This is a genomic window from Burkholderia sp. MSMB1459WGS (assembly GCF_001534535.1).
GTDB lineage: Bacteria > Pseudomonadota > Gammaproteobacteria > Burkholderiales > Burkholderiaceae > Burkholderia.
The window spans coordinates 57672-114765 of record NZ_LPMU01000075.1; the positions used below are offsets into that span (position 1 = coordinate 57672).

The 57094-nt window shown below is 67.4% G+C and carries 51 protein-coding genes (2 of these 51 only partly in view); 34 read left to right on the plus strand and 17 right to left on the minus strand.

What is annotated here, in order from left to right; translation table 11 throughout:
• Together purU and WT97_RS28950 are read right to left on the minus strand one after the other, a co-directional pair.
• On the minus strand, positions 1-266 hold the start of the coding sequence (gene purU, locus WT97_RS28945; RefSeq protein ID WP_059502312.1) for a formyltetrahydrofolate deformylase. 619 nt of this gene lie to the left of the window's left edge; only the first 266 of its 885 coding nucleotides appear in the window; it begins with the start codon at positions 264-266; its stop codon lies off the left edge, out of view.
• A gap of 181 nt (positions 267-447) precedes the next feature.
• Entirely contained in the window at positions 448-1353 is a 906-nt protein-coding gene (locus tag WT97_RS28950) for a LysR family transcriptional regulator (protein ID WP_059790838.1), read from the minus strand.
• Positions 1354-1593: 240 nt separating this feature from the next.
• Here WT97_RS28950 and betC point away from each other — a divergent pair, with 240 nt between their 5' ends.
• The 4 genes from betC (at position 1594) to WT97_RS28970 (ending at position 7034) form a co-directional block, all read left to right on the plus strand.
• A complete protein-coding gene (betC, locus tag WT97_RS28955; protein WP_060354885.1) occupies positions 1594-3129 on the plus strand; it encodes a choline-sulfatase in 1536 nt (511 codons plus the stop codon).
• Positions 3130-3174: 45 nt separating this feature from the next.
• Positions 3175-4146: a choline ABC transporter substrate-binding protein gene (choX, locus tag WT97_RS28960; protein WP_060354886.1), complete on the plus strand. Its 972-nt coding sequence runs from the start codon at positions 3175-3177 to the stop codon at positions 4144-4146.
• Between the two features lie 259 nt (positions 4147-4405).
• Entirely contained in the window at positions 4406-5545 is a 1140-nt protein-coding gene (locus WT97_RS28965; RefSeq protein WP_060354887.1) for a porin, read from the plus strand.
• A 238-nt stretch (positions 5546-5783) separates the two neighbouring features.
• A complete protein-coding gene (locus WT97_RS28970; protein WP_060354913.1) occupies positions 5784-7034 on the plus strand; it encodes an MFS transporter in 1251 nt (416 codons plus the stop codon).
• A gap of 13 nt (positions 7035-7047) precedes the next feature.
• Here WT97_RS28970 and WT97_RS28975 read toward each other — a convergent pair whose 3' ends face one another.
• From WT97_RS28975 to WT97_RS28995, 5 genes are all read right to left on the minus strand, one after another.
• Positions 7048-7410, minus strand: coding sequence for a YbjQ family protein (locus WT97_RS28975; RefSeq protein WP_059502322.1), 363 nt, complete (start codon positions 7408-7410; stop codon positions 7048-7050).
• Positions 7411-7541: 131 nt separating this feature from the next.
• A complete protein-coding gene (locus tag WT97_RS28980) occupies positions 7542-8795 on the minus strand; it encodes a M20/M25/M40 family metallo-hydrolase (RefSeq protein WP_060354888.1) in 1254 nt (417 codons plus the stop codon).
• An 80-nt stretch (positions 8796-8875) separates the two neighbouring features.
• Positions 8876-10588 (minus strand): M36 family metallopeptidase, encoded by a 1713-nt coding sequence (locus tag WT97_RS28985; protein ID WP_060354889.1) that lies wholly within the window; start codon positions 10586-10588, stop codon positions 8876-8878.
• A gap of 479 nt (positions 10589-11067) precedes the next feature.
• Complete coding sequence (locus WT97_RS28990; RefSeq protein ID WP_059502328.1) at positions 11068-12012, minus strand: GlxA family transcriptional regulator; 945 nt, start codon at positions 12010-12012, stop codon at positions 11068-11070.
• A gap of 127 nt (positions 12013-12139) precedes the next feature.
• Positions 12140-13102 (minus strand): helix-turn-helix domain-containing protein, encoded by a 963-nt coding sequence (locus WT97_RS28995; protein WP_059502330.1) that lies wholly within the window; start codon positions 13100-13102, stop codon positions 12140-12142.
• Positions 13103-13342: 240 nt separating this feature from the next.
• On the opposite strand from WT97_RS28995, the gene WT97_RS29000 reads away from it, so the two are divergent.
• From WT97_RS29000 to WT97_RS29030, 7 genes are read left to right on the plus strand one after another with little or no spacing between them, the layout of a single operon-like run.
• Positions 13343-14500 (plus strand): amine dehydrogenase large subunit, encoded by a 1158-nt coding sequence (locus WT97_RS29000; protein WP_059790830.1) that lies wholly within the window; start codon positions 13343-13345, stop codon positions 14498-14500.
• Positions 14501-14507: 7 nt separating this feature from the next.
• Entirely contained in the window at positions 14508-15062 is a 555-nt protein-coding gene (locus tag WT97_RS29005; RefSeq protein ID WP_059790828.1) for a MauE/DoxX family redox-associated membrane protein, read from the plus strand.
• Positions 15059-15694, plus strand: a complete 636-nt coding sequence (gene mauD / locus WT97_RS29010) for a methylamine dehydrogenase accessory protein MauD (protein ID WP_060354890.1) — start codon at positions 15059-15061, stop codon at positions 15692-15694. Before WT97_RS29005 ends, mauD begins: the two co-directional genes overlap by 4 nt.
• A gap of 39 nt (positions 15695-15733) precedes the next feature.
• The gene (locus tag WT97_RS29015) at positions 15734-16279 is read left to right on the plus strand and encodes a methylamine dehydrogenase light chain (RefSeq protein WP_060354891.1); all 546 of its coding nucleotides are present in this window, start codon (positions 15734-15736) and stop codon (positions 16277-16279) included.
• Entirely contained in the window at positions 16276-16785 is a 510-nt protein-coding gene (locus WT97_RS29020) for a cytochrome c (RefSeq protein WP_060354892.1), read from the plus strand. The genes WT97_RS29015 and WT97_RS29020 overlap by 4 nt, the downstream gene beginning before the upstream one ends.
• Positions 16782-17288, plus strand: coding sequence for a cytochrome c (locus tag WT97_RS29025; protein ID WP_060354893.1), 507 nt, complete (start codon positions 16782-16784; stop codon positions 17286-17288). The genes WT97_RS29020 and WT97_RS29025 overlap by 4 nt, the downstream gene beginning before the upstream one ends.
• 33 nt (positions 17289-17321) lie before the next feature.
• Positions 17322-18827 (plus strand): aldehyde dehydrogenase family protein, encoded by a 1506-nt coding sequence (locus tag WT97_RS29030; RefSeq protein WP_060354894.1) that lies wholly within the window; start codon positions 17322-17324, stop codon positions 18825-18827.
• Between the two features lie 54 nt (positions 18828-18881).
• On the opposite strand, the gene WT97_RS29035 is transcribed toward WT97_RS29030, so the two are convergent.
• Positions 18882-19325, minus strand: coding sequence for a DMT family transporter (locus WT97_RS29035; RefSeq protein WP_059502346.1), 444 nt, complete (start codon positions 19323-19325; stop codon positions 18882-18884).
• A gap of 121 nt (positions 19326-19446) precedes the next feature.
• Between WT97_RS29035 and WT97_RS29040 the strand changes: the two genes are divergently transcribed.
• Positions 19447-20328: a LysR substrate-binding domain-containing protein gene (locus WT97_RS29040; RefSeq protein WP_060031069.1), complete on the plus strand. Its 882-nt coding sequence runs from the start codon at positions 19447-19449 to the stop codon at positions 20326-20328.
• A gap of 56 nt (positions 20329-20384) precedes the next feature.
• Here WT97_RS29040 and WT97_RS34385 read toward each other — a convergent pair whose 3' ends face one another.
• A complete protein-coding gene (locus WT97_RS34385; protein WP_156440336.1) occupies positions 20385-20867 on the minus strand; it encodes a hypothetical protein in 483 nt (160 codons plus the stop codon).
• 140 nt (positions 20868-21007) lie between these two features.
• Between WT97_RS34385 and WT97_RS29045 the strand changes: the two genes are divergently transcribed.
• From WT97_RS29045 to WT97_RS29070, 6 genes are all read left to right on the plus strand, one after another.
• On the plus strand, positions 21008-21961 hold the full coding sequence (locus WT97_RS29045; protein WP_006498766.1) for a choline ABC transporter substrate-binding protein: 954 nt from the start codon (positions 21008-21010) through the stop codon (positions 21959-21961).
• Between the two features lie 61 nt (positions 21962-22022).
• Positions 22023-22952 carry a 3-keto-5-aminohexanoate cleavage protein gene (locus WT97_RS29050; RefSeq protein WP_034204290.1) on the plus strand — a complete coding sequence of 310 codons (930 nt, stop codon included), beginning with the start codon at positions 22023-22025 and terminating at the stop codon, positions 22950-22952.
• A gap of 86 nt (positions 22953-23038) precedes the next feature.
• Positions 23039-24004 carry an L-carnitine dehydrogenase gene (locus tag WT97_RS29055; protein ID WP_060031073.1) on the plus strand — a complete coding sequence of 322 codons (966 nt, stop codon included), beginning with the start codon at positions 23039-23041 and terminating at the stop codon, positions 24002-24004.
• Between the two features lie 10 nt (positions 24005-24014).
• A complete protein-coding gene (locus tag WT97_RS29060) occupies positions 24015-24503 on the plus strand; it encodes a thioesterase family protein (RefSeq protein WP_060031075.1) in 489 nt (162 codons plus the stop codon).
• Positions 24504-24552: 49 nt separating this feature from the next.
• On the plus strand, positions 24553-25509 hold the full coding sequence (locus WT97_RS29065; RefSeq protein WP_060031078.1) for an alpha/beta hydrolase: 957 nt from the start codon (positions 24553-24555) through the stop codon (positions 25507-25509).
• Between the two features lie 23 nt (positions 25510-25532).
• Entirely contained in the window at positions 25533-26732 is a 1200-nt protein-coding gene (locus WT97_RS29070) for a TauD/TfdA family dioxygenase (RefSeq protein WP_060031080.1), read from the plus strand.
• 193 nt (positions 26733-26925) lie between these two features.
• Here the strand turns inward: WT97_RS29070 and WT97_RS29075 are convergent, their stop codons facing one another.
• From WT97_RS29075 to WT97_RS29085, 3 genes are all read right to left on the minus strand, one after another.
• Positions 26926-27222, minus strand: coding sequence for a DUF4148 domain-containing protein (locus WT97_RS29075; protein WP_034204295.1), 297 nt, complete (start codon positions 27220-27222; stop codon positions 26926-26928).
• Between the two features lie 214 nt (positions 27223-27436).
• Positions 27437-28423: an oxidoreductase gene (locus WT97_RS29080; protein ID WP_060354914.1), complete on the minus strand. Its 987-nt coding sequence runs from the start codon at positions 28421-28423 to the stop codon at positions 27437-27439.
• A gap of 166 nt (positions 28424-28589) precedes the next feature.
• Positions 28590-28880, minus strand: a complete 291-nt coding sequence (locus tag WT97_RS29085; RefSeq protein ID WP_006484717.1) for a DUF3331 domain-containing protein — start codon at positions 28878-28880, stop codon at positions 28590-28592.
• A 662-nt stretch (positions 28881-29542) separates the two neighbouring features.
• Here WT97_RS29085 and WT97_RS29090 point away from each other — a divergent pair.
• From WT97_RS29090 to WT97_RS29135, 10 genes are all read left to right on the plus strand, one after another.
• The gene (locus WT97_RS29090; protein ID WP_060354915.1) at positions 29543-30307 is read left to right on the plus strand and encodes an SDR family oxidoreductase; all 765 of its coding nucleotides are present in this window, start codon (positions 29543-29545) and stop codon (positions 30305-30307) included.
• A gap of 70 nt (positions 30308-30377) precedes the next feature.
• On the plus strand, positions 30378-31220 hold the full coding sequence (locus tag WT97_RS29095) for an ureidoglycolate lyase (RefSeq protein ID WP_059502362.1): 843 nt from the start codon (positions 30378-30380) through the stop codon (positions 31218-31220).
• A 23-nt stretch (positions 31221-31243) separates the two neighbouring features.
• Positions 31244-32521, plus strand: coding sequence for an L-fuconate dehydratase (locus WT97_RS29100; protein WP_059502364.1), 1278 nt, complete (start codon positions 31244-31246; stop codon positions 32519-32521).
• Positions 32522-32591: 70 nt separating this feature from the next.
• Positions 32592-33368 (plus strand): SDR family oxidoreductase, encoded by a 777-nt coding sequence (locus tag WT97_RS29105; protein WP_060354895.1) that lies wholly within the window; start codon positions 32592-32594, stop codon positions 33366-33368.
• A 12-nt stretch (positions 33369-33380) separates the two neighbouring features.
• A complete protein-coding gene (locus WT97_RS29110) occupies positions 33381-34919 on the plus strand; it encodes a sugar ABC transporter ATP-binding protein (protein WP_060354896.1) in 1539 nt (512 codons plus the stop codon).
• A 37-nt stretch (positions 34920-34956) separates the two neighbouring features.
• Positions 34957-35994 carry an ABC transporter permease gene (locus WT97_RS29115; protein WP_060354897.1) on the plus strand — a complete coding sequence of 346 codons (1038 nt, stop codon included), beginning with the start codon at positions 34957-34959 and terminating at the stop codon, positions 35992-35994.
• Between the two features lie 72 nt (positions 35995-36066).
• Positions 36067-37008 (plus strand): ABC transporter substrate-binding protein, encoded by a 942-nt coding sequence (locus WT97_RS29120; RefSeq protein WP_059502372.1) that lies wholly within the window; start codon positions 36067-36069, stop codon positions 37006-37008.
• Positions 37009-37071: 63 nt separating this feature from the next.
• Positions 37072-37962 carry an amidohydrolase gene (locus WT97_RS29125; RefSeq protein WP_060354916.1) on the plus strand — a complete coding sequence of 297 codons (891 nt, stop codon included), beginning with the start codon at positions 37072-37074 and terminating at the stop codon, positions 37960-37962.
• 67 nt (positions 37963-38029) lie between these two features.
• Entirely contained in the window at positions 38030-38803 is a 774-nt protein-coding gene (locus WT97_RS29130; RefSeq protein ID WP_059502374.1) for a FadR/GntR family transcriptional regulator, read from the plus strand.
• Between the two features lie 182 nt (positions 38804-38985).
• The gene (locus WT97_RS29135) at positions 38986-40131 is read left to right on the plus strand and encodes an alpha-hydroxy acid oxidase (RefSeq protein WP_059502375.1); all 1146 of its coding nucleotides are present in this window, start codon (positions 38986-38988) and stop codon (positions 40129-40131) included.
• 47 nt (positions 40132-40178) lie between these two features.
• Here the strand turns inward: WT97_RS29135 and WT97_RS29140 are convergent, their stop codons facing one another.
• The 5 genes from WT97_RS29140 to WT97_RS29160 form a co-directional block, all read right to left on the minus strand.
• The gene (locus WT97_RS29140; RefSeq protein WP_060031089.1) at positions 40179-41420 is read right to left on the minus strand and encodes an FAD-binding oxidoreductase; all 1242 of its coding nucleotides are present in this window, start codon (positions 41418-41420) and stop codon (positions 40179-40181) included.
• Between the two features lie 118 nt (positions 41421-41538).
• Positions 41539-42879, minus strand: coding sequence for an amidase family protein (locus tag WT97_RS29145; protein ID WP_059502761.1), 1341 nt, complete (start codon positions 42877-42879; stop codon positions 41539-41541).
• 14 nt (positions 42880-42893) lie between these two features.
• Positions 42894-44234 carry an MFS transporter gene (locus tag WT97_RS29150; protein ID WP_082751505.1) on the minus strand — a complete coding sequence of 447 codons (1341 nt, stop codon included), beginning with the start codon at positions 44232-44234 and terminating at the stop codon, positions 42894-42896.
• A gap of 72 nt (positions 44235-44306) precedes the next feature.
• The gene (locus WT97_RS29155; RefSeq protein ID WP_059502379.1) at positions 44307-45743 is read right to left on the minus strand and encodes an amidohydrolase family protein; all 1437 of its coding nucleotides are present in this window, start codon (positions 45741-45743) and stop codon (positions 44307-44309) included.
• A gap of 169 nt (positions 45744-45912) precedes the next feature.
• Entirely contained in the window at positions 45913-46800 is an 888-nt protein-coding gene (locus WT97_RS29160) for a LysR family transcriptional regulator (RefSeq protein WP_059502382.1), read from the minus strand.
• Positions 46801-47429: 629 nt separating this feature from the next.
• Here WT97_RS29160 and WT97_RS29165 point away from each other — a divergent pair.
• From WT97_RS29165 to WT97_RS29190, 6 genes are all read left to right on the plus strand, one after another.
• Positions 47430-48137 (plus strand): YfiR family protein, encoded by a 708-nt coding sequence (locus WT97_RS29165; RefSeq protein ID WP_060354898.1) that lies wholly within the window; start codon positions 47430-47432, stop codon positions 48135-48137.
• Positions 48134-49402 carry a diguanylate cyclase domain-containing protein gene (locus tag WT97_RS29170; RefSeq protein ID WP_059502386.1) on the plus strand — a complete coding sequence of 423 codons (1269 nt, stop codon included), beginning with the start codon at positions 48134-48136 and terminating at the stop codon, positions 49400-49402. Before WT97_RS29165 ends, WT97_RS29170 begins: the two co-directional genes overlap by 4 nt.
• 86 nt (positions 49403-49488) lie before the next feature.
• The gene (locus WT97_RS29175) at positions 49489-49998 is read left to right on the plus strand and encodes an OmpA family protein (protein ID WP_060354899.1); all 510 of its coding nucleotides are present in this window, start codon (positions 49489-49491) and stop codon (positions 49996-49998) included.
• Positions 49999-50357: 359 nt separating this feature from the next.
• Positions 50358-52496 (plus strand): type VI secretion system Vgr family protein, encoded by a 2139-nt coding sequence (locus tag WT97_RS29180; RefSeq protein ID WP_060354900.1) that lies wholly within the window; start codon positions 50358-50360, stop codon positions 52494-52496.
• Positions 52497-52513: 17 nt separating this feature from the next.
• Entirely contained in the window at positions 52514-52978 is a 465-nt protein-coding gene (locus WT97_RS29185; protein WP_059584433.1) for a DcrB-related protein, read from the plus strand.
• Positions 52975-57094, plus strand: partial view of an RHS repeat-associated core domain-containing protein gene (locus WT97_RS29190; RefSeq protein WP_257128568.1) — the 5' portion only. It continues 203 nt past the right edge of the window; 4120 of the gene's 4323 nt are visible here — the first part of the coding sequence; its start codon is at positions 52975-52977; its stop codon lies off the right edge, out of view. Before WT97_RS29185 ends, WT97_RS29190 begins: the two co-directional genes overlap by 4 nt.

A 57094-nucleotide genomic window follows, 5' to 3' on the forward strand; every position in this document is an offset into this window, starting at 1 on the left:
CATTGGATGTCGCCATCGTGGCCGCCGAGTCCGGCCGCGATCGGCGCGAATTCCTGACGCAGCGCGTCGATCTGCAGCGTCTCATCCGTCGGATGAAAGACGCAGCGCACGAAGAAGCGGTTGCTGAGATCGTCGTCGAACACGTTCAGCGCATCGACGTAGCAGCGATGGCGGTCGAGAAAGCCGACGACGGCGGCGACCTGGCCTGCCGCGCTCGGGCACGACAGTGTCAGGACGAATTGATCGGGGCGGTGCTCGGCGGTCATGAGACTCCTCGGATGGCAGGGGCGCACGGCCGCGCGGCGGCGCACGAAGGCGCCGCGCCGCGCGGGTAGCGGGAGGCTCAAGTAAATCAGGACGATATCGGCGCGGATAGAACCAACGCGCCGTGTGGCTGGTATCGGTGCGCCAGCGGGCCGGGGGCGGGGCCGCGGCGGGCGCGCTGCCTCAGGCCGCCGCGCACGCGTCGAGCAGCCAGCGCCGGAACACGTGGGTCGCATCCGGCTCGGGCCGCTGCGGCGGGCGCACCAGGAAGTAGCCGCGCGGTGTGACGACGGGCGCGTCGACCAGCTTCACGAGCTGGCCGGTCCCGACGAGTTCGTCGACAAGCGGCGACCAGCCGAGCGCGACGCCTTCACCGAGCAGCGCCGCATGGATCACGAGCGCATAGCTGTTGAAGGTCACGCCGCGGGCGGCGGGCGGCGGCTCGAGCCCGTGCGCGTCGAACCAGCCCGACCACGACAGCCAGCGCTCGGGGCGCGTCGGCTGCACGTGCAGCAGCGGCAGCGCGAGCAGGTGCTCGGGCCGTGCGACGTCCGGGTGCGCGTCGCGGAACGCGGGCGAGCAGACGGGCGTGACGGATTCCGGAAACAGCCGCGCGGCCGTACATGACGGCCAGTGGCCGTCGCCGAACAGGATCGCGATGTCGCCGTGGTCGCGCTGCGCGTCGTAGTCCTGTGACGTGACGACGCGTACGTCGACGTCCGGCATCACGCGCTTGAGCCCGGCCAGGCGCGGCATCAGCCAGTAGGTCGCGAAACCGAAATCGGTGACGATCGTGAGCGCGCCGTGCTCGCGGCGCGCGCGCAGCGTCGCGGTCGCGCCGCGCAGCGTGTCGAGGCTGAGCCGCACGGCCTCGTACAGGCACTGGCCGTCGGTCGTCAGCGTAACGCCGCGCGGGCTGCGTTCGAACAGCGGCACGCCGAGTTCGGCTTCGAGCTGATACACCTGCTGGCTCACGGCCGGCTGCGTCGAGCCGAGCTCGCGCGCGGCGGCCGTGAAGCTCGCGAGCCGGGCGGCCGATTCGAACGCGCGCAGCGCCTGCATCGACGGTAACGGTTCGGATTTCGACATAAGTCCCTCTAATGGCCCCATAAGGGCCGGACGCCTACCCGCGCGAATTCGGGCGGGCGATAGTGCAGCGGACGGTACGGCACATGCACTTCGCGCACAGCCGCGCAACGCACTCCCCGATTCTAGCCAGCACGGCCGCCGTGCGCGGCAGTTTCTGCGGACCGCCTCCGTCATGCCGGACGTCTCGCTGCCCGGGCGACGAGCCGTTCCATTCGAACACCGCTTTCCCCACGACCGCCGATGACGAACCCGACACCCAACATCCTGATCCTGATGGCCGACCAGCTCACGCCGTTCGCGCTGCCGGCGTACGGCAACCGCGTGGCCCGCACGCCGACGCTCGACCGGCTCGCCGCCGAAGGCGTGGTGTTCGACGCCGCGTACTGCGCGAGCCCGCTGTGCGCGCCGTCGCGCTTCTCGCTGCTGACCGGCAAGCTGCCGTCGGGAATCGGCGCCTACGATAACGCCGCCGAATTGCCCGCGCAAACGCTGACGTTCGCGCACTACCTGCGCGCGGGCGGCTACCGGACGATGCTGTCCGGCAAGATGCATTTCTGCGGCCCCGACCAGTTGCACGGCTTCGAGGAACGCCTCACGACCGACATCTATCCGGCCGATTTCGGCTGGGTGCCGGACTGGGACCAACCGGCCGAGCGGCCGAGCTGGTATCACAACATGAGCTCGGTGCTCGAGGCCGGCCCGTGCGTGCGTACGAATCAACTCGACTTCGACGACGAAGTGACGTTCGCGGCGAAGCAGAAGCTGTACGACGTCGCGCGCGAGCGCGCGGCCGGCCGCGATGCGCGGCCGTTCTGCATGGTCGTGTCGCTGACCCATCCGCACGATCCGTATGCGATCACGCGCGAATACTGGGATCGCTACGACGACGACGAGATCGACATGCCGGCCGTGCGGCTCGATGCGGCCGAAAGCGATCCGCATTCGCAGCGGCTGCGTTTCGTCTGCGAGAACGATCGCACGCCACCGACCGACACGCAGATCCGCGCCGCACGCCGCGCGTATTATGGCGCGACGTCCTACGTGGACACGCAGTTCGGCAGCGTGCTGGCCGCGCTCGAGCAATGCGGGTTCGCCGACGACACGATCGTGATCGTCACGTCCGACCACGGCGACATGCTCGGCGAGCGCGGGCTCTGGTACAAGATGACGTTCTTCGAAGGCGGCTGCCGCGTGCCGCTGATCGTCCACGCGCCGGGCCGCTTCGACGCCGCGCGCGTGCGTGGGCCCGTGTCGCACGTCGACCTGCTGCCGACGCTTGTCGAGCTGGCCGGCGCCGCGCCCGCCGGCGGCTGGCCGGACCCGGTCGACGGCGCGAGCCTCGTGGCGCACCTGAACGGCACGCCCGCGCACGATGTCGCGCTCGGCGAATACCTCGCGGAAGGCGCGCTCGCACCGATCGTGATGATCCGCCGCGGCGACTGGAAATACGTGCATTGCCCGGCCGACCCCGATCAGCTTTACAACCTGTCGGACGACCCGCGCGAACTGACGAACCTCGCCGGGCGGCCGGAAGCCGCCGACGTGCTCGCCGCGTTCCGCGCGGAGGCCGCGCAGCGCTGGAACCTGCCCGAACTGGACCGGCAGGTGCGCGCGAGCCAGCGGCGCCGGCGCTTCCATTACGCGGCGACGACGCAGGGCCGCATTCAGGCGTGGGACTGGCAGCCGTTCACCGACGCGAGCCAGCGCTACATGCGCAATCACATCGAACTCGACACGCTCGAGGCGATGGCGCGTTTTCCGCGCGTCGGGCGCTGAACGCACCGCATCGCGATCACTGAAGAACGACGGAGGAAGCGAACCATGAAACGGCAATGCAATGCAGCAATCCGAAGGATCGGCGCGGCGCTCGCTGCTGCCGCCGCGTGCGGGGTGGCGACGCAGCCTGCGTATGCCGCCGATCCGCAGACGTGCAGCGAAGTCAAGATGGCGGCGCCCGGCTGGACCGACATCGACGCGACGAATGCGATGGCGGGGGTCGTGCTGAAGGCGCTCGGCTACCGGCAGGACGTGGCGAACCTGTCGGTGCCGATCACGTACCAGGGGTTGAAGAAAGGGCAGGTCGACGTGTTCCTCGGCAACTGGATGCCCGCGCAGGCGCCGCTCGTGAAGCCGTTCGTCGACGAGAAATCGATCGACGTGCTGCACGCGAACCTGAGCGGCGCGAAATTCACGCTCGCGGTGCCCGACTACGTGGCCGCCGCCGGCGTGCATACGTTCGCCGATCTCGCGCGCTATGCGGACCGCTTCGGCGGCAAGATCTACGGGATCGAGCCCGGCGCGCCCGCGAATCAGAACATCAAGCGGATGCTGTCCGACCACGCGCTCGGGTCCGCGAACTGGTCGCTCGTCGAATCGAGCGAGACGGGCATGCTCACGCAGGTCGAGCGGGCGGTGCGCGACAAGCGCTGGATCGTGTTTCTCGCGTGGGAGCCGCATCTGATGAACACGAAGTTTCATCTGACGTATCTGTCGGGCGGCGATGCGTATTTCGGCCCGAACTACGGCGGCGCGACGGTCAACACGGTCACGCGTGCCGGGTTCGCCGGCCAGTGCACGAACCTCGCGCGGCTGTTCCGGCAGATGACGTTCTCGGTCGACGTCGAGAACCGGATGATCGCCGACATGCTCGACCACAAGACGTCGCCCGCGCTCGCGGCGCAGCATGCGCTGAAGGCCGAGCCCGCGCTGGTCGCCGCCTGGCTCGACGGCGTGACGACGGCGGCCGGCGCGCCGGGCCTGCCGGCCGTGCGCGCGGCCCTCGACGGTCATTGATTTCCCCTCTCCGGGCGGCCGGTTTTTACCGTGCCGCTCGTCTACGTGTTTTCCCGACCCGTCGCATCGTGACCATTTAGTGTCGCCTACAGACGGGTGACGCGAAATATGGGTTTGTATTTTTCGCCAATGGCTGCGTTATTGCGGAAAACGAAATACCGGAGCCAGCAGACGTACCGAATTCGAATCAGCCGGCGTATCGCGGCACGCGCCAGGCCACGGTTCTTTCCATCGAACGGTTCAGGGAGGGTGGTCGACAATGAAGCAAAAGAAAGTCGCCGTAGCCGCCGCGCTCGCATGCGCGGCCTGTATTCCCGCCATCGGACACGCGCAGAGCAGCGTGACGCTGTACGGGATTCTCGACGCCGGCATCACGTACGTGAACAACACGGGCGGTTCGCACGTGGTCAAGTTCGACGACGGCGTCGCCTACGGAAACCGCTTCGGCCTCAAGGGCACCGAAGACCTGGGCGGCGGCCTGAAGGCCGTGTTCGCGCTCGAGAGCGGCTTCCACCTCGGCAACGGGCAACTCGGCTTCGGCGGCGCCGAATTCGGCCGGCAGGCGTATGTGGGCCTGCAGAACGACTGGGGCACGCTGTCGTTCGGCAATCAGCTCGACATCACGAACGAACTCGTGTCGATCTACAACATTTCGGCCTGGGGCAGCGGCTATGCGATCCACCAGGGCGACTTCGACCGCTTCAACGGCGACCGCCTGCCGAATTCGGTGAAGTTTCTGTCGAGCGACATGAGCGGCTTCAAGTTCGGCGCGATGTATTCGTTCGGCAACGTCGCGGGCAACTTCCATCGCAACAGCGCATGGAGCGCGGGCGCGAGCTTCACGAAGGGAGACTTCTCGATCGGCGCCGCGTACACGCGCCTGAACAATCCGAGCGGCATCTATGCGTTCGACCCGTACGCGATGATCGGCACGCATACGTTCCTCGGCCAGCAGACCGTCACGGTCGATCCGGCGACCGGCGCGCGCACCGACCTGTTCGCGAACACGCCGATGAACGTCGACAGCCAGGGCACGTTCGGCATCGGCACGAGCTACACGATCGGCAAGCTGACGCTCGACGCCAACTACTCGTACACGACGATCAAGGGCTTCGGCCAGTCGTCGCACATGCAGGTGTACGAAGGCGGCGGCCTGTACCAGTTCACGCCGGCGCTGAGCTTCATCGCGGGCTACCAGCACACGCGCTTCGAGGGCCATCACTGGAACCAGGGCACGGCGGGCCTGCATTACCTGTTGTCGAAGCGCACGGACGTGTACATCTCCGGCGACTACCTGCGCGCGTCGCAGGGCGTCGATGCGGTGATCGGCTACAGCTTCACGCCGTCGACGACGCAGACGCAGGCCGACGTGCGGATCGGGATGCGGCATTCGTTCTGAGCGGAGTGGCGGGTTGGTGTGACGTCTTCAGCGAGGTCTCTCTTTGGCGCGAACCGCGGTTCGCGCTTTTTTTTTGTGCGATGCGCCGGCTCGACGGCTCGTGGCCGGCGTCGGGCCGGTTTTCGGCGATTGGCATATCATCGCGGTTTGGCCGCGTCCGCACCGTTGCCGCGCGCACCCGCGTGCGTCGTCGTTTCCCGAATGGTTGCGGTGCGCACCGCCAGCCGCCGAGACCCCGATGACCACCTCCGTGCCCGATTCCAGTCCGTTATCCCCGTTACCCGTCAACCTGTTCCGCCACGCGCCGTTCCGGCGTTTCTGGGGCACGCGCGTGATGTCGTCGCTGGCCTTCCAGATCCTGTCGGTCGCGATCGGCTGGTACGTGTATGCGCTCACGCACAGCGCGTTCGCGCTCGGCCTGGTCGGCCTCGCGCAGTTCGTGCCGATGTTCGCGCTGACGCTGGTCGTCGGGCAGGTGGCCGACCGCTACGACCGCCGGCGCATCGCGACGATCTGTCAGAGCGTCGAGGCACTGGCCGCCGGCGTGTTCCTGCTCGGCGCGGCGCAAGGGTGGCTGGCCGCGCCGGCCGTGTATGCGCTCGCGGCGATCGTCGGCACGGCCCGCGCGTTCGAGTCGCCGTCGGTGTCGTCGCTGTTGCCGGCCGTCGTGCCGCGCACCGATTTGCCGCGGGCGACCGCGCTGTCGACGTCCGCCAACCAGGCCGCGCAGATTCTCGGTCCCGCGTTCGGCGGGTTGCTCTATGGTGTCGGCGCGCCCGTCGCGTTCGGCACGAGCGTGGCGGCCTTCGCGACTGCGGCGATGCTGAGCGGCACGATTCCGCTGCGCAGCGCGCCACCCGCCCGCGAGCCGGTCACGCTGCGCTCGGTGTTTTCGGGCATCGCGTTCATCCGGCGCGAGCCGGCGATCCTCGGTGCGCTGTCGCTGGATCTGTTCGCCGTGCTGTTCGGCGGCGCGACCGCACTGCTGCCGATCTACGCGCGCGACATCCTGCAGGTCGGCCCGTGGGGGCTCGGCGCCTTGCGCGCGGCGCCGGCCGTCGGCGCGCTCGCGGGCACGCTGTGGCTCACGCGTTTCCCGTTGAAGGGCCGGCCGGGCCGCGCGATGTTCGGCGGCGTGATCGCGTTCGGCATCGCGACGATCGTGTTCGGGTTGTCGCGGCACTTCGCGTTGTCGCTCGTGGCGCTGGCCGCGCTCGGCGCGTCGGACGTGATCAGCGTCGTCGTGCGCCTGTCGCTCGTGCAACTGCGCACGCCCGACGACATGCTCGGCCGTGTGAGCGCGGTCAACGCGTTGTTCATCGGCACGTCGAACCAGCTCGGCGAATTCGAATCCGGCGTGACGGCCGCGTGGTGGGGCGCGCCGGCCGCGATCGTCGTCGGCGGCGCGGCGACGATCGCCGTCGCGCTCGCGTGGATGCGGCTGTTTCCGCAGCTCACGAACATGAAGTCGCTCGAACGCGACGCGTGACGCGCATCACACGTCATGCATCCTGCGTGACGCGCACGGCCGTACCGTAGCAGATGACTTCGGTTACGCCCGATCCGATCTCGGTCGAGTCGTAGCGCATTGCGACGACCGCGTTCGCGCCGAGCTTGCGCGCGTCGTCGAGCATCTTGTCGAACGCGTGCTGGCGCGCTTTTTCGCACAGCGACGTATAGAGCGTGATGTTGCCGCCGAAGATCGTCTGCAGCGACGCGCCGAACGAGCCGACGATCGAGCGCGAGCGCACGACGATGCCCTGTGCGACGCCGAGCGAGCGAACGGTCGTATGGCCGGGGAGGTCGAAGGCGGTCGTGACGCGGGCAGGCGACAGGTCGTCGATGGAGCGGGTGGGTTCGGTCATGGTATGGAAGCGCGTAGCGAATGGTCGAACGACGATTCTAGCCGGACGGCGAAAAGGTATTCGAACGGGCGTACCCATGCAGGTGAACGCCCGTTTCGCCGCGAGTGTGCGAGCCGCTCGACACGGAACGTTCAGCGCTTGACCGTCGCGCCGGCAATGCCGCCGAGATCGACCGCATAGGCCAGCGCGAGCTTGCCGAACTTCAGCGCATGGTTCGCTTGTCGATCCGAGTTTTCCAGCGTGTCGTTCGCCGTGTGGATGTACGGGCTGTCGTTCTGGTCGGCCTCGAACGGGAACGATGCCGGATACCCCTGCGCATTCCACGACGCGTGATCCGAGCATGCATACCCGCACTGCGATGTGCCGATGGCAAGCTCGGGCAGGTAGGTCTTAGCCAGGTTCGCCAGGTAGGTGTTCTGTGCAGCGTTCGTGTAGTCGGTGATCAGGTAGATGTCCTTCGGATCGCCCTTGTAGTTCGTCATGTCGAGCTGCAGCACGCCGACCACGTTCGCATTCTGCGTGCGGAACTGCTTCGCGATCGCCTTCGAGCCGAGCAACCCGGCTTCCTCGGCCGCATATCCGACGAACTTGATCGTCCGTTTCGGCCGGTAGCCGTTCGCGAGCAGCACGCGTAGCGCCTCGGTCAGGCTGGCGATGCCCGACGCATCGTCGTCGGCGCCGGGCGAGCGCGTGTTTTCCGTCGTGCGGCCCACGGTCGAATCGAGGTGGCCGCCGAGCACGACGGTGCCTGCGGCCGGATCGCTGCCGCGGATCGTCAGGATCACGGATTTCTGCGGAAAGCCCGTGTGCGCGAATTGTTCGACGGCGATATCGGCGCGCGAAGCCGCCAGCTGCTTCCACTGCAACGCGAGCCAGTCGGATGCGGCGACGCCGTGCGACGTCGTGTAGTAGCGGTTCGTGAAACCCGACAGCGACGTGATCGTGCCGACGATGTTGCTGGCCTGCAGTTGCTGGACCCATGTGCCGATCTGCGGCACGTTCGACACCGTGTACGCGGGGGCAGCGGCCTGTTTCGCGAGCGTCGCAGGCAACGGCTGGAGCGCCTGCCGTGCGTCGTCGAACGAGTCGTGCACGACGTAGCCGGGCCCGTGGCCGCGCGTGCGGTGGACGGCGCGGGCCAGCTCGCCGAGACGGGAATCGTCGATCTCGACGACGTGAACGGTTTCGCGACGCGCGGCGCCGTGGGCCGCCTTGCCGGCTTCGACGGTCGTGCTGTATTGCGCGGTTGCGGTCGCGTCGATACGTTGAAGCTGGCGGAACGCGGTGTCGCCGAGCGTGATCCAGACGGGCGCCGCATGCGCGGCGGCGGTCAACAGCATGCCGCCCAGCGCGGCACTCAGGCGGGTCGATTTCAGAGTAGGCATGTTCGATCTCGTGAGGATGGCGATGTCGATGAAGGGAGCGCGCCGCAGATCGTGCGATGCGCTCCCGCCTGCTGCGGGCGTTACGACTTCTGCGGGACGGTCACGCCGTACGTGCAGCTCTTGTTGTACGCGTTGCCGATCGCGGCGAGCTGCGCACTGCTGTAGCCGAGCGCGGATGCGGCCGTCAGCACGGCTTGCGCGGCGGCCTTCTGGTTGGTCGAGCTGTTGGTCATCGACAGCCCCTTCAGGAACGCCTTGTCCATTGCCTGCGCGCCGATCGCATCGCGTGCCACGAGGTTGCACGATGCCCAGTACTGGCCGGCCGTGTGGATCTCCGCGCCGCGCGCCTGCGCATAGGTGCGCCCGACGTTCCAGTTGGTCACGCGGCCGCCCCAGAACTCGTTGTGGCCGTCCCAGTTGTAGACCCAGTGATACTGCGCATCCGACGGGCTCCATTGGTTGAAGTCGCGGCTGTACGCGGCGGCGAGATAGTCGCCAGTGCCTTCCGACAAGCCTTCCTGTTGCGACAGGCCGCCGTTGGTGACCCAGTCGTGGATGCCGTGGCCGAGCTCGTGGATCACGACGTCCGCGTCTTCCGCATCGTCGACGCCGCCTTGCCCGAAGGTCAGCCGGCCGCTGCTCGACGAGTACGACGAGTTGTCGTCGCCCGATTCGCCGTGCGGGTCGTACTGCACGCCACCCGTGTACTGGTACGGCAGCGCCTTGATGCCGAGCGTCTGGTTCACGTAACGCAGGAACGTGTCGATGTGGTAGTACGCGTTCACGGCCTCGAAATACAGGTTGCCGCGCGTGAATTCGAACGCGGGCGTGGATTGCGACGGGCAGGCCTTGTCGAGCGGCGCATCGAAATCGACGCACGCCGCGTACGGGCCCGTCAGCGTGTAGCGCGTGCCCGACTGCGCGAGATCCTTCAGCGTCACGCGTACGCGCGCGGCCGTGAGCTGTGTCGAATCCGCGTCGTTGCCGTCCTTGTAGCCCGTGCTGCCGTAGCTGCTCTTCGTCGGCGACAGCGGATCGGGGCGGAACACGAAGCCGGTGCCGTCGGTCGCGTAGAACGCCTTGTCCTCGGCGCGTAGCACTTCGCCGCTGCCCGAATCGATCAGCAGTTCCCAGTCGCCTTTCGGGCCATCCTGCGGGCGGCCGCGCACCTTCCACGCGGTGTGCGTGCCGGCCTTGTCGACGAACGCGACGAGTTGCGCATCGAGATGCGTGAAGCCGCTCGCGCCGAGATACGCGCGGGCGCGGTCGAATGCCTGCTGCTGGTCGACGGCCTGCGACTTGCGCGTCGTCGCGACCACGCCGTTGATCGTGTTGCTCGCGACGTACAGGATGCGGCCGTCCTTCGCGACGGTCACCGCGATGTCGCTGCCGTACACGGGCAAGCCGGCCGCCTGCTGCTGCAGGCGCACGACGGTGAAGTCGGCGTCGTCGCGTTCCGATGTGACGACGAGGCTCGCGAGCGCGGCGGCGTCGAGCCCGAGCTGCGCCGCTTGCGACGCGACGAAGTCGCGCGCGGTGGCGGCGGGTGTCGCGGCGGCTTTCTTGACGCGATAGGCCGGGTTGTACAGCGTGACGGCGACGCCGTCCGCGCGGAATTGCCCGGCGGCCGTGTCGGCCTTCGCGGCCGGCGGCGCGACGCCGCGCGTCAGGCTTTCGCGCAGGCTCGCGGCCCGTGGATTCGGCGCTTTCGTATCGGCCAGGGTGCCGCCGACGATGCCGAAACCGAGCGCGAGACCCAGGGCGAGCGGCAATGCTTTGCGTGATGTCTGCATACGTGATCCTCATCTCAACGGTTGGACACGCCCGCGCGCTCGTGGCGAGCAGGCACGACACGGCCCGCGCGCCGGTTCGATGGAACCGGTGCGGCAAAGCGGTGTTGGGGGTATCGACTGACTAAGGATCCCTAACTGTCAGGTCGAAAAGAAGCGGGCAGGAGAGGCGGACGAGAAGCGAACGGCAGGCAGGTGCGGCGACGGCGAATCGAGCATCGTCATGTCATACCCCTCGGATCGATATTGGATATCGGTTGGCAGCCTGCGTGACCCGACGTCCGTCGAGATCGACGATCGGGTCGTTAGGCTATCTATCTAACTTTGTTTGGTATGTTACAGAATATTTTCAACGACATTCCAGATTATTTTCGACGACCGCTTCGGTTCGTCGACCAGTCGCCGGCATTGTTCAACGAACGGCGGGAAACGCTGCCGGAACGCGTAATACCGCGCCGGATTGTGATCAAAAGCCGAGACGGTCAGCGCGTCGGCCGCCGGTCGCTGCGCGGGCTCATCCCGAATCGCGCGCGATAGGTGCGCGAAAAATGCGACGGCGATTCGAAGCCGCACGCGACGCACACCGACGTGATGCTCATGTCGGTCTGTTGCAGCAGTTCGCGTGCGCGATCGAGGCGCAGGTTCAGGTAGAAGCGCGTCGGCGTGTCGTTCAGCATCGCGCTGAACAGCCGTTCGAGCTGGCGCCGCGTGATCGACACTTCCTGCGCGAGCGCGTCGGAGCCGAGCGGGTTGTCCATGTGTCGCTGCATCGTGCCGATCACCTGGATCAGCTTGCGGTTGTGCACGCCGTAGCGCGCGGCGATCTCGAGCCGCTGGCTGTCCGAGCGCTGCCGGATGCGGCTGACGACGAACTGCTCGGAGATCGCCGCCGCGAGGTCGGCGCCGTGCCGGCGGCCGATCAGGTCGAGCATCATGTCGATCGACGCGGTGCCGCCCGCGCACGTGATGCGCCGCTCGTCGATCTCGAACAGCTCCTGCGTCGCGTTCAGGCCGGGATAGCGCTCGCGGAACGCCGCCAGCGCTTCCCAATGCAGCGTGAGCGGCTGCGACGCGTCGAACAGCCCGGCTTCCGCGAGCACGAAGCTACCCGTATCGATGCCGCCGAGCGTGGCGCCATGCCGGTGCTGGCGGCGCAGCCAGTCGCCGAGCGTGCGCGTGTAGCACACGAGCGGATCGAAGCCCGCGACGACGAACACCGTATCGACCTGCGGGACGTCCGCGCACGCGGCTTCGGCGGCGACCGGAATGCCGTTGCTCGCGGCCACGGGTGCGCCGTCCGCGCTGATCACGTGCCAGCGATACAGCTCGGTGCGAAAGCGGTTCGCGACGCGCAGCGGCTCGACCGCGGACATGAAGCCGAGCGCGGAGAAGCCGGGTAGCAACAGGAAGTGGAAATCCTCGGGCATCGGGGTGTGGGGTGCAAGCAGGTAGTCGGTACGAGCCGTGCGTCGCGACGAGCGGGCCGGCGCGGGCCGCGCCCGATTCGCGGGCGCCGAACGTTCAAGCCGGGATTATCGCGGGTTTTGCCGGCGCTCAGCGCGTTTTTGCACGATGCACCGTCCGGCGCGCCGTCGTCGACGGCAATTCGCCGAACTGGGCCTTGTACGCGTTCGCGAAATGCCCGAGATGAATGAAGCCCCAGCGTGCAGCCGCTTCGCTGATCGGCAGGTCGGCGTGCCGCGTGTCGAGCAGCAGGCGCCGCACCTGCGCGAGGCGCAGCGAGCGCGTGTAGTTGAGCGGCGTCGTCTGTACGACCGACTGAAAGCTGTTCTGCATCGTGCGCCGGCTGACGCGCAATTGCGTGCACAGGCTCAGGATGTCGACGGGTGCTTCCGGGTGCTCGATCACGTAGTCGTGCACGCGGCGCACGATGTCGGCGTGGCACGCGTGCGTGAGCCGGTGCTGCGGCTCGGGTATCCGGTAGGTCATGAGATCGACCAGCACGTTGCCGACGTCGGCGCGCATCGCGCGCTGCACGCGTGCAGCGTCGAACGTATCGGGCGCCGCCAGTACGCGTTCGAGCAGCGTGGCGAGGTGCACGCTCGCGCGCTCGCGCGCGGCGACCGGCACCTCGACCACGCCGCGTCGCAGCGCGCGTGCGTCCAGCCGGACGCCGGCGGCATCTTCGATCTGCTGCATCAACTCGGGTTCGACGACCACGCCGATCAGCGACATGTCGTCGGGCGAATGGAGTTCGAACGGTACGCCGCCGCGCGCCACCACGATCGTACCGGGCTCGACGCGCGCATTGCCGAAGGCGAAGGCGCCCGAGCCGGCGAGCGGCATCCCGAATACCGTATGGCCGGGCGGCAAGCATCCGCGCTGGATGATGCGCACGTTCGCCGTTTCCTGGAACAGTTGCACGCCGTCGAGCACCGCGTGTTTGACCACGCTGCGATACGAGCCGGCCCCGATCTGGTCGTAACGCTGATCCCAGCCGCGCAGCGCCTCGGCATGCCGGTCTGCGTCGTCGAACCTCTGATGTAACACACGCATGGCGCCTCCGGCGATCGTTCGGACCGCGCAAGACTAAACCGACCGGGCGGTCGGCGCAATACGGGGGAGCGCTATTCCGCGCGCGTGCTTCCGAGGGTCGGAAGGCGCACTGCCGCGCGGCTTTCACGCGCATTTCCGATATCCCGAATCGGCACGCACGCGTTGCCGGTCCGGGTGCTGGGCGGGTTTATTGTCGAACTACAGTCGCTCCACATCACGTGAACCCCCACTGGAGGCGGCATGAGGACAAGGCGACGAACCGCTGCGCTCGCGGCGACGCTGGCGTTGGCGGCGGCATGGGCCGGCGGCGCGAACGCGGCGGAAAAACCCGAAGAACTGGTCGTGCAGAAGATGCCGCCGTGGCATCCGCACACGCTCTACATCGTCGACATCTCGATGCCGTCGATGACCGACGGGCGCATCTACGTATACGACGCCGATGCGAAGAAGCTGCTCGGCCAGATCGACGGCGGTTTCGCTCCCGGCTTCGCGATCTCGCCCGACCGCAAGACCAGCTTCGTCGCGACGACCTACTTCTCGCGCGGCTCGCACGGCGCGCGCACCGACGTCGTCGAGATGATCGACAACGCGACGCTCGATCACGCGGGCGAAATCGTGATCCCGGCGAAGCACGCGCAGCACGTGCCGTCGCCGTACAACACCGCATTCAGCGCCGACGGCAAGCGGCTGTACGTCGCGAACATCACGCCGGCCGCATCGGTGACGGTGATCGACGCCGTCTCGAAGCGGGTGCTGTCGGAGATCGACATGGCCGCGTGCGTGCTCGCGTATCCGTCGGGCAACGACCGTTTCACCGCGCTGTGCGAAAGCGGCAAGGCGCTGACCGTCACGCTCGATGCGAACGGCAAGGAAACGAAGCGCACGATGTCGGACGCGTTCATCGACGTCGACAAGGATCCGGCGTTCGTGAACGCGTCGCGGTACGGGGGCGACTATCTGTTCACCACCTACGGCGGATACGTGCGCAGCGCCGATTTCAGCGGCGACAAGCCGGCATTCGGCAAACCGTGGCCGCTGCTGACGGACGCCGAGCGCGCGGAAGGCTGGCGCCCGGGCGGCATGCAGCAGACGGCCGTGCACGCGAAGCAGAACCGGTACTACGTGCTGATGCACAAGGGCACCGACGGCTCGCACAAGGATCCCGGCACGCAGGTGTGGGTGTACGACCTGAAGTCGAAGCAGCGCGTCGCGCGCTGGGATCTCGCGCAGCAGAAGGTCGATCCGCTCGTGTCGATCCAGGTCAGCGAGGACGACAAGCCGCTGTTCTACGGGCTGACGGCAACCTCCGACCTCGTCGTGATGGATGCGCGCACCGGCGCGCTGCGGCACGTCGAGAAGCAGATCGGCAATACGTCGTCGCTGCTCGTCAACCCGTGAGGCCGCGATGACCCTCGATCCCGTACTCGCCACCAGCGCGCAGGCCGGCGCGGCCGCCGTCGTGCTGCTCGGCGCCTTCGCGAAGATGCGCCGGCCCGCCGCGTTCCGCCAGGCGCTCGCCGGCTACCGGCTACTGCCCGATGCGCTGAGCGCGCCCGTCGCGTTCGCGATTCCGTTGGCCGAAGCGATCGGCGCCGCGGCGCTGCTGTTTCCCGATACGCGCACGGCCGGCGCGATCGCGCTGATCGCGCTCTTCCTGGCGTTCGCGGCCGGCCTCGCGATCAACCTGCTGCGCGGCCATACCGACATCGATTGCGGCTGTTCCGGCTTCACCGCCGCCCGTGCGGACGCACCGCGCGGCATCGGCTGGCTGCATGTCGGCCGCGTGCTGCTGCTCGTCGCGCTGGCCGCGACCGCGTTCGTCGAGCCGGGTACGCGCGCCGTGGTGTGGCTCGACTACCTGACGCTGTTCTTTTCCGTGCTGCTGATCGTTTGCGCGCTGCTCACCGTCGACGTGCTGCTTGCCAACGTCCCGCGCCTTGCCCACCTGAGGAATTCATGATGCAAACCGCTCTCACCGTTTCCACCGCCCTGTTGTGGGTGGCCGTCCTCGCGCTCGGCGCGATCTGCCTCGCACTGGTGCGCCAGATCGGCATCCTGTACGAACGCATCATGCCGGCCGGCGCGCTGATGATCGACAAGGGGCCGGCGGTCGGCACGATCGCGCCGACGTTCGAACTGACCGACATTCGCGGCTCGCACGTGAAGGTCGGCGGCATCGACGCATCGGGCAAGGCGACGCTGCTGTTCTTCCTGTCGCCGACGTGCCCGGTCTGCAAGAAGCTGTTGCCGCTGCTCCCGTCGCTGCAGGCCAGCGAGGCGACGCCGGTGAACATCGTGCTCGCGAGCGACGGCGATGCCGACGAACACGCGCGCTTCGCGCGAAAGCACGACCTCGGGCGCTTCCCGTACGTGCTGTCGCAGGAGCTCGGCCTCGCGTATCAGATCGGCAAGCTGCCGTATGCGGTGCTGCTCGACGAAACGGGCACGGTGCGCGCGAAAGGGCTCGTCAACACGCGCGAGCATCTCGAGAGCCTGTTCGAGGCGAAGGAGCGCGGCGTCGCGTCGCTGCAGCAGTACGTGCACGGCGACCCCGGCCGCGATGCCCACGACGGGCACGCGCAGCACGCATGACCGGCCGAACCTTTTTCAACGTCATTGGAGAACGACGACATGGGCGTGTTTGATTCATGGTTCGAGCGGTCGGCGCGCGGCGTCGCGCAGCACAGTTCGCGGCGCAGCGCGATGGCGAAGCTCGGCAAGGTGCTGGTGGGTTCTGCGCTGCTGCCGCTGCTGCCTGTGGACCGCACCGCGTATGCGGCCGACGCGGCATCCGGCGCGTCGGGCGCATACGGCGCTGCGGCATCGGGGGCAAGCGACGACCCGACGAGCTGCGACTACTGGAAATACTGCGCGATCGACGGCTGGCTTTGCAGTTGCTGCGGTGGCACGTCGAGCAGTTGCCCGCCGGGTACGACGCCTTCGCCGATCACGTGGATCGGCACCTGCCGCAATCCGCACGACGGTTCGGACTACATCGTTTCGTACAACGATTGCTGCGGAAAAACGTCGTGCGGCAAGTGCTTCTGCAATCGCAACGAGCGCGAGAAGCCGCTGTACAAGCTGTCGCTGAACAACGACATCAACTGGTGCATGGCGAACGGTAATTCGAATTACCACTGTTCGGTTTCGGTTCTGCTGGGAGCGGCAAAACAATGAGCGTGAAGCAGGCGGGAAAAATCGTCGTTGCGTGCATGACGGCCATGGCGGCCATGGCGGCCATCGCGTTGCCCGGCGCGGCCGGTGCACAGGACACCGTGCGTTACCCGGCCGGGAAAGGCTTGTTCGACACGCAGTGCGCGGTATGTCACCAGGCGGGTGGGAAAGGGCAGGACGGCCTTGCGCCGCCGCTGACCGAGTATCCGGGCAAGTACGCGGCGGCGGAAGCCGGGCGTGCGCAGTTGATCGCGACGCTGCTGCACGGGATGTTCGGCGAGATCGAAGTGCACGACAAGCGCTACAACTTCAAGATGCCGTCGTTCGCGAGCGCGAGCGACGACGACATCGCGCACGTGCTCAACTACGTCGTGTTCGACCTCAACGCGCAGCATGGCGACGCGAAGCCGTTCACGGCGGCCGATATCCGTGCGGCGCGCGCGAAGCCGATGGACGGCGCGGCCGTGCATGCGCAGCGTGCGGCGGTGATCAAGGGGCTCGGCCTGTGAACGGCGCTTGCGCGCCGTCGTCGCGGTTCGGCGGCCTGTCGCATCGCCTGTCGTCCCGGTTGCTCCTGGCGGGTGCCGCGGCTTGCGCGTTTGCCGGGCCCGCGCATGCGGACGGCACAGCCGATGCGGCGCTGGCACGACAGCATTGGGTGCTCAACTGCATGGGTTGCCACACGGCGACGGGCGGCGGCATTCCCGGCAAGGTGCCGCCGCTCGCGAACTCGCTCGGCTATTTCACGCATCTGCCGGCCGGGCGCGAGTACGTGATGCGCGTGCCCGGCGCGTCGAACTCGGCGCTGTCGGATCGGGAGCTGGCCGACGTGCTGAACTGGCTGCTCACGACGACGAACCGCGATGCGCTGCCACGCGACTTCAAACCGTATACGGCCGCCGAAGTTGCCGCGCACCGCCGTCCCGCGCTGTCGGACGTCGCGACCGTGCGCGCCGGCCTCGTCCGCGCGCTGCAGGCGCGCGGGATCGACGGCGTTGCGGATCGCTACTGACCGACTGACTCAACGAATCAGGAAAACGTGAACATGGAGACGAACCAAACCTTTCCGCTGCTCGACGCAACCCGCGCGTTTCTCGCGAAGCCGAAGAAGATGCTGATCGGCGCCGAGTGGAGCGACGCCGCGTCGGGACGCCAGATCGAGGTCGTGAACCCGGCCGACGGCACCGTGCTCGCTCGCGTGCCCGAAGCGGACGAACGCGACGTGCAGCAGGCCGTCGCCGCCGCGCGCCATGCATTCGATGCGGGTCCGTGGCGCAGCGCGAAGACCACCGATCGCGAGCGCCTGATGCTGGTGCTCGCCGACCTGATCGAAGCCAACGCGCGCGAGCTCGCCGAAATCGAATCGCTCGACAACGGCAAGCCGGTGACGGTCGCGCAAGGGCTCGACGTCGCGATGGCCGCGCAGTGCTTTCGCTACATGGCCGGCTGGGCGACGAAGATCGAAGGCAGCGTGATCGACGCCGGCGTGCCGTACCTGCCGGACAGCGAGATCTTCGCCTATACGCGCAAGGAACCCGTCGGCGTGGTCGGCGCGATCATTCCGTGGAATTTCCCGCTGCTGATGGCCGCATGGAAAATCGCACCGGCGCTCGCGACCGGCTGCACCGTCGTGCTGAAGCCTGCCGAAGACACGCCGCTGAGCGCGTTGCGGCTCGGCGAGCTGATCCAGGCGGCCGGGTTCCCGGACGGCGTCGTCAATATCGTCACCGGCTACGGTCATACGGCCGGCGCGGCGCTGTCGCGCGATCCGCGCATCGACAAGATCGCATTTACCGGGTCGACGCTAACGGGCAAGACGATCGGCCACGCGGCGCTCGACAACATGACGCGGATGTCGCTGGAACTCGGCGGCAAGTCGCCGGTGATCGTGCTGCCCGACGTCGATCTCGACAAGGCCGCGCTGGGCGTCGCGAACGCGATCTTCTTCAACCAGGGGCAGGTGTGCACGGCCGGTTCGCGCGCGTACATCCATGCGAAAGTGTTCGACGGCGTGATCGAGCGCGTCGCGAAGATCGCGGCGAGCCTGAAGATCGGCCCGGGGATGGATCCGTCGACGCAGATCGGGCCGCTCGTATCGGCGAAGCAGCGCGAGCGCGTGTGCGGGTACATCGACTCGGGGTTCGGCGAGGGCGCGCGCGCCGCGGCCGGCGGCCGCGCGATCGACGGCCCCGGCTTCTTCGTCGAACCGACGGTGCTGGTCGATACGACGCAGGCGATGCGCGTGGTGCGCGAGGAGATCTTCGGACCGGTGCTCGTCGCGATGCCGTTCGATGATCTCGATACGGCCGTGCGGCTCGCGAACGATACGCCGTATGGCCTCGGCGCGAGCATCTGGTCGAACGATCTTGCGGCGATTCACAAGCTGGTGCCGCGGATTGCGGCGGGCACCGTGTGGGTCAACTGCCACTCGCTGCTCGACAACGCATTGCCGTTCGGCGGAATGAAGCAGTCGGGCTTCGGCCGCGAACTCGGCCGCGCGGTGATCGACCAGTACATGGAGAGCAAGTCGGTGATGATGAACTACGCGTGAGCGTCGCGGCGAGTGCGTGCGTTGCCGGCGTACCGGGAACGCACGCGCTTGCCGTCACGCGCGGATCAGCACCACCCCGACGATGAGGCACGCCGCGCCGGCAATGCGGATCGCGCTCGCCGAATGCTGCTGGATGCCGAGCACGCCGAAGTGGTCGAATACGAGCGCGCCGGTCATCTGCCCGACGACGATCAGCGCGAGCGTCGTCGCCGCGCCCAAGCGCGGCACCATCAGGATCGCGATGCCGACGAATACCGCGCCGAAGAATCCGCCCGTCCAGCTGAACCACGACCCCGCGCCGGAGAACGTGCCGCTCACGCGCGGGTGAGGCGACAAGAGCGCGACCGCCAGCATCGCGGCCAGGCCGACGACGTAGCTGACCGACCCGGCCCACCACGGCGAACCGAGCTGCGCGCGCAGGTTCGCGTTGAGCACCTGCTGCAATGCAACGCTGATGCCGGCCGCCACGACCAGCAGATACGACAGGAAGGTAGCCACGAGGACGAACGCTCCGAAAGGATGGCCGCGCCGGCGATGCCGGCACGGAAGGCTTTCATTCTGCGGAGCGCGCCGGTATAACGCAAATATCGAATCCGGCGCTCATCCATCTCGTTTCGGCATGCCATCACTCCGGCAAATCCAGTACTTCCTGACCGTGGCGGACCTCGGCGGCTTCACGCCGGCCGCGGGTGCGCTCCATGTCGCGCAGTCGGCGCTCAGCCGGCAGATCGGTCAGCTCGAGGACGAACTCGGGTTCCCGCTGTTCGACCGCGAGCCGAGGGGCGTGCGGCTCACGCCGGCCGGCGCGATCTACCGCGAACGCGTGGCATCGGTCCCGGCCGCGCTGACGGCGGCTGCCGACGAAGGTGCACGGTTGTCGCGCGGGGAAGCCGGCGTGCTGCGGCTTCTGCATTCCAGTACCGTTCCCGTCGGCAGCCTGATGCCGGATCTGGACCGCTTCATGCGCGATTGTCCGGGCGCGCGGGTCGATCTCGACCGCGCGTCGTCCGAGGATCAGGTGACCGAAATTGCGAACGGCCATGCCGATATCGGGATCGTTCGGCTGCCGGTGCTGCGGCGCGATGCACGCGTGCGTTTCGTTGAACTGGCCGCCGAGCGCTTGTGCGCGGCGGTGCCGGCCGATCATCCGCTCGCGGGCCGCAAACGCATCGCGATAGCGCGGCTGCGGCATGAGCCGTTCGTATCGGCCGTGTCTCGGGAGCGGGGCGGCCTCGCGCGCGTCGTGATCGATCTGTGCCTGAAGCGAGGCTTCGTGCCGGCGGCCGCGCGGATCGTGTCGCCGAAGACGTCGATGCTGAATCTCGTCGCGGCCGGGTGGGGTGTGGCGATCGTGCCGGCGCGGATGGCGAGCGTCGGGATCGACGGCGTCGCGTTCGTGCCGATTTCCGACGAGGACGCGCGATCGGTGTGCGCGCTGGTGCTGCCGGTGGAGCCGACGGTGCTGGCGCAGGCGTTCGTGCGGGCGGTGACGGCGGGCTGAACGCGCCGCGTCGCCACCCTGACGGCCAGCGTGTTCGGCCGGACTGACGTCGAGACTCAGACGCCGTATCCCGCGTCGCGCATCAACCGGCGCGCCGCGTCGCCGCGCGGGCCTTCCGCATCGAATCGCGCGCGAAGGTTCGCGTCCGCGTCGCGCGTCACGGCGCGGTGCATGGCCGCGATGACGGCGAAAAGGACGACGAAAAGGGCGACGACGAAGCAAGCGACGAGCATCGTATGGCTCCTGGCTGAATAGATCGGAGGCAGACACCGCGACGGCCGGCCGCGTCCGTCGGCATCCGTTCCAATGACGCGCAACATCCAGGCCCGGAGCGGCACGGTATCCGGCGGCGGCGCGCGATCGCCCGGCGATTCCCAGCATAGGGCCGCCCCGCGGTATTCGGCGACGTGTCGGAAATCCGTCAGCAAGGCCGTGGCGGAATCGAAAGGCGCGCGCCGCATCCGGGCAATCCCGTCGCGCGCCAGAAAAACCCCAAACCCCCATCCGGCAAGCCTCTCGCCGAACCTAGTGGTTTCCACTCATAGTCGCAAACAGTCAAGAACAGGTCGCCGCCGGTCTTCTCGGTGCGAATATGGCTCGTTACTTTTACTCCCACGATGCAGGCCGGCGCACACTCCGCGCACCGGCTGCCGCGAGATCAACCGGGAGGAATCGAACCATGAAGTCGACGAAGATCGCCGCGCTAGCCGCGGCCGTGCTGGCGACCGGCGCGTTCACGCACGCGGCGCTTGCCGAGACGGAGGCCGCGACCTGCCGCACCGTGCGTTTCGCGGATATCGGCTGGACCGACATCACGTCGACCACGGCGCTCGCGTCGACCGTGTTCGAGGCGCTCGGCTACAAGCCGACCACGACGATCGCGTCGGTGCCGATCTCGTTCGCCGGTCTCAAGAGCAAGCAGCTCGACGTGTCGCTCGGCTACTGGTGGCCCGTGCAGCAGAAGCAGTTGCAGCCGTTCCTCGACAGCAAGTCGATCAACGTCGTCGAGCCGCCGAACCTGTCCGGCGCGAAGGCGACGCTCGCGGTGCCGAGCTACGAATACCAGGCCGGCCTGAAGACCTTCGACGACATCGCGAAACACCGCGCGGAACTCGACGGCAAGATCTACGGGATCGAGCCGGGCAGCAGCGCGAACGCGACGATCCAGAAGATGATCGACACGAACCAGTACGGGCTCGGTGGCTTCAAGCTCGTCGAATCGAGTGAGGCCGGGATGCTGGTGACGGTCGAGCGCGCGATCCGCGAGAAGAAGTGGGTCGTGTTCCTCGGCTGGGAGCCGCATCCGATGAACATCCAGCTCAGCATGAACTACCTGTCCGGCGGCGACGCGGCGTTCGGGCCGAACTACGGCGAAGCGCGCGTGTACACGCTGACCGCGCCCGACTTCATCGCGCGCTGCCCGAACGCGGGCAAGCTCGTGACGAACCTGCGCTTCTCGACCCAGCTCGAGAACCAGCTGATGCAGTCGGTAATGAACAAGACCAAGCCGGCCGAGGCCGCGAAGGCGTACCTGAAGAAGAACCCGCAGGTGCTCGATCCCTGGCTCGCAGGCGTCAAGACGTTCGACGGCAAGGACGGCCTGCCTGCCGTGAAGGCGTATCTCGGCCTGTAACGGCCTGCGCCCACGCGCTCCCCGCAATGCGACACAACCCGAATCAAGCGAGGCATCCAGCATGAACCACGAAGTCATCATCACCTGCGCCGTCACGGGCGCGGGCGATACGGTCGGCAAGCATCCGGCGATTCCGGTCACGCCGAAGGAGATCGCGGCCGCCGCGATCGAAGCCGCGAAGGCCGGCGCGACGGTCGCCCACTGCCACGTGCGCGATCCGCAGACGGGGCGCGGCAGCCGCGACCCGAACCTGTATCGCGAAGTGGTCGACCGCATCCGCTCGGCCGACGTCGACGTGATCATCAACCTGACGGCCGGCATGGGCGGCGATCTCGAGATCGGCCCCGGCGAGGACCCGATGCGCTTCGGCAAGGGGACCGACCTGGTCGGCGGTCTCACGCGCCTCGTACACGTCGAGGAACTGCTGCCGGAAATCTGCACGCTCGACTGCGGCACGCTGAATTTCGGCGACGGCGATTACATCTACGTGTCGACACCCGCGCAGTTGCGCGCCGGCGCGAAGCGCATCCAGGAACTCGGCGTGAAGCCGGAGCTGGAGATCTTCGATACGGGCCATCTGTGGTTCGCGAAGCAGCTGCTGAAGGAAGGGCTGCTCGACGATCCGCCGCTGTTCCAGCTGTGCCTGGGCATTCCGTGGGGCGCACCGGCCGATACGGGCACGATGAAGGCAATGGTCGACAACCTGCCGCCGGGCGCGCACTGGGCCGGCTTCGGGATCGGCCGCATGCAGATGCCGATGGTCGCGCAGGCGATGCTGCTCGGCGGTCACGTACGCGTGGGCCTCGAAGACAACATCTGGCTCGATCGCGGTGTGCATGCGACCAACGGCACGCTCGTCGAGCGCGCTCGCGAGATCGTCGAGCGCCTCGGCGGCCGCGTGCTGACGCCGGCCGAAGGCCGCCGCAAGCTCGGCCTGCCGGCGCGCGGCGAACGTGCGCTGGAGCGTCGCGCGATCGCCGAATTCGCGTGAGCTTTTTCACTGACTGACATTGCATGGCGGTATGCGTCGACGCGCGGCCGCCCACCGATTTCCCCTGAATTGAAGGATGTATCGACATGGCAGTGAAGACCGACATTAAGACGTTTGCCGCCATCGGCACCGGCGTGATCGGCAGCGGATGGATTTCCCGCGCGCTCGCGCACGGTCTCGACGTGGTCGTGTGGGACCCGGCGCCGGGCGCCGAAGCGCGGCTGCGCGCGAACGTCGCGAATGCGTGGCCCGCGCTCGAACGCGTCGGCCTCGCACCGGGCGCCGATCCCGCGCGGTTGCGGTTCGTGTCGACGATCGAGGAATGCGTCGCCGATGCCGATTTCATCCAGGAAAGCGCGCCCGAGCGCGAGGCGCTGAAGCTCGAGCTGCACGAACAGATCAGCCGTGCGGCGAAGGCCGATGCGATCATCGCGTCGTCGACGTCGGGGCTGCTGCCGACCGATTTCTACGCGCGGGCGACGCATCCGGAGCGCTGCGTGGTCGGCCATCCGTTCAACCCCGTCTACCTGCTGCCGCTCGTCGAGGTGCTCGGCGGTGCGCGCACGTCGCCGGAAGCGGTCGAAGGCGCGATGGAGGTCTATCGCAAGCTCGGCATGCGGCCGCTGCACGTGCGCAAGGAAGTGCCGGGCTTCATCGCGGATCGTCTGCTGGAAGCGTTGTGGCGGGAGGCGCTGCATCTCGTCAACGAAGGCGTCGCGACGACCGGCGAGATCGACGACGCGATCCGCTTCGGCGCGGGTATCCGCTGGTCGTTCATGGGCACGTTCCTGACCTACACGTTGGCCGGCGGCGATGCGGGCATGCGACACTTCATGCAGCAATTCGGCCCCGCGCTCGAACTGCCGTGGACGAAACTGGTCGCGCCGACGTTGACCGATGCGCTGATCGACAACGTCGTCGAAGGCACGGCCGAACAGCAAGGCACGCGCAGCATCAAGGAACTCGAGCGCTATCGCGACGAGTGCATCACCGAGGTGCTGAAATCGATCGCCGCGGTGAAGGCGCGGCACGGGATGCGATTCGAGGAATAAAGGACAGGCGATGACGGGCGATACTCCGCTGACGATTCACCGCGACGTGGTGCGGCCCGAATGGGTCGACTACAACGGCCACCTGCGCGATGCGTTCTACCTGCTGATCTTCAGCTTCGCGACCGATGCGTTGCTGGATCGCATCGGCCTCGACGACGCCGCGCGTCGCGAGCGGGGGCGCTCGGTCTACACGCTCGAAGCGCACGTGAACTACCTGCACGAGATCAAGGAAGGCACGGCCGTGCGCGTCGATGCGCGCGTGCTCGCGCACGACGCGAAGCGGCTGCACCTGTATCTCGAACTGTTCGCCGACGGGCATGACGACGCGGTATCGGCGAGCGAGCAGATGCTGCTGCACGTCGATACGCGCGACGGCGCGAAATCGGCGCCGTTCGACGACGACGTGGCCGCGCGCGTGGCCGAACTGCACGCATTGCAGCGCGATTGCGCGGCGCCTGCGTATGCGGGCCGCGTGATCGGGCTGCCGCCGCGCCGCTAGCGGCGCGCTTCGCCTTCCGATCTTCACTCTCGACCGCGGAGCGCACACGATGCTCGAACCGGAAATCGCGGCGTTCGTCGCGGCCGTCGACGCGTGGTATCCGGCCGATGCGGCGGCGCGCCCGCCCGACGAACAGCGCCGCCTCTACGACCGCTTCGCGGCCGAATGGACGCCGGCCGCGCTGCCGGCCGGCATCGTGCAGCACGACGCCGCGTGGCGTGCGCCGGACGGCCGCACGATCGCGCTGCGGCGCTATACGTCGGCGCACGGCGCGCCGCGCGGCACGGTGCTGTTTTTTCACGGCGGCGGTTTCGTCGTCGGCTCGCTCGACAGTCATGCGCTGATCACTGCGCAACTGGCCGCCGATACGGGCCTCGACGTGATCGCCGTCGACTACCGGCTGGCGCCCGAACACCGCGCGCCGGCCGCACTCGAAGATTGCGTGGCGGTGACGCGCGCCGCGCGCGATGCACGCTGGCCGTTCGGGCCGTGCGCGCACCCGTTGACCCTCGCGGGCGACAGCGCGGGCGGGATGCTCGCGGCGGCGGTGGCGACCGCGCTGCGCGATGCGGGCGAACGTAACGTGGACGGCATCGCGCTCGTTTATCCGATGCTCGGTTTCGAGCCGCAATCGCCCGCGCGCGAAACGGAAGCGCACGCGCCGATGCTGACGCTCGACGACGTGCATCGTTATCGCGCGCTGTACTGGGGCAGTGACTTGTCCGGCGCGCTGCGGAGCGGCAACCCGCTGCTGCGCGCGTCGGTGCCGCTCGAGGCAGCGCGTTTCGACGGCCTGCCGCCGGTGCTCGCGATCGGCGCGGAGCACGATCCGCTACGCGACGATGCGCGCGTGTACGTCGAACGGATTCGTGCGGCCGGCGGGGTGGCGCGCCACTGGATGGGAGAGGGGCTGGTGCACGGCTGCTGGCGCGCGCTCGGGACGAGCCCGCAGGCCGCATGGATGCACCGGATGGTCGGCGGGTTCTTGCTCGCACCACACGCGTAGCGGGCGTTTTCCGGGAGGCAACGATGCAGGCAGCGGCGCAACACCGTATCGAGGACTGGCGGACGTTTTCGGCCGACGCGGCCATCGCGGCGGCGACGATCGGCGATGACGCGGTGGATATCGAGTGGAGCGACGCACGACGATCGCCGTTCCATTTCGACTGGCTGCGCGACAACTGCGCGTGTGCCGCGTGCGTGCATGCGATCACGCGCGAACAGGTGTTCGAGATCGCCGATGCGAGCGAGGATTTGTCTGCGCTCACCGTGCATGTCGAAACCGACGGTGCGCTGCATGTGGAATGGAACGACGGGCATCGCAGTGCGTGGTCGCCCGGCTGGTTGCGTGCGCATGCATACGACGATGCGTCGCGCGCGGAGCGCCTGGCCGCGCACGGGCGCCACGTATGGACCGGCGACGATGCGACGGCGATCGGCGTGTTCGCGTGGCGCGACGTGATGGAGGACGACCGCGCACTGCTGGCATGGCTCGGCGCTTTGCAGCGCACGGGGCTGACGCTCGTCGAGGGCGTGCCGGCCGAGCGCGGCCGCGTCGACGGGATCGCGCGCCGCATCGGCCTGATCCGCGAAAGCAATTTCGGTGTGCTGTTCGACGTCGAATCGAAGCCGCGCCCGGACAGCAATGCGTATACGTCGCTGAATCTTCCGCCGCACACCGACCTGCCGACACGCGAATTGCAGCCCGGCGTGCAGTTCCTGCACTGCCTCGCGAACGACGCGACGGGCGGCGACAGCATCTTCCTCGACGGCTTCGCGCTAGCGGACGCACTGCGGCGCGAACATCCGGACGATTTCGAACGACTCGCGTCGACGCCGTTCGAGTTCTGGAACAAGAGCGCGAATAGCGACTACCGCTGTTCGGCGCCGGTGATCGGGCTCGATGCGCGCGGCAACGTCACGGAAGTGCGCGTCGCGAACTTCCTGCGCGGGCCGCTCGATGCGCCGGCCGGCTCGGTTGCAGCGGTCTATCGCGCGTACCGGCGATTCCTCGCGCTTGCGCGCGAGCCGCGTTTTCGCGTGCAGCGCCGGCTGCGGGCGGGCGACATGTGGGCGTTCGACAACCGGCGCGTGCTGCATGCGCGCACCGAGTTCGACCCGTCGACGGGCCGCCGGCACTTGCAGGGCTGCTACGTCGATCGCGACGAACTGCTGTCGCGGTGGCGCGTGCTGTCGCGGTCGGCGCCGGCAGGGGCCGTGGCACGCTGACCGGCGCACACGACGCATTCACGCACACCTCGCCGGGAAAAAGCACCCGGACGCCACGCGTCCGGGCAAAGCCACCCGCTGCCGGGCGGCGGAGGTATGCGTTTCACAAAAAAGACGAGCCCCGCGAAGGGGGCTCGTCCGGACTGCGTCACTTCATCGCGCGATGCGCGGCGCCCGCCGAGGGCGCGTCGGCTTACTGGCCGAAGAAGATCGAATCGCGTGCGTTCGACGATGCGGCCGGCGCGCCCGAGTGGACGAGCGGAGCCGGTTGCGCGCCGTAGCCGCTGGTGTCGGCACCATGAACACGCGCTTCGGCGCTCTGGATGTCGTTCGGGTAGTACGGGCTCGACACGCCCGGCTTGTAGCCGGCTTGTTCGAGCTGGACCAGTTCGTTGCGCACTTGAGCGCGCGTCACGGTGCTTTGCGCGAATGCGCCGAACGAAGCGGACAGGGCGGCAGCGGCAACGACTGCGGAAACGAGCGATTTCATGGTGACCTCCGGTGTTTTATTGAGTTCGCTCTCGACACCATGTCTTGAGCGATTGATCAAATCTTAGTCACCGGCGTGTTCAGGGTAAACGCTGATTTTGACGATAAATTGTTTCCTGACTGGTAACAGTGCGGCGCCGTTTCAGTCTTTCAACGGGCTTTCTTTTCGGTTGACGTAATAAGTATGAAGAATATCGCGCACGCCGGCACGCGGTTCAGCGCGCTTCGGCTGTCGTGTCGAACGGCCGGCCCGGCGCGCGTCCGACGGGCGCGCCGGAGCTGAGGAAGCGCACGCCTGTTGCGGCTTCCGATGCTTCCCACAGCAATGCCGCCGACGCCACGCTGCGCGCCGCGCGCGGCACGCTTGCCGGTGCCGGCAGCCCGCGCGATTCGAACCAGCCGGACGGACCGATGTACGCGCCGCCGGCCAGATCGGGCGACGTCGCCGCATGAATCGCAGGCAGTGCGCCCTGGTCGGCCGGTTGCGCGAGATAACGGTTCGCGACACGCATCAGCGCGGCGCGGGCCGGCGAGCGGTCCATCGCGGGGCCGGCGAACTGCAGGTTGGTCGCCGCGTAGCCGGGGTGCGCGGCGACGCTGATGCCGGCGAACGCCGCGCGCTCGAAGCGGCGCTGCAACTCGAGTGCGAACACGAGGTTCGCGAGCTTGCTGTCGCAATAGGCGAGATAACGGTTGTAGCGATGCGCGGCGCGCAGATCGTCGACACGAATCCGACCGCCGCGGTTGAAGCCGCTCGACATCGTGACGACGCGCGCCCGGCGTGCGGCGCGCAGCGCCGGCAGCAGATGGCCCGTCAGCGCGAAATGGCCGAGATGGTTGGTGCCGAACTGCATCTCGAAGCCGTCGCGCGTGTGTCGCAGCGGCAGGAACATCACGCCGGCGTTGTTGCAGAGGATGTCGACGCGGCCGTGGCGTTCGCCGACGTCGGCCGCGAAGCGCGCGATCGACGCGAGATCGGCGAGGTCGAGCGGATCGACTTCGACGCGTGCATGAGGATGAAGCCGGCGGATCGCGTCGGCGGCCTGCGCGCCGCGGGCGGCGTCGCGGCAGCCCATCACGACCGTCGCGCCTTTCGCGGCCAGCGTTTCCGCGAGCTGCCAGCCGAGACCGCTGTTGGCGCCGGTCACGACCGCGACCTTTCCGCCTTGCGCCGGGACATGGCGCGCGCTCCATGCATGCATGTCTGCCTCCATCGGCGCGGCCGATCGGCCGCGGCGCGTAATCGTTACATTGAGTGGTGTAACGATAGTGCGGGCGGACGTAGCAGACAAGCGGAGGAATTAGACCGGCGCTTCTAGGGCTGGCGTACGGCGTGGCGCCGCCGGCCCGGCGCACGGCCGGCGGGTTTTACCTGCTGCCGGCCAGCGCGAGCACTTCGGCGGCGGAGATCATGGCGGCGGCGTTCGCGGGAGCGGGGCGTTCGGCCGGGCGGAATACTTCGTCGCCGCGGTGGATGACCTGGCGCGACAGCGCGCAGGTACCGGTGCGCTGCGCGAAGCGGCGTCGCCAGCGCTGTTCACCGTAGTGGCAGCGGCCGGGTTCGACCCAGCGGACGACGAGCAGCGTATCGGAACGTTCGAGGATTTCGACGTGGACGTCGGCGGGATCGAGCGCAGGCAGGGATTTGGAGGCCTTCATTTTGCCGTTTCCTAAAGCTCGTGCGGGTTCGGCCGTGGCAGTGGATGTCACTACCCGATGGCGAATCCGTAGCGGTTTCCATGAGTGGTGCGCTAAATGTAAGCGTCTGTGACCGGAAAAAACATCCTGTCTGGCTCAAATTACCTTTTGCCGATTTAGAAACAATCCACGCTTATTTTCTTGAAAAACCGACGACAAAAGGCCCCGGACGGGAAGTCCGGGGCGAAAATCGGCCCGCGCGCCGTGTCTGCTCGCCCAGTCACGGGGTACATCGCCGGGGACGGAGGTGCCCGCAGAGATCCGGCGCGGGCGGGGAGGCGATGTACCGGAAGCGCGGTCCGGCAACGCCATGATGGCGCGCACAACCCGTTGACACCCTGACGCGAACATGACTTTTTTGTCAGTTTGCCTGTCCGCCGTGCCGAACGTTGCGGAAGAAGCGGCTGGAATGCCCGCCGGTATTGGGTTCGAGCGGATCGCGGGGCGACGCCTCGACGCTACTTTCGCGCCGAATTTCGTGCGCCGGACGGATTCTTCGGCCCCGGGTAAATACTGAATCCCAATTTCGTGACAAACGCGCGATCCGTTCCTATGATTGGTTGGACCTTTAGTCCTTTGTGCCAATCGGCCGATGGGCGGCCGGCTTTTTCGGAGAGATGCTCATGAGATTGCAGGGCAAACGCGCGCTGGTGACGGCGGCCGGGCAGGGCATCGGCCGCGCGACCGCGCTGCGCTTCGCGAGCGAGGGCGCCGACGTGCTGGCGACCGACATCAACGAAGCCGCGCTGGTGCGGCTCGAAGCCGACGCCGAGCGCGCGGGCGGGCGGCTGGCCACGCGGCGGCTCGACGTCACCGACGCGAACGACATCGCCGCGCTCGCCGCGGGTGAGCGCGCGTTCGACGTGCTGTTCAACTGCGCGGGCTACGTGCACCACGGCTCGATCCTCGAGTGCGACGAAGACGCGTGGGCGTTTTCGCTGAACCTGAACGTCACGTCGATGTACCGGCTGATCCGCGCGCTGTTGCCCGCGATGCTCGAAGCGGGCGGCGCGTCGATCGTCAACATGGCGTCGGCGGCGTCGAGCGTGAAGGGCGTGCCGAACCGCTTCGTGTACGGCACCACCAAGGCGGCCGTGATCGGGCTGACCAAGGCGGTGGCGGCCGATTTCGTCGAGCGGGGCATCCGCTGCAACGCGATCTGCCCGGGCACGATCGAATCGCCGTCGCTGGCGCAGCGGATCGAGGACCAGGCGCGCACGCGCCACGTGTCCGCCGACGAGGTGCGCCAGGCGTTCGTCGCGCGCCAGCCGATCGGCCGCATCGGCACCGCGGACGAGGTCGCCGCGCTCGCGCTGTACTTGGCGTCCGACGAAGCGTCGTTCACCACCGGCACGATTCACCTGATCGATGGCGGCTGGTCGAACTGACCGTGTCGAACTGACCGTATCGAACCGGCCGCACCTTCCATTCACTTTCCGTTTCTGTTCATACGACGCTATGAAACTGCTGAGATTTGGCGACAAACACCATGAAAAGCCGGGCCTGCTGGATGCGCAGGGCCACATTCGCGACCTGTCCGGCGTGATCGACGACATCGCCGGCGACGTGCTGACCCCTGCGTCGCTCGCACGGCTGCGCGACATCCCGCCGTCGTCGCTGCCGCTCGTCGAGGGCACGCCGCGGCTCGGCGCGTGCGTCGGCCGCGTCGGCAAGTTCATCTGCATCGGGCTCAACTACTCGGATCACGCGGCCGAATCGGGGATGGAGGTACCGAAGGAGCCCGTCGTGTTCGGCAAGTGGACGAGCGCGATCTCGGGCCCGAACGACGACGTCGAGATCCCGCGCGGCTCGGAGAAGACCGACTGGGAAGTCGAGCTCGGCGTGGTGATCGGCCAGGGCGGCCGCTATATCGACGAAGCCGATGCGCTGTCGCACGTCGCGGGTTATTGCGTCGTGAACGACGTGTCGGAGCGCGAATACCAGCTCGAGCGCGGCGGCACGTGGGACAAGGGCAAGGGCAACGACACGTTCGGCCCGCTGGGCCCGTGGCTCGTGACGGCCGACGAAGTGCCCGATCCGCACGCGCTGCGGCTGTGGCTGGAGGTGGACGGCCACCGCTACCAGAACGGCACGACCGCGACGATGGTGTTCCGCGTGCCGCACCTGATCAGCTACCTGAGCCGCTTCATGAGCCTGCAGCCGGGCGACGTGATCTCGACCGGCACGCCGCCGGGCGTCGGCCTCGGGCAGAAGCCGCCCGTCTATCTGCGCGCCGGACAGGTGATCACGCTCGGCATCGACGGCCTCGGCGAGCAACGCCAGCGCACCGTACAGGCCTGATTTCCTTCAACGGACGGTTCGTCATGCCTATCATTCGATCGATGCGCGTCCTCGACGTGCGCTTTCCGACCTCGCGCCAGCTCGACGGCTCCGACGCGATGAATCCGGACCCCGATTATTCGGCGGCCTACGTCGTGCTCGAAACCGACCGCGACGGCCTCGAAGGTCACGGGCTCACGTTCACCATCGGGCGCGGCAACGAAATCTGCTGTGCGGCGATCGATGCGATGCGCCACCTCGTCGTCGGCCTCGACCTCGACTGGATCCGCGAGGACATGGGCCGGTTCTGGCGGCACGTCACGTCGGACAGCCAGTTGCGCTGGATCGGCCCCGACAAGGGGGCGATCCACCTGGCGACGGGCGCCGTCGTCAATGCGGTGTGGGATTTGTGGGCGAAGGCCGTCGGCAAGCCGCTATGGCGGCTTGTCGCCGACATGAGCCCGGAGGAGCTGGTGCGGGCGATCGACTTCCGCTACCTGACCGACTGCCTGAGCCCGGACGAAGCGCTCGACCTGCTGCGCCGGCAGGCGCCCGGCAAGCCCGCGCGGATCGCCGCGCTGGAGCGCGACGGCTACCCGTGCTACACGACGTCGGCGGGCTGGCTCGGCTACAGCGACGACAAGTTGCGCCGGCTGTGCCGCGAGGCGGTGGAAGAAGGGTTCGAGTACGTGAAACTGAAAGTCGGCGCGAACCTCGAGGACGACATCCGCCGCGTGACGATCGCGCGCGAGGTGATCGGCCCCGACCGCAAGCTGATGATCGACGCGAACCAGGTGTGGGAAGTCGACGAGGCGATCGACTGGGTGCGCGAGCTCGCATTCGCGCGGCCGTGGTTCATCGAGGAGCCGACGAGCCCCGACGACGTCGAAGGGCATCGCAAGATCCGCAAGGCGATTGCGCCGGTGCAGGTCGCGACCGGCGAGATGTGCCAGAACCGCGTGCTGTTCAAGCAGTTCATCGCGCGCGGCGCGATCGACGTCGTGCAGATCGACGCGTGCCGGCTCGGCGGCGTGAACGAGATTCTCGCGGTGATGCTGATGGCCGCGAAGTACGGGCTGCCGGTGTGCCCGCACGCGGGCGGCGTCGGGCTGTGCGAATACGTGCAGCACCTGTCGATGATCGACTATGTGTGTATTTCCGGTACGAAGGAAGGGCGCGTGACCGAGTACGTCGATCACCTGCACGAGCATTTCGTCGAACCGTGCGTGGTGCGCGGCGCGGCGTACATGCCGCCGACGGCGCCCGGCTTCTCGATCGAGATGAAGCCCGAATCGCTGGAGCAGTACCGGTTCCGCGGCTGACGCATGGCAACGCACGACGGCGCACCGCGCGCGTCGTGCGCGGCGACAACATGAACGACGGAGACGCGAAGTGGATTTGAATCTGCAAGACAAGGTCGTGATCGTGACCGGCGGCGCGTCGGGCATCGGCGCCGCGATCTCGATGCGGCTGGCCGACGAAGGTGCGATCCCGGTGGTATTCGCGCGGCACGCGCCCGACGATGCGTTCTGGCGCGCACTCGAGCAGAAACAGCCGCGCGCCGCGTGCGTGAGCGTCGAGCTGCAGGACGACACGCAGTGCCGCGACGCCGTTGCGCAGACCATCGCGCGTTTCGGCCGCATCGACGGCCTCGTCAACAACGCGGGCATCAACGACAGCATCGGGCTCGACGCCGGGCGCGACGCGTTCGTCGCGTCGCTCGAGCGCAACCTGATCCACTACTACGTGATGGCGCACTACTGCGTGCCGCACTTGAGGGCGGCGCGCGGCGCGATCGTCAACATCTCGTCGAAGACGGCCGTGACCGGGCAGGGCAACACGAGCGGCTATTGCGCGTCGAAAGGTGGGCAGCTCGCGCTGACGCGCGAATGGGCCGTCGCGTTGCGCGACGACGGCGTGCGCGTGAACGCGGTGATCCCCGCCGAAGTGATGACGCCGCTGTACCGGAACTGGCTGGCGGGTTTCGACGATCCGGACGCGAAGCTCGCCGGCATCGCGGGCAAGGTGCCGCTCGGCCGGCGCTTCACGACGGCCGACGAGATCGCCGACACGGTCGTGTTCCTGCTGTCGGAACGCGCGTCGCACACGACGGGCCAGTGGCTGTTCGTCGACGGCGGCTACACGCATCTCGATCGTGCGATCGGCTGAGGGCCGCGATTCATGCAACCCGACCCGAACCCGAACACCGCGCCGCCGCTGATCGCGCTGACCGGCATCGGCAAGCGCTTTCCGGGCGTGCAGGCGCTCGACGATTGCCGTTTCGACCTGCGCGCGGGCGAAGTGCATGCGCTGATGGGCGAGAACGGCGCTGGCAAGTCGACGCTGATGAAGATTCTCGCGGGCGTGTATCAGCGCGACGCCGGCGAAATCCGGATGGACGGCCGCCCGGTCGAGATCGCCGATCCGCGTGCCGCACAGGCGCTCGGCATCGGCATCATCCATCAGGAACTGAACCTGATGAACCACCTGAGCGTCGCGCAGAACATCTTCATCGGCCGCGAGCCGCGCGGGCGCTTCGGCGTGTTCGTCGACGAAGACCGGCTGAACCGCGACGCGGCCGCGATTTTCCAGCGGATGCGGCTCGATCTCGATCCGCGCACGCCCGTGGGCAGGCTGACGGTCGCGAAGCAGCAGATGGTCGAGATCGCGAAGGCGCTGTCGTTCGACTCGCGCGTGCTGATCATGGACGAGCCGACCGCCGCGCTGAACAACGCGGAGATCGCCGAACTGTTCCGCATCATTCGCGACCTGCGCGCGAACGGGGTTGGCATCGTCTACATCTCGCACAAGATGGACGAGCTGCGCCAGATCGCCGATCGCGTGACCGTGATGCGCGACGGCAAGTACGTCGCGACCGTGCCGATGGCGCAGACGTCGATGGAGTCGATCATTTCGATGATGGTCGGCCGCCAGCTCGATACGGACACCCGCACGCCGCCCGATACGTCTGCGAACGATATCGCGCTCGAAGTGCGCGGGCTGTCGCGCGGCCGCGCGATCCGAGACGTCGGCTTCACGCTGCGGCGCGGCGAGATCCTCGGCTTCGCCGGGCTGATGGGCGCGGGGCGCACCGAGGTCGCGCGCGCGGTGTTCGGCGCGGACCCGGTCGATGCGGGCGAGATCCGCGTGCACGGCAGGACCGTGACGATCCGCACGCCCGCCGACGCGGTGAAGGCCGGCATCGGCTATCTGTCCGAGGATCGCAAGCACTTCGGGCTCGCGGTCGGGATGGACGTGCAGAACAACATCGCGCTGTCGAGCATGCGCCGCTTCGTGCGCCGCGGCATGTTCCTCGATGCGCGCGGGATGCGCGAGACCGCGCAGTCGTACGTGCGGCAGCTCGCGATCCGCACGCCGTCGGTCGCGCAGCCCGCGCGGCTGCTGTCGGGCGGCAATCAGCAGAAGATCGTGATCGCGAAGTGGCTGCTGCGCGACTGCGACATCCTGTTCTTCGACGAGCCGACGCGCGGCATCGACGTCGGCGCGAAAAGCGAGATTTACAAGCTGCTCGATGCGCTCGCCGCCGACGGCAAGGCGATCGTGATGATCTCGTCGGAGCTGCCCGAGGTGCTGCGCATGAGCCACCGGATTCTCGTAATGTGCGAAGGCCGCGTGACCGGCGAATTGCGCGCGGCCGACGCCACGCAGGAAAGGATCATGCAGCTCGCGACGCAGCGCGAGTCGACCGTGTTGCCCTGATTGCCTCGATTGTCCCGATTCAGACGCCTACCCGATCATGTCCAACGATACGCACCCCGTTCCGCCCCTTGCCGCCGGCGACACGCCGGCCGCCGCATCGCGCCTGAAATCGCGCTTCTTCAACCCGGCCGCGCGGCAGAAGCTGCTCGCGTTCGCGAGCCTCGTGCTGCTGATCGTGTTCTTCAGCTTCGCGTCGTCGAACTTCCTCGAAGTCGACAATCTCGTGTCGATCCTGCAGGCGACCGCCGTAAACGGCGTGCTGGCCGTCGCCTGTACGTACGTGATCATCACGTCCGGCATCGACCTGTCGGTCGGCACGCTGATGACGTTCTGCGCGGTGATGGCCGGCGTCGTGCTGACGAAATGGGGGATGCCGCTGCCGCTCGGGATCCTGGCCGCATTGTGCTTCGGCGCGCTGTCGGGCTGCGTATCGGGCTTCGTGATCGCGAAGATGAAGGTGCCGCCGTTCATCGCGACGCTCGGCATGATGATGCTGCTCAAGGGGCTGTCGCTCGTGATCTCGGGCACGCGGCCGATCTACTTCAACGACACGCCGGGCTTCACGTCGATCGCGCAGGATTCGCTGATCGGCAACCTGATCCCCGCGTTGCCGATCCCGAACGCGGTGCTGATCCTGTTCCTCGTCGCGATCGGCGCGTCGATCGTGCTGAACCGCACCATCTTCGGCCGCTACACGTTCGCGCTCGGCAGCAACGAGGAGGCGCTGCGGCTATCCGGCGTGAACGTCGACGCATGGAAGATCGCCGTCTACACGTTCAGCGGCGCGGTGTGCGGGATCGCCGGCCTGCTGATCGCGTCGCGGCTGAACTCCGCGCAGCCGGCGCTCGGGCAGGGCTACGAGCTCGACGCGATCGCGGCCGTCGTGATCGGCGGCACGTCGCTGTCCGGCGGCGCGGGCAGCATCGTCGGCACCATCATCGGCGCGTTCATCATGAGCGTGCTGACCAACGGCCTGCGCATCATGTCGGTCGCGCAGGAATGGCAGACGGTCGTGACGGGCGTGATCATCATCCTCGCCGTCTATGTGGACATCCTGCGCCGGCGCCGCCGCTGACGCGCCGACACGCATGGGCTTCACCGCCGGCCGGGCCGGCATTTCAGTCGATACCAACCAAGGAGACGCGAAGTGATCAGGAGCAAGGTGTTGAACGCGATCGTCGGGCTGACGTTCGCCGTCGGCGTCACGGCCGGCGCGCAGGCGCAGGAAACCTATATCCCGCTGATCTCGAAGGGCTTCCAGCATCAGTTCTGGCAGGCCGTGAAATCGGGCGCGACGCAGGCCGCGAAGGACTACAAGGTGAAGGTGACGTTCGAAGGGCCCGAAACCGAGGCGATGGTCGACAAGCAGATCGACATGCTGTCCGCCGCGATCGCGAAGAAGCCGGCCGCGCTCGGCTTCGCGGCGCTCGACAGCAAGGCCGCGCTGCCGCTGCTGAAGAAGGCGCAGGCCGAGAAGATTCCGGTGATCGCGTTCGACTCGGGGGTGGACAGCGACATTCCGGTGACGACGGCCGCGACCAACAACAAGGCGGCCGCTGCGCTCGCCGCCGACAAGCTTGCCGCGCTGATCGGCGACGAAGGGCAGGTGGCCGTGGTCGCGCACGACCAGACGAGCCGCACCGGCATCGACCGCCGCGACGGCTTCCTCGAACGAATGAAGTCGGCGCACCCGAAGGTGCAGGTCGTGACCGTGCAGTACGGCGAAGGCGACCAACTGAAATCGACCGAAGTGACGAAGTCGATCCTGCAGGCGTATCCCAAGCTCAAGGGGCTGTTCGGCACCAACGAAGGCTCGGCGATCGGCGTGGTCAACGGCGTGCGCGAGATGAAGCGCAAGGTCGTGATCGTCGGCTACGATTCCGGCAAGCAGCAGAAGGACGCGATCCGCAGCGGGCTGATGGCCGGCGCGATCACGCAGAACCCGATCGGGATCGGCTACAAGACGGTCGAGGCGGCCGTGAAGGCGATCAAGGGCGAGAAGCTGCCGAAGGTCATCGATACCGGCTTCTACTGGTATGACAAGACCAATATCGACGATCCGAAGATCGCGGCGGTGTTGTACGACTGAACGTGGCGGAATGGCGGGGCGGCGATGCGGGCCGTCGCCGCGACGATCGAACACGAGGGCATCATGGGCGCAGTGCGCATCGATTCGCATCAGCACTTCTGGCGTTATCGCGCGGCCGACTATCCATGGATCGGACCGGACATGGGCGTGCTCGCACGCGACTACCTGCCCGACGCGCTGTGGCCGCAGATGCATGCGCAGGCGCTCGGCGCATCGATCGCGGTGCAGGCGCGCGCCGGCCGCGACGAGACGGCGTTCCTGCTCGATCTGGCGCGCGACGACGCGCGCATCGCGGCGGTGGTCGGCTGGGAGGATCTCGATGCGCCGGCGCTGGCCGACCGTGTCGCCGAGTGGCGCAGCCCGAAGCTGCGCGGTTTTCGTCATCAAGTGCAGGACGAAGCCGACGTCGGCACGTTCGTCGCCGATCCCGGCTTCAATCGCGGCGTCGCGTGGCTGCAGGCGAACGGCTACGTGTACGACGTGCTCGTATTCGAGCGCCAGTTGCCTGACGTGCGTGCGTTTTGCGCGCGGCACGACGCGCACTGGCTCGTGCTCGACCACGTCGGCAAGCCGGCGCTTGCCGAGTTCGAACGCGACGACACGGCGCTCGCACGCTGGCGCGCGTCGCTGCGCGAACTCGGCGCGCTGCCGCACGTCGCGTGCAAGCTGTCGGGGCTCGTGACCGAAGCCGACTGGCGGCGCGGCCTGCGCGCGCAGGACATCCGGCACATCGAGCAGTGCCTCGACGCGGCGCTCGACGCGTTCGGCCCGCAGCGGCTGATGTTCGGATCGGACTGGCCCGTGTGCCTGCTCGCGGCGTCGTACGACGAAGTGGCGTCGCTGGTCGAGCGCTGGGCCGAATCGCGGCTGTCGGCGGCCGAACGCGGCGCGCTGTGGGGTGGCACGGCCGCGCGTTGCTACGCGGTGCCGGGCGACGTGAAGCGCGGCATATAAAATAGGCGCGAACGGTCTGCCGATTCGTCGGGCCGTCCGGAACGAAACCGATTACCAGCGTCAACGTATGTCCATCCAGCCGATTCAGAACCGCCGCCTCTACCAGCAGATCGCCGACAAGCTCAGTGCGATGATCGAGTCCGGCGATTTCCCGCCGGGCAGCTATCTGCCGCCCGAGCGCGAACTCGCCGAACGGTTCGGCGTGTCGCGCACGTCGGTGCGCGAGGCGCTGATCGCGCTCGAAGTGAACGGGCTCGTCAGCGTGCGCGTCGGCGACGGCGTGAAGGTGCGCCATCCCGAAACGGCCGCCGCGCCCGAACCCGCGCCGGCGCCCGATGCGACGGTAACGGTTGCGCCGTTCTCGATCGTCGAGATCGATCCGGAGCTCGGCATCGCGCTCGATCTCGACACGGAAATCCCGCCGTTCGCGCTGCTGCAGGCACGCCGGCTGATCGAGCCGGAAGCCGCGTCGCTGGCCGCGCAGCACGGCTCGGACGCGCAGATCGAAGGCATTCACGAAGCGTTCCTGCGCAATCAGGACGACAACCGCAGCGGCTCGCTCACGCACCCGGGCGACCGGCTCTTCCATATCCGCATCGCGGAAGCGAGCGACAATCCGGCGTATGCGCTGATGATCAAGCAGTTGCTCGCGCACAAGTACGACCCGATGTTCCAGCGGCTGCAGTCGCTGTACATGCCGAACGACATGCCGCACCGGTCGGAGCGCGAGCATCGCGCGATCCTCGACGCGATCCGCGCGCGCGACCCCGACGCCGCGCGCCGCGCGATGGCCGAGCATCTCGACGAAGTGATCCGCATCTTCGGCCGCGCGCTCGACTGAGCGCGCGCGTCGATTCCCTGCAGATTCGGAAGCGGCGGGCGCGATGCGTCCCCTTCCGGCTGGCGACGCGGCCTCCGTCCCGCACGAGGACGCCGGCCGCCCGGACCGAACGAACGCTGCGATGCGAGCGCCGCGCGCCGGCCCACCGGCACGCCGCTCGCGCGCCGAATGGAGTGTGACGAATGCGCGTGAACGATTGCCACAATTTCCACGACTTCCGTGAACTGGCCAGACGGCGGTTGCCGGGACCGATCTTCAATTACATCGACGGCGCGGCCGACGATGAAGCCACGTATCGACGCAACACGAGCGCGTTCGAGCACTGCGATCTGGTGCCGAACGTATTGCGCGGCGTGCGCGATGTCGACCTGTCGGTGACGGTCATGGGGCAGAAGCTCGGCATGCCGGTTTATTGTTCGCCGACGGCGCTGCAACGCCTGTTTCATCATGACGGCGAGCGCGCGGTCGCCGCCGCGGCCGCGAAGTTCGACACGATGTTCGGAGTGTCGTCGCTCGGCACCGTGAGCCTGGAGGAAGCCCGTGCGATCAGCCAGGGCCCGCAGGTGTACCAGTTCTACTTTCACAAGGATCGCGGCCTCAACCGCGAGATGATGAACCGCTCGAGGCAGGCCGGCGTGAACGTGATGATGCTGACGGTGGACAGCATCACCGGCGGCAATCGCGAGCGCGACAAGCGCACCGGCTTCTCGATTCCGTTCCGGCTGACGCTCGCGGGGCTGACCGAGTTCGCGTTGAAGCCGGCCTGGGCGTTCAACTATCTGACCCACGAGCGGTTCCGTTTGCCGCAACTCGACCGGCACGTCGACATGGGCGGCGGCGCGATGTCGATCAGCCGCTACTTCACGGACATGCTCGATCCGTCGATGTCATGGGACGACGTCGCCGCGATGGTGCGGGAGTGGAACGGGCAGTTTTGCCTGAAAGGCGTGATGTCGGTCGACGACGCCCGCAGGGCGGTGGACATCGGCTGCACTGGCATCGTGTTGTCGAACCACGGCGGGCGGCAACTGGACGGTTCGCGCGCCGCGTTCGATCAGCTTGCCGAGATCGTCGACGCGGTGGGCGACCGGATCGACGTGATGATGGACGGCGGCGTGCAGCGGGGTTCGCACGTACTGAAAGCGCTGGCGCTGGGTGCGAAGGCGGTCGGCCTGGGGCGGTACTACCTGTTCCCGCTCGCCGCCGCAGGGCAGCCCGGCGTCGAGCGCGCGTTGCAGCTGATGCGGGCGGAGATCGAACGGGATATGCGGCTGATGGGCTGCGCCGCCGTTTCGCAACTCGGGCGGGATCAGCTTCGCTTTCGCTGACGGCGGGTGCGACGCCGTTCGGGCGCGCGCGCCGGCCGGTATCGCGCTCAGAAGCGATCCGCGCGATACGGCGCCGGATCGGTGAACGGCGCCTCGCCGGTCATCATCTCGGCCAGCAGCCGGCCGGTGACGGGGCCGAGCGTCAACCCGTGATGGTTGTGCCCGAACGCGAACCACAGCCCGCGATGCGCGGGCGCGGGGCCGATCACCGGGCGCATGTCTGGCGTGCACGGCCGGAAGCCGAGCCACGGCTGCGGGTCGAGCCGCTCGCCGAACCCGAACACCGGCCGCGCGACGCGTTCCGCGCGCTCGAGCTGCACGCCCGTCGGCGGAAGCCCGCGCCGCGCGATCTCGACGCCCGTCGTCAGCCGCAGCCCGCGCCGCATCGGCGCGATCACGTAACCGTATTCGCGATCGACGATCGGCGCCGACGGCACGCCGCGCGCGGACGGCGCGTAGTGCATGTGATAGCCGCGCTTCTCGCGCAGCGGGATCTTGTAGCCGAACTTGCCGAACACGGTATCGGACCACGGGCCGAGCGCGACGACGACGGCCGGCGCGGCCGCCGGGCCGTCGTCGGTCCGGACCTGCCAGCCGGGCGACAACGCGTCGAGGCTCGCGGCGTCGCCCGTCAGCAGCGTGCCGCCGCCTTGCACGAACAGTTGCGCATACGCTTTGACGAGCGCGGCCGGATCGATGACGCTTTTCGGGTCGAGCCAGTGCAGCGCGCCGCAAAAGCCCGGCGCGAGGCTCGGTTCGTGCGCGAGCAGCGCGGCCGCGTCGAGCGGCGTGATGCCGAGCCCGTGGCGGCGCGCGGTGAGGCCGGCCTCGGCCACGCCGCGTTCGAACGCAGCCGGCGTGCGGAACGCCTCCAGCCAGCCGCTCGCGCGGATCAGTTCGCCGGCGCCGGCCCGCGCGATCAGTGCGTCGTGTTCGACGATGCAGCGTTCGATCAGCGGCAGCATGTCGCGCGAAGCCGCCGCGTGGCGCAGCGGCGCCGATTCCCACCAGAACCGTGCGAGCCACGGCGCGAACGCGGGCAGCGACGCACTGTGCCAGTAGAGATCGGTCGAGCGGTTCAGCGCATAGCGCATCAGCGTGAACGGGCTGCGCGGGAACGGATACGGTTCGACCGACGAGCGCTCGATCAGCCCCGCATTGCCGAAGCTCGTGCCTTCGCCGGGCGCGCCGCGATCGACGAGGGCAACCTTGCGGCCGCGATCCTGCAGGTGCAGCGCGGCGGAGACGCCGACGATGCCGGCGCCGAGAACGATGACGTCGAAATCCATCGATGGTGAGTGACGGTTGGCGGGGCGCCTGCCCGCGGTACGGTGCGCGCGCCCGGGTTGGACAGTGTTCGAGCTGCAAGCATACTCGCGGCGGCGCGCGGCACCAAGGGGCGCGTCGCTAGCGGAGCAGGTCGCGCCACGCGGCAGAAAGCTGACGCGCGGCGTCGAAGCACACCGCGTCGCCGCCGGGCGCACCGATCAACTGCACGCCGACCGGCAGTTCGCCCGATGCGAAGCACGGCGCGCTGACGACCGGCAGCCCCGCGAATGAGATCGGCTGGGTCAGCAGGCCGAGCATCTTCGCGGGTTCGAGCGCGACGCCGTTGACGTCGACGGTCGCGTCGGTGAAGCGCGGTGCCGCACAGGGCGTCGCGGCCGCGAGCAGCACGTCGTAGTGCGCGAACAGTGCTTCGATGCGCGCGCGCCAGGCGGCACGGCGGGCGAGCGCGTGACGATACGTGGCGTCGGACGTCGCGAGGCCGGCCGCGAGGCGCGCGCGCAGGCGTTCGGAGACGAGCGCCGTCGAGGCGTCGAGCAACCCGCGATGGGCGCGCGCGAGCTCCACGTTCGAGATCACGAGCGCCGCTTCGCGCACGAGCGCGACTTCGTCGCTGGCGACGGGCACGGCATCGCTCGCCCGCAGGCACGCCGCTGCGCGCCGGACCGCGCGGCGCGCATTCGCATCGGCATGCGTTTCGAAATCGCCGGTCAGCACGGCGACGCGAAGCGCGGCGGCCGGATCGCGAGCCGGTTGTGCGCACGGTACATGTGCTTCGCACAGCGTGTCATACGGCACCGCAAGATCGTCGATGTCGTTCGCGAACCAGCCGACGGTATCGAGCGAGTCGGCATACGGCAGGCAGCCGGCCCGCGACAGCCGTCCGTCGCCGGGGCGAAACCCCCACACGCCGCACAGCGCCGCCGGCGCGCGGATCGAGCCGTTGGTGTCGCTGCCGAGCGCAAGCGGCACGTATCCGGCGGCGACCGAGGCGGCCGAGCCGCTCGACGAGCCGCCCGTCATGCGCGTCGGGTCGGCCGGCAGATGCACCGCGCCATAGTGCGGATTCACGCCGGTAGCGCCGCACGCGAGTTCGTCCATCTGCGTCGCGCCGATGGGAACCGCGCCGGCCGCGCACAGTCGCGCAACGATCGGCGCATCGGCGACGGCGGCCGGCAACGCGGCGCGCGCCGGCGATCCGGCAACCGTCGTATGACCCGCCACGTCGATATTCCACTTCACGAGGAACGGCACGCCTGCCAGCGGGCCCGGGTCGCGCCCGTCCCGCACGAGGCGGTCGATGCGCCGCGCATCGCGCCGTGCCCGCGCGTCGAAGGTGAGTGCGCACGCGTTGATCGCGCTGTCACTCGCGGCGATGTCGGCGAGCACGCGCTGTACGAGCGACTCCGCACTCACCCGCCCGGTGCGCACCCCGGCCGCCAACGCCAGCGCGCTGCGCATCGACGGCGCCGCGCTCACGTGCGCACCATGAGCCGGCGCGGAATCGACAGGATCAGCGCGGCCGCGGCGAACAGCGTGAAGGCGAGCAGCGCGACGCCTGGCTCGGTGCTGCCCGTCAATCCGGTGGCATAGCCCATCAGCGTCGGGCCGACGAACCCGGCGACGGCCGCGCCGATGTTGACGAGCCCGGCGCCGCCCGCAGCCGCTTCTCCCGCGAGAATTCGCGACGGCAGGCTCCAGAACATCGCGAGCGTGCTCATGATGCCGGCCACGCCGACGGTCAGGCACGCGACCGCGAGCACGGGATGCGCGCGCATGCCGAGGCTCGCGAGCAGCGCGACGCCGCCGATCGCGACCGGCAGCGCCGTATGCCAGCGTCGCTCGCCGGTCCGCACCGAATGCTGCGCGTTCGCGACCATCGCGACCGACGCGACCAGGTAGGGGATGGCGCCGATCAAGCCGGTTTCGAGGTTGCTCGACGACCCGAGCGCCTTGATCATCGTCGGCATCCAGAACACGAGCCCATAGTTGCCGACGTTGTAGAGGAACGACGTCGCGAACAGCAGCCACAGGGTCGGCTCGCGCAGCGCGGCGCGGAGGTGGGTGCGCTTGCCGGCTGCTTCCCGCGCCATCTCCGCGTGAATCATCCGCTTTTCCGTATCGGTCAGCCAGGTTGCATCGTCGATCCGGTCCGTCACACGCACGAGCAGGTACAGGCCGAGCACGATGGCCGGCAGGCCTTCGATCACGAACATCCATTGCCAGCCGCGCAGCCCGAAGCCGCCGTGCGTGGCGTCCATGATCCAGCCCGACAGCGGCCCGCCGACGATCACGCCGAGCGGCATCGCGAGAAACAGGAAGGCCATGACCTTCGCGAGCCGGTGCGACGGAAACCACACGCTGAAGTATGCGATCACGGCCGGAAAGAAGCTCGCTTCGGTCACGCCGAGCAGGAAGCGCAGCGCGTAGAAGCTCGCGGTGTCGCGGGTCGCGAGCGTGGCGACCGACACGGCGCCCCACGTCAGCATCGAGCCGGCGAGACAGCGCTTCACGCCGATCCGCCGCACGAGCCAGCCGGCCGGCACCTGCAGCAGCAGATAGCCGACGAAGAACAGGCCCGCGCCGACGCCGTAGGCCGCGTCCGTGAGGTGCAGGTCCGTCACCATCTGCAGCTTCGCGAAGCCGACGTTGACGCGGTCGAGATAGCCGAAGAAATAGCAGACCAGGATCAGCGGAATGATGCGTCGGCTCAAGCGCGCATACAGCGCGTCGAGGCTGGGAGCGGCGGCTTCCGCGAGCGCGGGCGGGCCGGCTTGCATGCCGCGCGGCGTGGCGGCACCGTTGGGATTCGTCATGGTGACTCCGTGCAGTTGAACTCCGCGGCGGCTGCCGCGACACCGCGACCGCGCGCCGTCGATCGGCCGGTTCTAGATGCCGCGGCGCAGCGCCCGGCCGGGACGCGTGCCGGTGTGCCGGCCATGTTCGAGCACGGGCCGCCCGTTGACGAACACGTGCTCGATGCCTTCGGGGCGTAGTTTCGGGCTCGCGAACGTCGCGCGATCGATCACGCGGGCGGGGTCGAACACGACGAGATCGGCGTAATGGCCGACCGCGAGCCGTCCGCGCCCCGCGATGCCGAACTGCTCGGCGGTGAGGCCCGTCATCTTGCGCACGGCGGTTTCGAGCGGGAACAGGCCGCGCTCGCGGGAGAATTCGCCGAGCACGCGCGGGAACGTGCCCCACAAGCGCGGGTGCGGGCGCATGTCGTTGGGCAGGCCATCGGAGCCGACCATCGTCAGTTCGTGACGGATGATGCGCTCGACATCCGCCTCGTCCATCACGAAGTAGATCGCGCCGGCGGGGCGCAGCGCATCGATCGCGGCGTCGACGGAATCGCCGAACAGCGGCAGCAGTTCATGGAAGTCGCGGCCCGCGAGTTCGGGATGCGGCTTCGACCACGCGAGGATCACGCGCGACGACTGGCGAATGCGATCCGCGCGCAGCATCGTCGACGTGGCCGGATACGGATGACAGTCCAGACACAGCGGTTGTCGCGTGCGCTGCGCGTCGACATGCGCGAGCGTTTCGACCGAGCGGCCATGATTGGCCTTGCCGGCCACCTTGTGATGCGAGAGCACGACGCGCACGTCGAGCGCGCGCCCGATCGAGAACGCTTCGTCGAGTGACGCGATGATCGCGTCGGTTTCGTCGCGCAGGTGCGTCGCGAACACGCCGCCCGTCTCGCGCAGCGGCGCGCACACGTCGATCAGTTCGTCCGTCGTCGCGGCGGCGGCGGGTGGATAGAAGGTGCCCGACGAGACGCCGAACGCACCGGCCGCCATCGCTTCGCGCACGTCGGCCGCCATCGCCGCGATTTCGGCCGCATGGGCGGCGCGGTCGAGATCGGCCACGTGCCGCACGCGCAGCGTCGAGTGGCCGATCAGCGCCGCGGTATTGACGGCGGCGGGCGTTGCGTCGAGCGCGTCGAGATACGCGCGAAAGGACGGGAAGCGGAACGATTGCCAGGCGCCCAGCAGGTCGAGCGGTTGCGGCACGTCGCGTTCGGCGAGCAACGGCGCGAGACTGATGCCGCAATTGCCGGCGATCACCGTCGTGACGCCCTGGGCGACCTTCGGCTCGACGTCGGGGTCGGTCAGCACGAATGCGTCGTCGTGCGTGTGGCTGTCGATGAAGCCCGGCGCGACGACGAGGCCGCTCGCATCGAGCGTGTGCGTGGCCGTCGCCTCGCCCAGATCGCCGATGGCGGCGATGCGCTCGCCGGTCACGCCGAGATCGGCCTCGAAGCGTGCGGCTCCGGTGCCGTCGATCAATTCGCCGCGACGCAGGATCACGTCGAAATGCATGGTGGCTCCTCCAGAAGTCGTCCGGAGCCGGCGCGCTAGCCGTTTCCGTCGTTCATGTTCGCCGCCATCGTCCCCAGCCATTTTTCGGGTGTCCAATGCCGATCGGCTCGCGATTCATGCGAAACCGGCATCAATGCGCGTTGCTGTGCCGCTGCGCCGCCGCGCGGCGTTACGCGAACGACGCCTTCACCAGCGCATGGAGGTCGCTCGCGAAGCTGGACATCGAGATGGCGCGGTGCCGCACGATGCCGACCGTGCGCTCGATGGTCGGGCTCGCGATCGGTACCGCGCGCACCGCTGGCGAGCCGTACGCCTGCAGCGCGCTCTCGGGCAGGATCGCGCAACCGACCCCGGCCGCTACCAATGCGGCAACGCACGAGATGTGCTCGACCTCGTAGAACCAGCGTGTCCGTACCGCTTCCTGACCCATCAGCATTTCGAGCAGCAGGCGATTACCGCTGTCCCGACCGCCGATGATCAGCTTCGCATGGCGCAACTCCCCGAGCGTGACGGCGTCCGCACGCGCCAGCGGATCGTCGTCGTGGGCTGCGAGCACGTAACGGTCGGTGAAGAGCGGTTCGAACAGGAGATCGGCGTCGTCGCCGGGATGCAGGCTCACGCCGAATTCGGCGATGCCCGCGCGCACCTGCGACAGCACGAAGTCATGATTGCCGTCGAGAATCTGCACGGCGACGTGCGGATACTTCGCGGCGTAGCGACGCAGCACGTCGGGCAGCGCCTGCGCGACGACGGTCGGGATCGACGCAAGCCGCACCTTGCCGTAACGCTTTTGCGCAATGTCCTGGATCGACGACAGCATCATCCCGAGCTGCGCGATCTGCTCGCGCGCCATCGGCAGGAACTGGCGGCCGACGCCCGTCAACGTCACGCTGCGCGTGGTGCGCTGAAACAACTCGACGCCGAGCGTTTGTTCGAGCTTCTGGATGCGGCGCGACAGCCCGGGCTGGGTCAGGTTCAGCTTTTCCGCCGCGCGATGGAACGTGCCGAGCTCTGCGACGGCGACGAATGCTTCGAGTTCCGAGTTTTCGACTTTCATGACGCTGGGCGCTCCGTGTCCGATCCAGCGGCACGGAACGACGCGCCGCGATCAAGCGGCCATTGTCGTCGAAATCGGAGGGCGGGCCCGGCCGTGACGCCGACGATCGCGCATGAGGTGTTCAGGTAGACGGGAAAGCGGTTGAGGAACGCCGTTTGATTTGTCGGCGGTGGGGTGGCGCGGTGATATCGCGTTCGCCCGTCCGACAGGGCATGGGCAAGCATTCGCGTCCGGTGCATACGCTGGTCCTGTGACAACGGTTATCGGCGGTCGAGCGGACGACGAGCAAGATCAATCGAGGTAGTCGATAGCCCACACCGAGCCGAGGATCGTTGTGGTTGATATCCCCACGTAAGACCATATGAAGTTTGAGACGGCCGCGCATCCAATCCGGCGATCAATTCGCAGGCGTTGGCACTGAACCAACGATGGATGCCGCACTCGCCCAAATCATCGAAATAGCCCCAATTCCCCATACTTCCCACGATTTCTCCCGGGTGTATCCCACTGGTTGTCCACGCGACTTTCTACCTAAGATGAAGGAATCATGCGCGTTAATTCGGTACCTGCACGCGCATGGAGGGAGGCAGTAGGCAGCGTCGGGACCGACGCCAGCGGATGTTCCCGTCATGGATGCGAAAGTGAGCGCGTCCGCTGCCAGTTTTGCGACTGCAGCGGCGCCAACGGGCGCGGCGGCAATGGCCGCGCGGACGGCGTCCGGCCGCCTTGGCCGAACCGCTTCGCTGCGCCACGCGTTTCTCGCAATCGTTTGCGTTTTGAGTGCGGCACCCGCCGTGCTCGCCGGGGTTCCCGCCGATGCCGACGATACGCCCGACACCGTACGCATCGCCGCCGCCACGAGCCCCGCCGATTCCCGCGATCTCGCCATTTCTTCACACGACACGGCCGTGCGTCAGGTCGTGCTCGGCATCATCAGCTTCACGCGCTGGCCGACGACGCCGGTTCGCCTGCATCTGTGCGTGACGGGCCGGCCCGACTATGCACGCGGCCTGACCGACACGCTGCAGGCAGGCTCGACGCTGCTCGACGTGCAGCGCGTGCGCTTCGACGATCCCGCGCTCGGCATGGTCTGCGACGTCGTCTATCTCGGCACCCTGAGCGAAGGCGAGAGAACGCGGGTGAGGTCGGCAGTGGCGGGCCATCCGGTCCTGACGATCTCGGAGCACGATCCGTCCTGCACCGCAGGCGGCATGTTCTGTCTCAACGTCGACGGCGAACGCGTGTCGTTCGACATCAATCTCGACGCCGTGGCGCGCAGCGGCGTGCGCGTGCACCCGAACGTCCTCAATCTCGCACGACGGCCGGTGACGCCATGACACGGTCCGCGCCCCCCGTTTCCGCTTCGCGCCTGCCGCGCCCGACGCTGCAAAGCGTGTTGCGTCGTGCGCACCTGCGCCTCGCGTTCGTCGCCGTCGCGATGGCCGCCGTGTCGTTGATCGTCGTCGCCGTGATCGCGTTGCGAGCGTATGCCGGCAACAACCTGAACCTGCTGGCGCGCTCGCTCGGTTATACCGTCGAGGCGGCGCTCGTGTTCGGCGATCGCATCGCGGCGAACGAGGCGATCGGGATGATCGCCGGCGACGAGGACGTCACGCAGGTAGTCGTCACCGACAGCAAGGGACAACTCTTCGCGACGTGGCAGTTGCCGGCCGGAAACGGGATCGCGCGGCTCGAGCGCGCCGTCGCCGCCGTGGCGCTACCCGGGCCGGTTACCGCCCCGGTGATGCATGACGGCATCATCGTCGGCCACGTCGTCGTACGCGGCCGAGGGCATCAGTTCTTCGGCTTCCTGCTCGGGGGCGTCGGCGGCATTCTCGGCTGTCTCGCCTTCAGCGTGTTCGGTGCGTATGTCAGCTCCAAGCGTCTGCTGCACGACATCGTTTCGCCGCTGCGCGCGCTGGCGGGCGTCGCGCACGCGGTGCGGCGCGAGCGTGCGTTCGGGCGCCGCGTCGAGCCCGCGGCGATCGACGAACTGAACCAGCTCGGCGACGACTTCAACGCGCTGCTCGACGAATTCGAAGACTGGCAGAACACGCTGCGCGACGAGAACGCGTCGCTCGAACACAAGGCGACGCACGATGCGCTCACCGGGTTGCCCAACCGCGTGCAGTTCGAGTCGCGCCTCGCGCTTGCGCTTTGCGATGCGACGTTGACGGGGCAGCGCGTCGCCGTTCTTTATCTCGACTGCGACCGCTTCAAGGAGATCAACGATTGTCTCGGCCACGACGCCGGGGACGCGGTGCTGATCGGCATCGCGTCGCGGCTGCGCACGCGGGTGCGCGAGGCCGATCTCGTCGCGCGCCTGGGCGGCGACGAGTTTGCGGTGATGCTGGCGACGGTGCCCGAAGCGGGCAGCGTGTGCCGGATCGCCGACGAGATTTTGTCCGGCATGGCGCTGTCGATCGAGCTGTCCGACGGCCGCGTGGTGGCCACCATGATGAGTGCCGGCATTGCGCTGTATCCCGATCACGCGTCGGACGCGAGCGGCTTGCTGCGCGCGGCGGATATCGCGATGTACCGCGCCAAGCGCGCGCGGCCGGGATCGTGGCGGTTGGCGGAGAGCGTTGCAGGGCCGGTGTGACGTTGATCGACTCGCGCTGCGGGCGAGGCCGCAGCGGCGGTTAAAAGAAGCGCTTGCAGAGCGGGCGCGATAGAAGGGGATGCGAAATGAACCACTCGTTTCCTGTGAGCATGGGGCGGATGTGCGTCGGGAGTGCGCTGCTGCTGGGCATGCTGCTGGGGGGCTGCAAGACGCCGCCGCTTCATCGCGGGCTGACGCAGACGCAGGTCACGGCGCTGAAGTCGGCCGGGTTCCAGGAGACCGGGCAGGGATTCGAGTTCGGTTCGACCGGGCCGATTCTGTTCGATTTCGATCGGTACAACCTCAAGCCGGATGTCAGGCGGATCGTCGAGCGGATCGGGCGGACGTTGCAGTCGGCGGGAATCAACGGGGTGCGGGTTTATGGGTACTCGGACGACGAGGGGGAGGCTGCTTACGATTTGGAGTTGTCGAGACGGCGGGCCGAAGTCGTTGCTGTCGAACTGGTCGACGTCGGACTCGATGCGAAGCGGATCGCGATCGTCGGGAAAGGGAAGCGCGATCCGGTAGGAGACAACAAGACGCCGGTAGGGCGGGCGCAGAATCGGCGGGCGGCGATTGTGGTTTCGCCGCGGTGAGGGAGGTGCGCCGCGATATCGATTGCACGCCTGCCGACCAGTAGGCTGTCTAGTATGGTTGCTCAAACACTGCGCCCGGAATGCCTTGGTGCGGTCAGTTCGTTTTAACTGTTTCCTGCCATTGTCATGCAGACGCCTGAGGATGCAGTGTCACGGTTTTCATTGCAGGCCGTCGCGCTGCTTCGGCGCAGCGTGCCGCCTCCGGGCACCCGGCCGGTGGTCTCTTTTTCGGATTTTCAGGGCCCGAACGAAAACGTTTGCGGGGCATCTTTCAAGCGGTCGGGTTTTACCCTACATTATCGGGGCTGCGGGCCGGCGAGCCGGCTCATGGAACCTGAGATCACACGCAAGGAACAAGAATGAGTTTCGCTCCGAACGGGGGTATTCCCAGTGGATTGGGCGGTAGTGCGCTCGGCTCGTTGAGCGCGCTCGGGGGCCTCGCCGGCCCGGTGGCGTCGAGTGTGGCCGGCAGCCTGGGGCCGCTCGCCGGCCTGGCCGGGCACGTCGACACCGTCCAGCGCGCGATGCAGCTCGCGCAGACCGGCTTCTCGCTGATGGACAAGACGCCCGGCGCGATTGCAGAGGCGATCAACGGCGCAGCCAACCCGGCACGCCTGACCCAGCTCAACCGCTATGTGACGCTCGACACGCCGCTCGGCCCGGATGTGCTGCTGGTCAGCGCGGCCGTCGTCGACGAGCACGTGAATCGCTTGCCGGAAATCCACCTCGACCTGCTGTCGCATCGCCACGACCTGCGGCCCGAGGACCTGATCGGCCAGCAGGTCAAGATCCGCTTCGACCAGCAGGCGCGCCTGTCCACGCTCGAACGCGTCGTGGCGTCGGGCACCGGCGACAACGACCGCTATTTCGACGGCTACGTCGCGTCGTTCGACCGCGCCGGCAACCCCGGGAACGTCACGCAATACCACCTGACGGCCGTGCCGTGGTTCTGGTTCCTGACGCGCTCGACCGACTGCCGGATCTTCCAGAACAAGACCGCGCAGGACATCCTCACCGAGATCTTCCAGGAACACGGTTTTTCCGATTTCACGTTCGACATCCGGACGAGCCAGAAGCCGCTCGAGTACGTCGTGATGTACCAGGAGAGCTACTACAATTTCTGCGCGCGGCTGATGGAGCAGGAGGGGCTCGTGTGGACGCACCGCTACGAGAAGGACAAGCACTTTCTCGTGATCGGCGACACGAACCTGCTGTTTCGCCCGATCGAAGGGCTCGCCACCGTGCCGTTCGCCGCGACCGAGGCCAGCGAGGGCAGCGGCATCGACCAGTTGCACGAAGGCCGGCGCTTCGGCGTCGGCAAGGTCACGTTCCGCGACTTCAATTACCAGAATCCGTCATCGCCGCTGATGCTGGTGGAGGCCGGGCCGCAAAACCTCAAGCATGCGCGGCTCGATGCGACCGAGCGGTTCGAGCACCAGTCGCTGTACGACCACGGCGACGACGGCAACCGCTACGCGCGTTACGCGATGGAGGCCGAGGAGGCGCAAGCCCATCGTTATACCGGCGCCGGCTATGCGTGGCGCATGACGACGGCGGGCGCCGTGACCGTCGCGAACCACCCCGTCCTCGAAAACAACCAGGAGTACGTGATCCTGCACGTGCGTCACGAGGCCGTGAACGACTATACGCAGCACAGTGCGAAGCTGCCGTACCGCAACAGCTTCTCGCTGCTGCCGAAGAAGATCCCGTACCGCGCGCCGCGCGCGACGCCGAAGCCGGTGATTCACGGCACGCAGTCGGCGATCGTCGTCGGGCCGAAGGGCGAGGAAATCTATACGAACGGCAGCGCGGTGAAGGTGCATTTCCCGTGGGACCGGCGCGGCAAGAAGGACGGCTCCGATTCGATGTGGGTGCGCGTGTCGCAACCGTGGGCGGGCGACGGCTGGGGCGCGGCCGCGATTCCGCGGATCAAGCAGGAAGTGCTGGTGGCGTTCAATCAGGGCGATCCGGATAACCCGGTGATCGTCGGCCGCGTGTTCAACGGCGAGCAGGGCAACCCGTATCATGGCGCGGCCGGCCAGACGATGGGGATCAAGAGCCAGACGCACAAGGGGCAGGGGTCGAACGAGATCCGCATGACCGACACGAACGGCATGCAGGAATTCTTCATGCACGCGCAGAAGGACATGAACACCGTCGTCGAGAACAACGAGACGCATAAGGTGCTGGGGCCGATGCGTACCGTCCTCGTGGCGACGGGCAGCGAAGAAAAGCAGATTCCGCAGGGCAACCTGACCGAGACGATCGCCGAGAAGCGCAGCACCACGGCGACTACCGTCGAGGTCACGACGCCGGCCAAGGACGGTGGCGGCGGCACGCAGGTCTACATGGCCGAGCGCGGCATCCTGCTGAAGGTGCAGAACAGCTCGATCTCGCTCGCGCCGGAAGGCATCCGCCTGGAGCACAACGGCTCCGTGATTCTGATGACCGACGACGGCGTGATGGTCAACGGCAAGCGCATCGATCTCAACAAATAACTCGAAGAACACCAGCCATGCACTACGCAATCCATGAAGGCACATTCGAATTGCCGGACGCGGCGCTTGATCGCACCGTCAACATGCTGATTCTTCCCGTCGGCCCGGGCGGGCTGAGTCTCGTCGTGTCCCGCGGCCGGCTGCGCGAGCAGGAGTCGATCGACGCGTTCGTCGAGCGCGAATGGGCGCAGGCGTCGCGCACCGCGCAGAATCTGAACGTGCAGTCGCGACGCCCGGTGACGGTCGGGCGAGCGGAATGCCCCGGCGTGCAAACGGAATCGACGCATGAACAGGACGGCCGCACCTTTCATCAGATGCAGACGGCATTTCGGCTCGATGCCGGCGGGCAGGTCATCGTGATGACGTTGACCAATGCCGCGCCGCTCAACGACGAACAACGTGCGCTCGCCGCGCGCATGCTGGAGAGCTTCCAGCCGCGCCCGGTTGCGCCCACGCTGGTTTCGGATGCCGGCCGCCCATGAGCCAGCCGGCCGCTCGTAAGGACGATCCCTTTACCCACACGACGCTCGCGGGCGACCTGCTCGGCATGGGCGGGTCGCTGCTGGGCGGCTTGGGAATCGGATGGGCGCTGACCACGATAGCGGAAGGCCTCGTGTTCGGTGCATTGGGTGCGCTCGAAATCGGCACCGGCGGGTTGGCGACGCCCATCGTGCTGGCGATCGGTGTCGGCGTGGCCGCCTATATGCAGGGCTCGGGCCTCAACGACGAGATCGACGAGGCCGCGAAGGGGCTCGGCAATGCCATTTCTCCGCCCGAGGAGAAAGGTACGATCCAGAACGGCTCGCCTGATGTGTTCGTCAACGGGAAGCCGGCTGCACGCGCGGCCGACGGCGCGGACATGGATCCGGTTCTGTGCAGCGATCATCCGGGTCCGCAATTCGTTGCGCAAGGCTCCGACGTGGTGTTCATCAACGATCTGCCCGCGGCGCGAGTCGACGACAAGACTACCTGTGACGGCACGATCTCGAAGGGCTCGCCGGACGTTTTCTTCGGCGGCGGCACGAAGACCGTGCGCGACATCAGTGCGGCGCGACCGTGGGTCGCCGGACTCGGTGCGGCGATCGGTATTGCGCTTGCGCTATGTGGTCGAGGCAAGGGAAGCTGGGGCGATTTCGTCAAGGGCAAGCTGCCGTGTCTCGCGATGAACTTCGCGGCCGGCATATTCGGCACATGGCTCGGCAGCAAGATGCAGCCGTCGGCCGGCCATCCCGTCAACGTGATTACCGGCGGCAAGATTCTCGACGGCAGCGACGATACCGACTTCGTGTTGCCTGGCCCGCTGCCGATCGTCTGGCGGCGTTTTTACAGCAGCCACGACGATCGCGCCGATGGCCTGTTCGGGGCCGGCTGGAGCGTTCCGATCAGTGTCGAGTTGAGGTTGGGGCGGGAGAACGGTGCCGTCACGTCGATCACGTACTGGGACGAACAGGGGCGTGAGATCGAGTTTCCCGCAGTGCCTCCGGGTGAGAGTCATTTCAGCGTGCCTGAAGGCATTTACCTGATTTGTACCGCCGGCGGGCACTATGTGGTCGAAACGGTCGACGGTTTGTATCGCGATTTCGGCCCTGCCCGAGCACCGGCGTCGGATGCAGAAACACTGGACCTTCGGCGGCTCGAGGACCGAAACGGCAACTGGATCGAGGTCGAGCGTGCGATTGTCGGCGAACGGGTGCAGCCGGTGCGGCTTCACGATAGCGCCGGCCGTGTGCTGGCGCTGCATTACGATTCGGGGCATCCGCGACGCGTCGCATCGATCGAACTGGTACGCGGCGTCGATGGCGAATTGCCCGAGATTCTGGTTCGTTACGGCTATACGAGCGCCGGCGAACTCGCATCGGTCACCGATCGCAGCGGCCATACCGGGCGGCATTTCGGTTATGAGCACGGCCTGATGACCCGGCATACGCTGCCCGGCGGACTACAGTGCTTTTACGCGTGGAATGGTGTCGGCCGCGACGCGCGCGTCGTGCGCCACTGGACCGACGACGGCGAAACGTACACGTTCGACGCGGACCTTGCGCAGCGTTCGGTGACGATCACCGATCAAATCGGGCGCGTGACGCAATGGACGTGGAACGAGGACCGGCAGCCGACGAGTCACACGGACGCCGAAGGCAACGTGTGGCGGCTCGAATGGAACACGATGCGGCAATTGATCGGTACGACCGATCCGGCCGGGAATACGACGCGCTTCGAATATGACGAGCGCGGGCGGCAGACACAGCGCATCGACGCGCTCGGCCACGTCGAACGGACCGAATGGAACGGGCACTACGATCTGCCGGTTGCGGAAATCGATCCGACCAACGCGCGATGGATCTATCGTTACGACGCGTGCGGCAACCTGACGATGACGCGCGATCCGGCGGGCTTCGCGACCGAATTTTACCGGGACGATCGTGGGCTCGTGCATACGATTCGCGACGCGCGTGGCGGCTACAAGTTTCTCGAATGGAATGGCCGGGCGCAGTTGACCGCGTATACCGATTGTTCCGGCAAGGTCACGCGGTTTGCGTATGACGCACGCGGTGCGCTCGCGCGGGTGACGGATGCGGCGGGGCAGGCTACCGTGTACGAAACGGACGCGATGGGGCGCGTCACGGGGATCGGGACGGCCGATGGTGCGCATCAGACGTTTCGGTACGATGCGGCGGGGCGCCTCGTCGAGATCGTTGATGCGAATCAGCGCAGCACGCGCTACGAACTCAATTCGCGTGGATTGTTGCTGGCACGCACGGATGCGGCCGATCGTGTCGTGCGGTTCGGCTACGACGATGCGTTCCGGTTAGCGAGCCTGACCAACGAGAACCATGAGACATATCGCTTTCAGTATGACCGTCGCGATCTCGTTTCCGCACAGATCGGTCTCGATGGCCACAAGCGTACGTACGAGTACGACGTGTGCGGCCAAGGCACGATCGTACGCCATGGACAGATCGAGACGCGATACGAGCGCGATGCGATCGGGCGGTTGACGGCGAAGCAAGCCGCGCACGAGCGTTGCGAATACCTGTATGACGAGGCGGGCCGGATCACATCGGCCGAGTTGTACACGCTCGCCGCGCGCGGGCCATCGCTGAAGAATCGCGTCAGCCTGAAGTACGACAAGCGTGGAGAAGTCGTCGAGGAATACACGCCGACCGGCTGGCTCGCACACACCTACGACGAGCTCGGCAATCGTGTCAGCACGACGATTTCCGGCGAGCGCACGATCGATTGGCTGCATTACGGTTCAGGGCATGTGCACCAGATTCGTTTCGACGGCGCGGCAGTTGCAGACATCGAACGGGACGATCTGCATCGCGAGGTGCTACGGACGCAGGGCAAGCTGACGAGTCACTTCGGGTATGACGCGGTGGGGCGCCGTGCGCGGCAAACTGCACGGCGCGGTGCGGCGGGTGGCGAGTTGCTTGCGAAGCAGTGGCAATACGATGCCGCAGGTGACGTGATCCAGAAGCGCGATCAGCGTTATGGCACGACGAGCTATCGGTATGACCCGACAGGGCGCATAGAACAAGCGGCAGGGCCGGGATTGCCGTCGGAAGTGTTTCGCTGGGATGCGGCGGCGAACCTGGTGTCGAGCGATCACCCGGGCGGCTACGTAGAGCACAACCGGCTCAAGATGTTCGAGGACAAGCGCTTCGAGTACGACGCGTATGGGCGGCTCGTTCGCAAGCTGAGTGGACATGGGCCGGCTAAAGAACTGGTTCTTGAATACGACGATTGGAACCAGTTGAAGACCGTCGTGACGAAGGACCGGCTTGGCATCGCGACGACGCATTTCGAGTACGACGCGTTCGGTCGGCGGATCCGGAAGCTCAATGGCAGTTACGCCAGTACGGATTTCCTGTGGGACGGCATGCGGCTGGTGCAGGAGACGTATCACGATCGTCAGGGCGAGGAAGCGCTGACGTATTTGTACGAGTCGAATAGTTATGTGCCGCTTGCCCGGATCGATCACGGGAAGGCGGCGGCTAACGATGCGGATGTACGGGACGCGGTTTATTACTTCCACAACGATGTTTCGGGGCTGCCGGAGGAACTGACTGACGCTGGGGGCGAACTGGTTTGGCAGGCGCGCTATAAGGTTTGGGGCAATGCGGTGCAGGAGGAGTGGGTTGCGCGGGCGCCAGATCGACCGACAGCGGTGTGGGGAGACGTTCAAGCGGCTGCGCCAGTGCCCGCTCATGCACCGCGACCGCAGAACTTGCGTTTTCAAGGGCAGTATCTAGATCGTGAAACTGGGCTGCACTACAACACGTTCCGGTTCTACGATCCGGATGTTGGGCGGTTCATCAACCCGGATCCGATTGGGTTGGCAGGCGGGTTGAATCAGTATCGATATGGGCCGAATCCGCTGGCGTGGATTGACCCGTGGGGCCTGACTTGCCTGAGTCAATGGAGTGGAAAGCGCGGTCGCGAAAAATCGATGTACGACTTGGAGCGAAACGGCTTCAACATCGTTGCTGAAGAGGTGACAATGAAGGTGAACGGCAAGCGTATTCGGGCCGACTTCGTTGCAACGGACAACCACGGCAACTATCACGTCTTCGAGGCGAAGCATGGGACAGGGCGTC

What these genes read in the sequence shown, in the direction of transcription:
- WT97_RS28950 (WP_059790838.1), bottom strand. Translation starts at nt 1,353, where the DNA reads ATGTCGAAATCCGAACCGTTACCGTCGATGCAGGCGCTGCGCGCGTTC.
- betC (WP_060354885.1), top strand. Translation starts at nt 1,594, where the DNA reads ATGACGAACCCGACACCCAACATCCTGATCCTGATGGCCGACCAGCTC.
- choX (WP_060354886.1), top strand. Translation starts at nt 3,175, where the DNA reads ATGAAACGGCAATGCAATGCAGCAATCCGAAGGATCGGCGCGGCGCTC.
- WT97_RS28965 (WP_060354887.1), top strand. Translation starts at nt 4,406, where the DNA reads ATGAAGCAAAAGAAAGTCGCCGTAGCCGCCGCGCTCGCATGCGCGGCC.
- WT97_RS28970 (WP_060354913.1), top strand. Translation starts at nt 5,784, where the DNA reads ATGACCACCTCCGTGCCCGATTCCAGTCCGTTATCCCCGTTACCCGTC.
- WT97_RS28975 (WP_059502322.1), bottom strand. Translation starts at nt 7,410, where the DNA reads ATGACCGAACCCACCCGCTCCATCGACGACCTGTCGCCTGCCCGCGTC.
- WT97_RS28980 (WP_060354888.1), bottom strand. Translation starts at nt 8,795, where the DNA reads ATGCCTACTCTGAAATCGACCCGCCTGAGTGCCGCGCTGGGCGGCATG.
- WT97_RS28985 (WP_060354889.1), bottom strand. Translation starts at nt 10,588, where the DNA reads ATGCAGACATCACGCAAAGCATTGCCGCTCGCCCTGGGTCTCGCGCTC.
- WT97_RS28990 (WP_059502328.1), bottom strand. Translation starts at nt 12,012, where the DNA reads ATGCCCGAGGATTTCCACTTCCTGTTGCTACCCGGCTTCTCCGCGCTC.
- WT97_RS28995 (WP_059502330.1), bottom strand. Translation starts at nt 13,102, where the DNA reads ATGCGTGTGTTACATCAGAGGTTCGACGACGCAGACCGGCATGCCGAG.
- WT97_RS29000 (WP_059790830.1), top strand. Translation starts at nt 13,343, where the DNA reads ATGAGGACAAGGCGACGAACCGCTGCGCTCGCGGCGACGCTGGCGTTG.
- WT97_RS29005 (WP_059790828.1), top strand. Translation starts at nt 14,508, where the DNA reads ATGACCCTCGATCCCGTACTCGCCACCAGCGCGCAGGCCGGCGCGGCC.
- mauD (WP_060354890.1), top strand. Translation starts at nt 15,059, where the DNA reads ATGATGCAAACCGCTCTCACCGTTTCCACCGCCCTGTTGTGGGTGGCC.
- WT97_RS29015 (WP_060354891.1), top strand. Translation starts at nt 15,734, where the DNA reads ATGGGCGTGTTTGATTCATGGTTCGAGCGGTCGGCGCGCGGCGTCGCG.
- WT97_RS29020 (WP_060354892.1), top strand. Translation starts at nt 16,276, where the DNA reads ATGAGCGTGAAGCAGGCGGGAAAAATCGTCGTTGCGTGCATGACGGCC.
- WT97_RS29030 (WP_060354894.1), top strand. Translation starts at nt 17,322, where the DNA reads ATGGAGACGAACCAAACCTTTCCGCTGCTCGACGCAACCCGCGCGTTT.
- WT97_RS29040 (WP_060031069.1), top strand. Translation starts at nt 19,447, where the DNA reads ATGCCATCACTCCGGCAAATCCAGTACTTCCTGACCGTGGCGGACCTC.
- WT97_RS29045 (WP_006498766.1), top strand. Translation starts at nt 21,008, where the DNA reads ATGAAGTCGACGAAGATCGCCGCGCTAGCCGCGGCCGTGCTGGCGACC.
- WT97_RS29050 (WP_034204290.1), top strand. Translation starts at nt 22,023, where the DNA reads ATGAACCACGAAGTCATCATCACCTGCGCCGTCACGGGCGCGGGCGAT.
- WT97_RS29055 (WP_060031073.1), top strand. Translation starts at nt 23,039, where the DNA reads ATGGCAGTGAAGACCGACATTAAGACGTTTGCCGCCATCGGCACCGGC.
- WT97_RS29060 (WP_060031075.1), top strand. Translation starts at nt 24,015, where the DNA reads ATGACGGGCGATACTCCGCTGACGATTCACCGCGACGTGGTGCGGCCC.
- WT97_RS29065 (WP_060031078.1), top strand. Translation starts at nt 24,553, where the DNA reads ATGCTCGAACCGGAAATCGCGGCGTTCGTCGCGGCCGTCGACGCGTGG.
- WT97_RS29070 (WP_060031080.1), top strand. Translation starts at nt 25,533, where the DNA reads ATGCAGGCAGCGGCGCAACACCGTATCGAGGACTGGCGGACGTTTTCG.
- WT97_RS29075 (WP_034204295.1), bottom strand. Translation starts at nt 27,222, where the DNA reads ATGAAATCGCTCGTTTCCGCAGTCGTTGCCGCTGCCGCCCTGTCCGCT.
- WT97_RS29080 (WP_060354914.1), bottom strand. Translation starts at nt 28,423, where the DNA reads ATGCATGCATGGAGCGCGCGCCATGTCCCGGCGCAAGGCGGAAAGGTC.
- WT97_RS29085 (WP_006484717.1), bottom strand. Translation starts at nt 28,880, where the DNA reads ATGAAGGCCTCCAAATCCCTGCCTGCGCTCGATCCCGCCGACGTCCAC.
- WT97_RS29090 (WP_060354915.1), top strand. Translation starts at nt 29,543, where the DNA reads ATGAGATTGCAGGGCAAACGCGCGCTGGTGACGGCGGCCGGGCAGGGC.
- WT97_RS29095 (WP_059502362.1), top strand. Translation starts at nt 30,378, where the DNA reads ATGAAACTGCTGAGATTTGGCGACAAACACCATGAAAAGCCGGGCCTG.
- WT97_RS29100 (WP_059502364.1), top strand. Translation starts at nt 31,244, where the DNA reads ATGCCTATCATTCGATCGATGCGCGTCCTCGACGTGCGCTTTCCGACC.
- WT97_RS29110 (WP_060354896.1), top strand. Translation starts at nt 33,381, where the DNA reads ATGCAACCCGACCCGAACCCGAACACCGCGCCGCCGCTGATCGCGCTG.
- WT97_RS29115 (WP_060354897.1), top strand. Translation starts at nt 34,957, where the DNA reads ATGTCCAACGATACGCACCCCGTTCCGCCCCTTGCCGCCGGCGACACG.
- WT97_RS29125 (WP_060354916.1), top strand. Translation starts at nt 37,072, where the DNA reads ATGGGCGCAGTGCGCATCGATTCGCATCAGCACTTCTGGCGTTATCGC.
- WT97_RS29130 (WP_059502374.1), top strand. Translation starts at nt 38,030, where the DNA reads ATGTCCATCCAGCCGATTCAGAACCGCCGCCTCTACCAGCAGATCGCC.
- WT97_RS29135 (WP_059502375.1), top strand. Translation starts at nt 38,986, where the DNA reads ATGCGCGTGAACGATTGCCACAATTTCCACGACTTCCGTGAACTGGCC.
- WT97_RS29140 (WP_060031089.1), bottom strand. Translation starts at nt 41,420, where the DNA reads ATGGATTTCGACGTCATCGTTCTCGGCGCCGGCATCGTCGGCGTCTCC.
- WT97_RS29145 (WP_059502761.1), bottom strand. Translation starts at nt 42,879, where the DNA reads ATGCGCAGCGCGCTGGCGTTGGCGGCCGGGGTGCGCACCGGGCGGGTG.
- WT97_RS29150 (WP_082751505.1), bottom strand. Translation starts at nt 44,234, where the DNA reads ATGACGAATCCCAACGGTGCCGCCACGCCGCGCGGCATGCAAGCCGGC.
- WT97_RS29155 (WP_059502379.1), bottom strand. Translation starts at nt 45,743, where the DNA reads ATGCATTTCGACGTGATCCTGCGTCGCGGCGAATTGATCGACGGCACC.
- WT97_RS29160 (WP_059502382.1), bottom strand. Translation starts at nt 46,800, where the DNA reads ATGAAAGTCGAAAACTCGGAACTCGAAGCATTCGTCGCCGTCGCAGAG.
- WT97_RS29165 (WP_060354898.1), top strand. Translation starts at nt 47,430, where the DNA reads ATGGATGCGAAAGTGAGCGCGTCCGCTGCCAGTTTTGCGACTGCAGCG.
- WT97_RS29170 (WP_059502386.1), top strand. Translation starts at nt 48,134, where the DNA reads ATGACACGGTCCGCGCCCCCCGTTTCCGCTTCGCGCCTGCCGCGCCCG.
- WT97_RS29175 (WP_060354899.1), top strand. Translation starts at nt 49,489, where the DNA reads ATGAACCACTCGTTTCCTGTGAGCATGGGGCGGATGTGCGTCGGGAGT.
- WT97_RS29180 (WP_060354900.1), top strand. Translation starts at nt 50,358, where the DNA reads ATGAGTTTCGCTCCGAACGGGGGTATTCCCAGTGGATTGGGCGGTAGT.
- WT97_RS29185 (WP_059584433.1), top strand. Translation starts at nt 52,514, where the DNA reads ATGCACTACGCAATCCATGAAGGCACATTCGAATTGCCGGACGCGGCG.